Here is a 53811-nt window from a genome sequence, read left to right on the forward strand (position 1 = left end):
CCCACAGGTACTCCACAGGTCTTGAGAACTTTGGAGTACCTGCGGGAGCTGGCTTGCCGGCGATAGGGCCAGTACAGGCAACCTTAAATCACAAACAAATCCACGAACCTGTGCACTGCCATCCCTTCCAGCCGCTGCTGGTCCTTGCACACACTCACAATCTGTTCACACCGCTGCCGGGCAAAACGCGTCGCCAGGTTGGCCCTGAACTTGTCCTCCAGCAACGCAATACCCTCCCCGCGCCGCCGCCGGTGCCCGATCGGGTATTCCACCACCACTTTGTCAGTGCTGCTGCCATCCTTGAAAAACACTTGCAGCGCGTTGGCGATCGAACGCTTGTCCGGCTCCAGATACTCGCGACTGAAGCGCGGGTCTTCCACCACCTCCATCTTCTCGCGCAGGCGGTCGATGCTGGGGTGGTTGGCATGGAAGGCATCCTCATAATGCTCCGCCACCAGATGGCCGAAGATCAGCGGCACCGCCACCATGTACTGCAGGCAGTGGTCACGATCGGCAGCATTGGCCAGCGGCCCGCTCTTGGAAATGATGCGGATCGCCGACTCCTGGGTGGTGATGACGATACGGTCGATTTCATGCAGGCGGTTGCGCACCAGTGGATGCAGGGTTACCGCCGCCTCGCAGGCGGTCTGGGCATGGAATTCGGCAGGGAAACTGACCTTGAACAACACGTTTTCCATCACGTAGCTGCCCAAAGCTTGCGGCACGCGCAGCTCCTGCTGCCCGGCAGGTTTGAGTGCCAGGTCCTTGTTGGTATGGCTGAACAACACGTCGTAGAAGCCCCACTGTGGCGCAGTGAGCACGCCCGGTACGCCCATTTCCCCGCGCAAGGCGATATCGGCCAGGCGCACGCCCCGGCTGGAAGCATCACCAGCGGCCCAGGACTTGCGCGAGCCCGCATTGGGCGCGTGGCGGTAGGTGCGCAGGGCCTGGCCGTCGACGAAGGCATGGGACAAGGCCGAGAGCATCTGCTCGCGATTGGCCCCCATCAACTTGGCACAAACGGCGGTCGAGGCCACCTTCACCAGAATCACGTGATCGAGGCCGACGCGGTTGAAGGAATTTTCCAGTGCCAGCACACCTTGGATCTCATGAGCCATGACCATGGCTGCAAGCACATCACGCATCAGCAGCGGCGCCTCACCCGCGGCTACGTGCTTCTGTGACAGGTGATCAGCAACGGCCAGGATGCCGCCAAGGTTGTCCGAAGGATGAGCCCATTCAGCGGCCAGCCAGGTGTCGTTGTAGTCCAGCCAGCGCACCGTGCAGCCGATGTCCCAGGCCGCCTTGACCGGGTCGAGGCGGTAGGCGGTGCCGGGGACGCGGGCGCCATTGGGCACCAGCGTGCCTTCCACCTGAGGGCCAAGGAGCTTGGTGCATTCAGGGAAGCGCAGGGCCAGCAGGCCGCAGCCAAGGGTGTCCATCAGGCAGTTGCGTGCGGTGTCCAGGGCCTCGAGGGACTCGACCCGGTAGCCGAGGGCGTAGTCGGCCAGGGTTTGTAACACCCGGTCGTAGTCCGGGCGGTCATTGAGGTCTACGTTGGCGCTCATATCCAGCTCCCTTCAGAATTGCCGAGGCTGCTGTGCAGCCCTTCGCGGGCTCGCCCGCTCCCACAGGGGATCACAGCATCAGAACCTGTGGTCACCCTGTGGGAGCGGGCGAGCCCGCGAAGGGCCGCAAAGCGGCCCCAACGAACTAAAGCCGAGCGCCAGTGGTGCTTTAGAAGCTATCGCCAGGCACGCGAACCCAGCCCTCCATCAGCACGCGAGCACTGCGGCTCATGATTGCCTTGGTCACTGTCCATTCACCCTCTACGCGGCGCGCCTCGGCCCCGACCCGCAGGGTGCCCGAGGGGTGACCGAAACGCACAGCGCTGCGTTCGCCCCCGCCAGCGGCGAGGTTGACCAGCGTGCCCGGAATGGCCGCCGCGGTGCCGATTGCCACCGCCGCCGTACCCATCATGGCATGGTGCAGCTTGCCCATCGACAAGGCTCGCACCAACAGGTCGACATCCCCTGCCTGCACCGCCTTGCCACTGGACGCAGTGTAGGTGTTCGGTGGCGCAACGAACGCCACTTTTGGTGTGTGCTGACGCCCGGCAGCCTGGTCGACGTTGTCGATCAGCCCCATGCGCACGGCGCCATAAGCACGAATGGTCTCGAAACGCAGCAGCGCCTGCGGGTCGCCGTTGATGGCGTCCTGCAGTTCGGTACCGGTGTAGCCGATATCCGCCGCGTTCACGAAGATGGTCGGGATGCCCGCGTTGATCAAGGTGGCCTTGAAGGTACCGACACCCGGCACCTCCAGGTCATCGATCAGCTGGCCGGTCGGGAACATGGCACCACCGCCACCGTCTTCGTCGGCAGCCGGGTCAAGAAACTCCAGTTGCACCTCTGCCGCCGGGAAGGTCACCCCGTCCAGCTCGAAGTCGCCGGTTTCCTGTACTTCACCTTCGGTGATCGGTACATGGGCGATGATGGTCTTGCCGATATTCGCCTGCCAGATACGCACCGTGGCCATGCCGTTGCGTGGGATGCGCGCCGGGTCGACCAGGCCGCTGCTGATGGCGAACGAACCGACTGCGGCGGACAGATTGCCGCAGTTGCCGCTCCAGTCGACGAAAGCCTTGTCGATGCTGACCTGGCCGAACAGGTAGTCGACATCATGCTCAGGCTTGATGCTTTGCGACAGGATCACGGTCTTGCTGGTGCTCGACGTGGCGCCGCCCATGCCGTCGATCTGCTTGCCGTAAGGGTCGGGGCTGCCAATGACCCGCAGCAGCAGTGCGTCGCGGGCGGGGCCAGGGATCTGCGCCTGCTCGGGCAGGTCTTGCAGGCGGAAGAACACGCCTTTGCTGGTGCCGCCCCGGATGTAGGTGGCGGGGATTTTTACTTGCGGTACGTGTGCCATTGATGTGCTGTCCTGTCTGAAATGCATATGGCCTCTGGGGCTGCCTCGCAGCCCATCGCGACACAAGGCCGCTCCTAAAGGGATCGCGTGACGCTGTGGGAGCGGCCTTGTGTCGCGAAAGGGCCGCACAGCGGCCCCCGCTTCATGCTCAGGCGGTCGCTTCGAGGAAGTCCTGGGCAAAGCGCTGCAGCACCCCGCCCGCTTCGTAGATCGACACTTCCTCGGCGGTGTCCAGGCGGCAGGTCACCGGCACTTCCAGGCGCTCGCCATTGGCGCGGGTAACCACCAGCGTCAAGGTTGCCCGTGGCGTACGTGCGCCAAGCACGTCATAGGTCTCGCTACCGTCCAGGCCCAGGGTCTTGCGGTCGGTGCCCGGCTTGAACTCCAGCGGCAATACACCCATGCCCACCAGGTTGGTGCGGTGAATGCGCTCGAAGCCTTCGGCGACAATGGCCTCGACCCCCGCCAGGCGCACGCCCTTGGCCGCCCAGTCGCGGGACGAACCCTGGCCGTAGTCGGCGCCGGCAACGATGATCAGCGGCTGTTTGCGCTGCATGTAGGTCTCGATGGCCTCCCACATGCGGGTGACCTTGCCTTCCGGCTCGATACGCGCCAGCGAGCCCTGCTTCACGCTGCCGTCTTCCTTGCGCACCATTTCATTGAACAGCTTGGGGTTGGCGAACGTGGCACGCTGAGCGGTCAAGTGGTCGCCCCGGTGGGTGGCGTAGGAGTTGAAGTCCTCTTCCGGCAAGCCCATTTTCGCCAGGTACTCACCGGCAGCACTGTCGAGCATGATGGCGTTGGACGGCGACAGGTGGTCGGTGGTGATGTTGTCCGGCAGCACTGCCAGCGGGCGCATGCCGCGCAGGGTTCGCTCACCCGCCAACGCACCTTCCCAATACGGCGGGCGGCGGATATAGGTGCTCATCGGGCGCCAGTCGTACAGCGGCGCCACCTTCGGCCCACGGTCTTCCTCGATGGCGAACATCGGGATGTACACCTTGCGGAACTGTTCCGGCTTGACCGCAGCACGCACCACGGCGTCGATCTCTTCATCGCTCGGCCAGATATCCTTGAGGCGGATTTCCTTGCCATCGACCACGCCCAGCACATCCTTCTCGATGTCGAAGCGGATGGTACCGGCAATGGCATAGGCCACCACCAGCGGCGGCGAGGCCAGGAAGGCCTGCTTGGCATACGGGTGGATACGCCCGTCGAAGTTGCGGTTACCCGACAGCACGGCGGTGGCGTACAGGTCTCGGTCGATGATTTCTTGCTGGATCGCCGGGTCCAGGGCGCCAGACATCCCGTTGCAGGTGGTGCAGGCGAAGGCGACGATGCCGAAACCGAGTTGCTCCAGCTCCTTCTCCAGCCCGGCTTCTTCCAGGTAAAGCTGCACAGCCTTGGAACCTGGCGCCAGCGACGACTTGACCCACGGTTTGCGGGCCAGGCCCAGCCTGTTGGCATTGCGTGCAATCAAGCCTGCGGCGATCACGTTGCGCGGGTTGCTGGTATTGGTGCAACTGGTGATGGCGGCAATGATCACCGCGCCGTCCGGCATCTGCCCCGGCACCTCTTCCCAGCTGCCGGCAATGCCTTTGGCTGCCAGGTCGCTGGTAGCCACGCGCGCGTGCGGGTTGGACGGGCCGGCCATGTTGCGCACCACGCTCGACAGGTCGAAGCTCAAGGCGCGCTCGTAGACGGCGCCGCCCAGGCTGTCGGCCCACAGGCCGGTCGCCTTGGCATAGGTTTCTACCAGCTTGACCTGCTGCTCTTCACGGCCGGTCAGGCGCAGGTAGTCGATGGTCTGCTGGTCGATGGCGAACATCGCTGCGGTGGCGCCGTATTCAGGCGCCATGTTGGAAATGGTGGCGCGGTCGCCCAAGGTCAGGGCCCGGGCACCTTCACCGTGAAACTCCAGATAGGCGCCAACTACCTTCTGTTTGCGCAGGAATTCGGTCAGGGCCAGCACCAGGTCGGTGGCGGTGATGTTCGGCGCCAGCTTGCCGGTCAGCTCGACGCCGACGATTTCCGGCAGGCGCATCCAGGAGGCGCGGCCGAGCATCACGTTCTCGGCTTCCAGGCCACCCACGCCGATTGCGATCACACCCAGGGCATCGACATGCGGGGTGTGGCTGTCGGTGCCGACGCAGGTGTCCGGGTAGGCCACGCCACGGTCGTTGTGAATGACAGGCGACATCTTCTCCAGGTTGATCTGGTGCATGATGCCGTTGCCCGGCTGGATCACGTCGACGTTCTTGAACGCCTTCTTGGTCCAGTTGATGAAGTGGAAGCGGTCTTCGTTGCGGCGGTCTTCAATGGCCCGGTTCTTTTCGAAGGCCTGCGGGTCGAAGCCACCGCACTCCACTGCCAGCGAGTGGTCGACGATCAGTTGCACCGGCACCACCGGGTTGACGGCAGCCGGGTCGCCACCCTTGTCGGCGATGGCATCGCGCAGGCCGGCGAGGTCGACCAGCGCGGTCTGACCGAGGATGTCGTGGCACACCACGCGGGCCGGGAACCACGGGAAGTCGAGGTCGCGCTGGCGCTCGATCAGCTGGCCCAGCGAGGCGTCGAGGGTTGCCGGATCGCAGCGGCGCACCAGGTTCTCGGCGAGCACGCGGGACGTGTAAGGCAGGCCGTCGTAGGCGCCGGGCTTGATAGCCTCGACCGCCGCACGGGCATCGAAGTAGTCCAGGTCGGTGCCTGGCAGGTGCTTGCGGAATGCTGTGTTCATATCGTTATCAGGCTCGGTCACGGTACGGTCGTGGATAGCTTTCTAATTGCTGTCCTGTGTTGGCTGTTCCGGCCTCATCGCCGGCAAGCCAGCTCCCACAGGTACAGCACAAGCCTCAAAGGCGGTGCAACACCTGTGGGAGCTGGCTTGCCGGCGATGAGGCCGGAACAGGCCACCCCACAGGTTCGGTCTGTCAGCGCTGCTCGATCGGCACGAACTGGCGCTGCTCGACGCCGACATACTCGGCGCTCGGGCGGATGATGCGGTTGTTGGCGCGCTGCTCGAAGACGTGGGCTGCCCAGCCGGTCAGGCGCGAGCAGACGAAGATCGGGGTGAACAGCTTGGTCGGGATGCCCATGAAGTGGTACGCCGAGGCATGGTAGAAGTCAGCGTTGGGGAACAGCCGCTTTTGCTCCCACATGGTCTTGTCGATGGCTTCGGAAACCGGGTACAGCACCTTGTCGCCCACTTCGTCGGCCAGCTGCTTCGACCAGCCCTTGATCACCTCGTTGCGCGGGTCGGACTCTTTGTAGATGGCATGGCCAAAGCCCATGATCTTGTCCTTGCGCTCCAGCATGCGCAGCAGCTCGGCGGTGGCTTCCTGCGGGCTCTGGAAGCGCTCGATCAGCTCCATCGCCGCCTCGTTGGCACCGCCGTGCAGCGGGCCGCGCAGCGAGCCGATGGCAGCGGTGACGCAGGAGTACAGGTCGGACAGGGTCGAGGCGCAAACGCGGGCAGTGAAAGTCGAGGCATTGAACTCGTGCTCGGCGTACAGGATCAGCGACACGTTCATGACCTTGACGTGCAGCTCGCTAGGCTTCTTGCCGTGCAGCAGGTGCAGGAAGTGGCCGCCGAGCGTGTCTTCGTCACTGGTGCAATCGATGCGCACGCCATGGTGGGTGAAGCGGTACCAGTAGCACATCACTGCCGGGAACAGCGCCAGCAGGCGGTCGGTCTTGTCGCGCTGGGCTTCGAAGGTGAGCTCGGGCTCCAGGGTACCCAGTACCGAGCAACCGGTGCGCATCACGTCCATCGGGTGGGCGTCACGCGGAATACGCTCCAGCACTTCCTTCAATGCTTGCGGCAGGTCACGCAGGCCCTTGAGCTTGAGCTTGTAGTCGGCCAGCTCGGCCTGGGTTGGTAGCTCGCCGTACAGCAACAGGTAAGCGACTTCTTCGAATTCGGCACCTGCTGCCAGGTCACGCACGTCGTAACCCCGGTAGGTCAGCCCGGCACCGGCCTGGCCAACGGTCGACAGTGCGGTCTGGCCGGCCACCTGGCCACGCAGGCCTGCGCCACTGAGTACTTTCGCTTCGGCCATGGTGTTTCTCCTTTCTTGAATTTGTTATGGATTTATTCTGGCTAATTCGGGGTGTTGCTCAGCCCTTTTTCTGGGCAAACAGCGCGTCGAGGCTTTGCTCGAAGGCGTGGTAACCAATGGCATCGTAGAGCTCCATGCGAGTCTGCATGGTGTCGATGACGTTTTTCTGCGTGCCGTCGCGGCGCAGCGCGGTGTACACGTTCTCGGCGGCCTTGTTCATGGCACGGAAAGCCGACAGCGGGTACAGCACCAGCGACACGTCGACCGAGGCCAGCTCTTCGGTGGTGTACAACGGCGTGGCGCCGAATTCGGTGATGTTGGCCAGAATCGGTGCCTTCACCCGATCAGCAAACGTCTTGTACATCTGCAGTTCAGTGATGGCTTCCGGGAAGATCATGTCGGCGCCAGCCTCGATACACGCCTCGGCGCGATCAAGGGCAGCGTTCAGGCCTTCGACGGCCAGAGCATCGGTACGCGCCATGATCACGAAGCTGTCGTCGCTACGGGCATCGACAGCGGCCTTGATGCGGTCGACCATTTCCTGCTGGCTGACGATTTCCTTGTTCGGACGGTGGCCACAGCGTTTGGCGCCCACCTGGTCCTCGATATGGATGGCAGCAGCGCCAAACTTGCTCATCGAACGTACGGTGCGGGCGACGTTGAAGGCCGACGCACCAAAGCCGGTGTCGACATCCACCAGCAACGGCACGTCGCACACGTCGGTGATACGGCGCACATCGGTGAGCACGTCGTCCAGGCCGGTGATGCCCAGGTCCGGCAAGCCCAGCGAGCCTGCGGCCACGCCGCCACCGGACAGGTAGATGGCCTTGAAACCGGCGCGCTTGGCCAGCAGGGCATGGTTGGCGTTGATGGCACCAACCACCTGCAGTGGGTGTTCGGCTGCAACGGCGTCGCGGAAACGCTGACCGGGGGTGCTCTTCACAGTCATTTCTCACCTCGTGGGCTGTTGTTGTGGGCGTCCAGATAGTGACGCTCGATGTTGCGCTTGGACGCGCCGATGTGGCGACGCATCAGGAGTTCGGCCAGCTCGCCGTCACGGTCGGCGATGGCATCGAGAATGCGGTGGTGTTCGGCAAAGGCCTGGCGTGGCCGATTGGGCGTGGCAGAGAACTGGATGCGGTACATCCGCACCAGTTGGTACAGTTCGCCACACAGCATCTTGACCAGGGTCTGGTTGCCGCTGCCCTGGATAATCCGGTAATGGAAGTCGTAGTCGCCTTCCTGCTGGTAGTAACCCACACCAGCCTGGAATGCGGCATCGCGCTCATGGGTATCAAGCACACGGCGCAGTTCGTCGATGTCGCCTTGGCTCATGCGTTCGGCTGCCAGACGGCAGGCCATGCCTTCCAGCGACTCGCGGATTTCGTACAGTTCGATCAGCTCGGCGTGGTTCAGCGACACCACGCGCGCGCCCACATGCGGTACGCGCACCAGCAGGCGCTGGCCTTCCAGGCGGTGGATGGCCTCGCGCAGCGGCCCGCGGCTGATGCCGTAGGTGCGCGCCAGCTCCGGCTCGGAGATCTTGCTGCCGGGGGCGATTTCGCCCTTGACGATGGCCGCCTGAATACGCCGGAAGACGTTTTCAGACAAGGTTTCCGTTTCGTCTGTCAGCACCGGGCTGGGGGTGGAGAGGTCCTGCATATTGTCGACACCTTGAAAACTATTCGCCAGAAATTAGCGAATCAAGGCGCCACAGTCAAAGACAAAATGAATATTGTCGACAATCGTCTAAGAACGAACTAACCCCGGCACGGTGCTGTCAGATCGCGCACCGCTGGCGTCAAGACGTCGGCGTGATAGAATGCCGCGCCTCCGATGGGGTATGGATAGCCTGTCTGTCATACATTCATGCTTGTTGACAGATATAAGAGGAAGCTTGCGCAGTAGTTGCCAGTCGCCTTGACCAGAACCTTGCCTAGAACCTTGCACTGCACCGCGCCAGGATTATGAGACTTACACCCGTTTTAATGCTGCTATGCCTCACCCTGCTACCGGCCCTTGGCCAAGCTGCGGGTAAGACCGTCTATGGTCTCAACGAATATGCACGGTTGGGCGACCTGGACCTTGAAGTGGCCGCCAAGCTCGACACCGGCGCCAAGACTGCCTCGCTCAGCGCCCGCGATATCAAGCGGTTCAAGCGCAACGGCGAAAGCTGGGTGCGCTTCTACCTGGCCATCGATGCTGCCCATTCACACCCGATCGAGCGTCCGCTGGCACGCGTAAGCAAGATCAAGCGCCGGGCCGGCGATTATGATGCCGAATCGGGCAAGGCCTATACGGCACGCCCGGTCATCGAACTTGAAATCTGCATGGGCCAGGCCATGCGCACCATCGAAGTCAACCTCACCGACCGCAGCGCCTTCCAGTTCCCGCTGCTGATCGGCTCCGAGGCGCTCAAGCACTTCGACGCGCTGGTTGACCCAAGCCTTAAATATGCGGCCGGCAAACCTGCCTGTGCCACCGACGCTCCCAAAGCAGAGTAATCCCGATGCGCTCTCTTACCCTCCATCTGAAAGTCCTGATCACCGTACTGGTGCTACTGGGCGTGGCGGTCACGGCTTATCAGATCTTCTTCCTCGGTATTCCGGTGACCGAAGATGAAACCGACGACCTGTGGAACATCGACGCCAAGGTCGAGTTTGTGGCCAGCACCAAGGACCCGGTCAAGGTGCAGATGTTCGTGCCACCGCTGAACCGCGACTACGTCAGCCTCAACGAGAGCTTCATCTCCAACAACTACGGGGTGAGCGTCAACCGTGCCGACGGTAACCGCAAGGTCACCTGGTCGGCCCGTCGCGCCAACGGCAACCAGACCCTGTATTACCGCCTGGTGCTGACCAAGCGCTACAGCAACGAGAAGACCACGGTCAAAGGCCCGACCTTCCGTGACAGCCTGGCTATCGAAGGCCCCGAGAAAATCGCCGCCGAAGCCCTGATGGCGCCGATTCGCCAGCACTCTGCCGACGTCGAGACCTTCGTCAGCGAGACCATCAAGCGGGTCAACAACCTCAACGACGACAACGTCAAGCTGCTGTTGGCCGGCGACACTTCGCCGATGAAGAAGGCGCAGGTCATCGACCTGCTGCTGTCGATCGCCCACGTGCCGATGGAAAAGGTACACACCATCCGCCTGGTGGCCGACACCCCGCAAACCCCGGAACTGTGGCTGCGCAGCTTCAACGGTAACGACTGGCTGTACTTCAACCCGGACACCGGCGAGCAAGGCCTGCCCAGTGACCGCCTGCTGTGGTGGACCGGTGACGACAACCTGATCACCGTCGATGGCGGCAAGAAGGCCAACGTCACCTTCAGCATGAACAACAGCGAGATGAACGCCATCCGCCTGGCCAAGCTGACCGACGAGAACACCGACGCCGACTTCCTCGAGTACTCGCTGTACAGCCTGCCGCTGCAGACCCAGCAAACCTTCATGATCATGGTAATGATCCCGATCGGCGTGCTGGTGATCCTGGTGCTGCGTAACCTGATCGGCCTGCAGACCCTGGGCACCTTCACCCCGGTGCTGATCGCCCTGGCCTTCCGCGAGACCCAGCTGGGCTTCGGCATCGTGCTGTTCACGGTGATTACCGCGCTTGGCCTGTCGTTACGCTCGTACCTGGAACACCTCAAGCTGCAAATGCTGCCACGCCTGTCGGTGGTGCTGACCTTCGTCGTGGTGCTGATCGCCGCCATCAGCCTGTTCAGCCACAAGCTGGGCCTTGAGCGCGGGCTGTCGGTGGCATTGTTCCCGATGGTGATCCTGACCATGACCATCGAGCGCCTGTCGATCACCTGGGAAGAGCGTGGCGGTGGCCATGCCATGAAAGTGGCCATCGGCACCCTGTTTGCAGCCTCTTTGGCGCACCTGCTGATGATGGTGCCGGAGCTGGTGTACTTCGTGTTCACGTTCCCGGCCGTACTGCTGATCCTGGTGGGCTTCATGCTGGCGATGGGCCGCTATCGTGGCTACCGCCTGACCGAACTCGTGCGCTTCAAGGCATTCCTGAAGAAGGCTGACGCCTGATGTTTGGCCTGATCAAGACGTGGAAAGCCCTGGAGGCCCGGGGCATCATGGGTATCAACCGGCGCAACGCGGACTACGTGTTGAAGTACAACAAGCGCAGCTTGTACCCGATCGTCGACGACAAGATCATCACCAAGGAACGCGCCCTGGCGGCCGGTATCCATGTGCCGGAAATGTACGGCATCATCGAAACCGAGAAAGAAATCGACAAGCTCGACCAGATCATTGGCGGGCGCAGCGATTTCGTCATCAAGCCGGCGCAAGGCGCCGGCGGTGACGGCATCCTGGTGATCGCCGACCGCTTCGAGGACCGCTACCGCACGGTGTCGGGCAAAATCATCAGCCATGAGGAAATCGAGCACCAGATTTCGAGCATCCTCACCGGCCTGTACTCGCTGGGCGGCCACCGCGACCGCGCACTGATCGAGTACCGGGTTACCCCCGACCAGATCTTCAAGAGCATCAGCTACGAAGGTGTGCCGGACATCCGCATCATCGTGCTGATGGGTTACCCGGTAATGGCCATGCTGCGCTTGCCGACCCGCCAGTCCGGCGGCAAGGCCAACCTGCACCAGGGCGCCATCGGCGTAGGCGTTGACCTGGCCACCGGCGTAACCCTGCGCGGTACCTGGCTGAACAACATCATCAGCAAGCACCCGGACACCACCAACGCGGTGGACGGCGTGCAGTTGCCGAACTGGGACGGCTTCATGAAGCTGGCCGCCGGCTGCTATGAACTGTGCGGGCTGGGTTACATCGGTGTGGACATGGTACTGGACCAGGAAAAGGGCCCGCTGATTCTCGAGCTCAACGCCCGCCCAGGCCTGAACATCCAGATTGCCAACGACTGCGGTCTGACCCAGCGCACCCACGCCATCGAGGCGCACATCGAAGCGCTGGCGAAGGATGGCGTGACCGAAGATGTCGAGCAGCGCGTTCGGGTAGCTCAGGGTTTGTTCGGGCACGTGCCTAACCGCTGAATTGCCGGGGCTGCCTTGCAGCCCATTCGCTGCACAAGGCTGCCCCTACAGGTACTGCGCAGGTTTCCAGGGCTGCGTTCCACCTGTAGGAGCAGCCTTGTGCTACGAATGGGCCAAACACACTGTTGAATGTCGCGCCCAGTGCTAGGCGCTTTTCCTGCACAGGTCTACAATCGCCCTCCTCGCTTTTACATCGCCGTCCACACTGATGCCGACCTGTACGCTTTACCCCCTGCCCTACCAGCCCGACCCAGCCGCCTATTTTGCCCGCCTGCGCCAGGCCCCCGGCGCGATCCTGCTCGACAGCGCCCGCCCCGGCGCCGAACGCGGCCGCTTTGACCTGCTCAGTGCCTGGCCATTGCAGCAGCTGCAAGCGCACCCCGGCGAACAAGGCCGCACCTTCCTCCAGCGCCTGCGTGCCGGCCTGGCCCACCTGGGCCATGCGCAACTGCCAGAAGGCAGCGAGCTACCCTTTGCCGGCGGCCTGATCGGCTACCTGAGCTACGACTTCGGCCGCCGCCTGGAACAGCTGCCAAGCCTGGCCGTGGATGACCTCGGCCTGCCCGACGCGCAACTGGGCCTGTATGCCTGGGCACTGGTCAGCGACCATGTGCATGGCACCAGCCAGCTGGTGTTCCACCCGAGCCTTGCAGACAGCGAACGTGAACGCCTGATCACGCTTTTCGAAGGCGCCTGCAGCACTGCAAGTGGCGGCTTCAAGCTGCTCGCGCCGATGGTCGGCGACCTGCAGCCCGACCAGTACCGGGCCGCCTTCGACCAGGTACAACGCTACATCCAGGCCGGCGACTGCTACCAGATCAACCTTACCCAACGCTTCCGCGCACCCTGCCAGGGCGACCCGTGGCAGGCCTATCAGGCCCTGCGCCACGCCTGCCCGACACCGTTTTCCGGCTACCAGCAACTGGCCGACGGCAGCGCCTTGCTGAGCTTTTCGCCTGAGCGCTTCATCCGCGTCAGCCAGGGCCAGGTGGAAACCCGACCAATCAAGGGCACTCGCCCACGCGCCAACGACCCGGTTGAAGACAAGCGCAATGCCGAGGAACTGCTGCACAGTCCCAAGGACCGCTCGGAAAACCTGATGATCGTCGACCTGCTGCGCAACGACCTGGGGCGCACCTGCAAGATCGGTTCGGTGAAAGTACCGGAACTGTTCAGCCTGGAGAGTTACCCCAACGTCCACCACCTAGTCAGCAGCATCACCGGCCAGTTGGCCAGCGACAAGGATGCCCTGCACCTGATCGGCGACAGCTTCCCCGGTGGCTCGATCACCGGGGCGCCGAAGATTCGCGCCATGCAGATCATCGACGAGCTGGAGCCGGCGCGCCGGGCGCTGTACTGCGGCTCGCTGCTGTATGTGGATGTGCGCGGCGAGATGGACAGCTCGATTGCCATTCGCAGCCTGCTGGTCAAAGACGGCCAGGTCAGTTGCTGGGGCGGCGGTGCCGTGGTGGCCGACTCCGAGTGGCAGGCCGAATATGAAGAGTCGATCGCCAAGGTGCGAGTGTTGATGCAGACCTTGCAGGGCCTGTGAGTCCGTCTAGCCCGCGTTTTTTTGTTACCATCACCTTACTACGAGCGCACAGCGCCACAGCCAAGATGGAAACCGCCTGATGAGCCAACCCTTCGACGTCGCCGCCCTGGCCGCGACCTACGCCAACAAGTCCCCGCAGGACATTCTCAAGCTCGCCTTCGAGCATTTTGGTGATGACCTGTGGATCTCCTTCAGCGGTGCCGAGGACGTGGTGCTGGTCGACATGGCCTGGAAGCTGAACAAGCAGGTCAAGGTGTTCAGCCTCGACACCGGCCGCCTGCACCCAGAGACTTACCGGTTCATCGACCAGGTGCGCGAACAGTACAACCTGCCGATTGAACTGCTCAGCCCCGACCGTGCCAAGCTTGACCCGTTCGTCAAGGAAAAGGGCTTGTTCAGCTTCTACAAGGACGGCCACGGCGAGTGCTGCGGCATTCGCAAGATCGAGCCACTGCGCCGCAAGCTGGCCACCGTGAGCGCCTGGGCCACCGGCCAGCGCCGTGACCAGAGCCCGGGCACCCGCAGCCAGGTGGCGGCCCTGGAAATCGACAGCGCCTTCTCTACCCCCGAGCGCACCCTGTACAAGTTCAACCCGCTGGCGCAGATGAGCAGTGAGGAAGTGTGGGGTTATATCCGCATGCTTGAGCTGCCCTACAACAGCTTGCATGAGCGCGGCTTCATCAGCATCGGCTGCGAGCCGTGCACCCGCCCGGTACTACCAAACCAGCATGAGCGTGAAGGGCGTTGGTGGTGGGAAGAGTCGACGCAGAAGGAATGCGGGTTGCACGCAGGCAACCTGATCAGCAAGGCTTGAGATAGCCGGGGCTGCGTTGCAGCCCTATCGCGACACAAGGCCGCTCCTACAGGAAATCGCATGTCCCTGCAGGAGCGGCCTTGTGCCGCGAAAGGGCCGCAAAGCGGCCCCGCACAATTGCGGATCAGTGCACCGGCAGTTCAACGCCTGCGAACAGCTCTTCAAGCTCTTGCTTGTTATGGCACTGAATGGCCTTGGCCATTACTTCGCGGGTCAGGTGCGGGGCAAACTTCTCGATGAAGTCGCACATGAAGCCACGCAGGAAGGTGCCACGGCGGAAGCCGATCTTGGTGATGCTGGCCTCGAACAGCTCGCTGGCATCCAGGGCCACCAGGTCATTGTCGAGTTTGGCGTCCACGGCCATACCCGCGACGATACCCACGCCCAGTCCAAGGCGCACATAGGTCTTGATCACGTCGGCATCTGCCGCGGTAAACACCACTTTTGGCGTGAGGCCACGGTGGTTGAAGGCTTCGTCCAGCTTCGAGCGCCCGGTGAAACCAAACACGTAGGTGACGATCGGGTATTCGGCAACGGCTTCCAGGGTCAGTTTCGGCAGCTTGGCCAGCGGATGACCCTGCGGCACCACAACGCAGCGATTCCACTTGTAGCACGGCATCATGATCAGGTCGCCGAACAGCTCCAGCGCCTCAGTGGCGATGGCGAAGTCAACGGTACCGTCCGCAGCCATCTCGGCAATCTGCATGGGCGAACCCTGGTGCATGTGCAAGGACACTTCCGGGTATTGCTTGATGAAGCTGCTGATCACCGGCGGCAAGGCATAGCGTGCCTGGGTATGGGTGGTGGCAATGGACAGCGTGCCCTTTTTCTCGTTGGAGAACTCCTGGGCGATCTGCTTGATGCTCTCGACCTTGCGCAGGATTTCGCCGGCGGTATTGATGATGCGCTCCCCGGCTGGCGTGACACGGGTCAGATGCTTGCCGCTGCGCGCAAAGACTTCAACACCCAGTTCGTCTTCGAGCAGGCGGATCTGCTTGCTGATACCTGGCTGGGAGGTATACAGGCTTTGCGCCGTCGCGGAGACGTTGAGGTCATGGTGCGCCACTTCCCAGATGTAGCGCAGTTGTTGAAGCTTCATAGGTTTCCCTCGGTTCAGCGATGAGTCCGCGGCAGCAGGCAGCGACGATATATAACTATATTAGTGGTTCTGGAAATAAATCTAGAACTATTTTGTTACGTGCCCCGGAAATGGTCCACGGCCATCTTCACACTTTCCTACGCCCCAAATGCTGCGCCAACGGCACCATATACACCGGCACCGGCGACAGCTGCAGCAGCCGCACCGCTGTGCGCCCCAGGGGCACATCCACCCCTGCACCAGCACTGTGGCTGCCGAAAATCAACAGGTCGACGCTAAGCCGCTGCGCCTGGTCAAGGATCACCTGGGCCGGGTCGCCCTGGCGTACCCGCACCGCCTTTATCACCGCCAGGTCGGCCTCCTCGCCCAACTCATCGCGAAAGCTCTCCAGCACGCGCTGCTCGATGTTGGCCATCACCGTGCTCACCCCCTGGCTGTGCAACTGGTCGAGCGTCTGCTCATCGAGGTAGCTCTGCAGGAGGGATTCGGCGAACTGCCCCATTGGCTCCACCGCATGAATCACATACAGCTCGGCGTTGAATGTGCGCGCCAAGGCCAGCGCGTGCTGCATCACAAAAGGGGCGTAGACACCGAGGTCGGTGGCGTACAGCATGGAGCGGATCATTCGACCTCCTCGACTGCCGCAGCGGCAGAGCAAGCTTCAGCTTAGCAGCGCGCCGGACGCACGCTTTGCCGTCCGGCGCACTGCCCGGCGGGGGCTGAAGGGCCCCACAAGAGCGCGCTGCCGAGGTCAAAGCTACCCTCAGCGGCGTCCATCGCTGCTGTCGAGGAAACTCAGTGCCTGGTACAGCATTTCCATGCGCGGCAAGGTGCAGCCTGCCGCGCGTGCACGCGCCAGTGGCTCGCCATAGATAGCCTGCAGCTCCAACGGGCGCATAAGGGCATAATCGTGATACATGCTTGGCCAGTAGTCGGGCATGCGCCCGGTCATCTGGAACAGGTGCTCGGCATAGCCCTCGGGCAACAGGTGCCCGCAGGCGGCAGCGCCTTGCACCACCTCAGCCATCAAGGCCTGGATCAATTCACGGCTATGGCTGCTTGCCATCAGCCCAGTAGTCCCTTCACCCAGCAGCACCGACAGGCCGTTATAAGGCACGTTCCACACCAGCTTCTGCCAGCGCGCCAAGTCCAGGTTCGGCATGGCCTGCGAATCGATGCCCGCCGCCTGGAACAACCCTGCACCTTCACTGACCACCGCAGCACCACCCTCATTGGCCGGCCCACTGTGGTAGCCCAGGTTGACCGCCCCCAGGGCCTGGTGACGAATCACACCCGGCGCGTGGCGGTTGACGCAGATGAAGCACAGGCCGCCGAGCAGGTGCATGTCGCTGCGCAAGGCCGGACGCAGCTGCTCCTCCACACCCAAGCCGTTTTGCAGCAGCAGAACTTTGGCGCCAGGCGCAGCGGCCTGCACGATCGACGGCGCGAGCTGGTCGTTGCTGGTGGCCTTGGCACCGACCAGCAACCAGTCGCAAGGCGGCATGTCGGCGGCACTGGCATAGGCCTGCACCTTCATCAGCAGCTTACCGTGCACCGCACTGTCCAGCGCCAACCCCTGTTCGCGTACAACCTGGTACTCGCTGCGCAGCAGAAAATGCACGTCGAAACCGGCGCGGGCCAGCATCAACCCATAAAAGCCACCGATAGCCCCACTGCCAATGATGCCGATGCGTGGTGTGTGCGGATGCATGCCGACCTCCAGGTAAATGTCAGCCTTCTTTTTACACAGCTTGCGCACTGGCAGGTAGCCCATGGACGCCAACGCGCCACTGGAGCAGGTAAAACAGCACGCTGACGGGACTTGCGCCCATTGTCGCGCCACCCGTAACGCGCTAAGGTTCGGCTCCCCGCTGCGATTATTCTTGCTGCTGGGCCGCACGGGGATAGTTGGCGGCCGGCACCCGTGACCTGACGAGTAACACGATGGCTGATTTACCGATCGATGACTTGAACGTTGCCTCCAACGAGACCCTGATCACCCCCGATCAGCTCAAGAAGGAAATCCCCCTCAGCGCCAAGGCCCTGCAGACCGTGACTGCCGGCCGTGAAGTGGTGCGCAATATTCTCGACGGCACGGACCATCGCCTGTTCGTCGTGGTCGGCCCTTGCTCCATCCACGACATCAAGGCCGCCCACGAATACGCCCAGCGCCTGAAGGTGCTGGCCGAAGAAGTGTCCGATACGCTGTACCTGGTCATGCGTGTGTATTTCGAAAAGCCGCGCACCACTGTCGGCTGGAAGGGCCTGATCAACGACCCGTACCTGGATGACTCGTTCAAGATCCAGGATGGCCTGCACATCGGCCGTCAGTTGCTGCTGGACCTGGCCGAAATGGGCTTGCCTACCGCTACCGAAGCGCTGGACCCGATTTCCCCGCAATACCTGCAGGACCTGATCAGCTGGTCGGCCATCGGCGCCCGTACCACCGAATCCCAGACGCACCGTGAAATGGCCTCGGGCCTGTCCTCGGCGGTCGGCTTCAAGAACGGCACTGACGGCGGCCTGACCGTTGCCATCAATGCCTTGCAGTCGGTGTCCAAGCCACACCGCTTCCTCGGCATCAACCAGGAAGGCGGCGTGTCGATCGTCACCACCAAGGGCAACCCGTATGGCCACGTGGTACTGCGCGGCGGCAACGGCAAGCCCAACTACGACTCGGTCAGCGTCGCCCTGTGCGAGCAGGACCTGGCCAAAGCCAAGATCAAGGCCAACATCATGGTCGATTGCAGCCACGCCAACTCCAACAAGGACCCGGCCCTGCAACCGCTGGTGATGGAGAACGTTGCCAACCAGATCCTGGAAGGCAACCAGTCTATTATCGGCCTGATGGTGGAAAGCCACCTGAACTGGGGCTGCCAATCGATACCGAAAGACCTGAACGAATTGCAGTACGGCGTCTCGATTACCGACTCGTGCATCGACTGGTCGGCGACCGAGAAGACCCTGCGCAGCATGCATGCCAAGTTGAAGGATGTGCTGCCGCAGCGTAAGCGCGGCTGATTGATGTAAAAAAAGCGGGCCGCCTCGCGCCCCATCGCAACGCAAGGCCGCTCCTACAGGAATCGCATATCCCTGTAGGAGCGGCCTTGCGTTGCGATGGGGCGCGAAGCGGCCCCCGTTTTTTACGGATGGCGTCAGGCCTTGCTCGAGTGCCGCTGCTGGCGCTCCATGTAGCGTTCCACATAGGAGCACGACGGGATCACGGTGTAGCCCATTTGTTCAGCGTACTCCAGAGCCCGCTCGGTCAATGCGGCAGCAATCCCGCGGCCCCGCAAGGCGTTGGGCACGAAGGTGCGATAGATGTCCAGCGTCTGCTTGCCCAGATCCATGTACGTCAGATAGGCACGATGACCGTCCACGTTGGTCTCGAACTGATGACCGGCCTGGTCATGGTGGATGGTCAGCGCTTCGCTCATCACTACTCCTCGCAGGTCTTCTCGGCAGACCCATACCTTAACCGATGGTGGTTTATCCGGCGCAAAATCCTCTACGCCACCTGTTGCCCCTTCGACCTCTGGACGATTGTTATCGTTCGGATCCTCTGGCCTCACAAGATAGTAGGCGCCGCAAATGGGATTGCTCAAGGTGGCGGTGGCTAAAAATGGCGAAAATGCCGAGAAAGCGACTCTCCCCTGCACCGCCAACAGCCGGAGGATGTTGTAGGGCTTAAGACGTCGAAAGACAGTTAAAGTCACCGTTAGTTCAACAAAAAAGTTCCTGCACTACAATCGCTTGCGTACCCTGCTCGCTTTTTTCACGCGCGCGTGGCAAATCGTGTCGCCCCGGCGCCAAGCAACATTTTTTTTGCGGTTCTTGCGCTCAGTCAGTTTACTTACTACAAGTAATGGGTACTATGTACGCCGGCCAGTTTCTCTTTCCTGAGAGATGGCTATTTAATAGAAAGTCCTTGAAGGGGAACACGATGAACAACGTTCTGAAATTCTCTGCTCTGGCTCTGGCCGCAGTTCTGGCCACCGGTTGCAGCAGCGTATCCAAAGAAACCGAAGCTCGTCTGACTGCGACTGAAGACGCAGCAGCTCGCGCTCAAGCTCGTGCTGACGAAGCCTACCGTAAGGCTGACGACGCACTGGCAGCTGCTCAGAAGGCTCAGCAGACCGCTGACGAAGCCAACGAGCGCGCTCTGCGTATGCTGGACAAAGCCAGCCGCAAGTAATAATCCTCACGGATTGTTAAAAAGCCGACCCTCTTATGGGTCGGCTTTTTTATTGCCTGCCAGCCAGGTAAATACGCCCGACAGTAACGAAAAGGCCCGCACTAAGGCGGGCCGTGATGTGTCGCAATTACCTTACTGCAGTTCGGGCGGAATGCTCGACACCATTGGCGCGCTACCCGGGTTCTCGACCGGCACGGCAATTTCTACCGGCATGCCATCTTCTGCAGCCACCACGTCACGCACCATGTCCCAGTTCATGCGCAGGTTATTGGCCAGGTCTTCACGCTTGAGCAAAGCGTTGATAACTGCGGTGTGTTTGTCCACCACCGAAGGGTTACCTTGATCGTCCAGCGGTGTGTGCGCCTCCAGATAGACCTTGCCGCCGCTGATACCGAACTTGTAAGGCTCATTGATAATGCGCACCGGAGTGCCCACCGGCACCATCTTCGACAGTTCCAGCACGTTGTTGTTGAGCATACGGAAGCAGCCGTGGCTGGTACGCATGCCAATGCCGAACTTCTTGTTCGAACCGTGGATCAGGTAGCCCGGCACGCCCAAGGTGAACTTGAACGGCCCCAGCGGGTTGTCCGGGCCAGCCGGCACCACTGCCGGCAGGATGTCACCGTCTGCCGCGTGCTCTTTGCGGATCGAAGCGGGTGGCGTCCAGGTCGGGTTCGGCGTCTTGGCGGTGATCTTGGTGTTGGCGATCGGCGACCCCCAACCCTCACGACCAATGCCCAGCGGGAAGGTATGCACCACGTTCTCCCCTTTCGGGAAGTAGTACAGGCGGTACTCGGCCAGGTTGATGACGATGCCTTCGCGCGGGCCCGGCGGCAGCACGTACCGGGTCGGCAGGATAATCTCGGTACCGGCGCCCGGCAGCCAGGGGTCGACACCCGGGTTGGCGGCAATCATTTCCAGGTAGCCAAGATCATTGGCGGTGCCGATGTCGGCGAACGTGTCCTCGTACTTGGCCTTGATCACGTGCACCTGGCCGACGATGTCTTCACCGGGCGGTGGCAGTGGCAGCTCCAGCGCAGTAGCGGGGCCCGCTACCAGCAGGGCGGCCAGGGACAGGCTACGGGTGACGGCAGGAAAGCGCGGCAACATCCGGTAAATCCTTCGAAAGATGGGTCAAGAGGATCGATTGTACACCCGCACCGATACAAGCGGGAGGCATTGGCGCGATGCAAGCGTTTCAGATGATGAAAGGTGCGTGCCGTTCAGCTGGCTTGCAGCTCTGGCCAGACCGGGCGCATGCCACGCCGCTGGGCATCGAGGATGGCACGGCACAGGTCACACAGGCGGTTGTCGCGGTAAATACTGCGCGGCACCCCCGACCAACGCGGCTGCGCCGGCAGCAGGCCGCCGCACAAGGTACGGTCGACCGGCACGCCCAGCTCAAGCTGGCGGGCCACCAGGTGGACGCGGATTTCCTGGCAGGCGAACAGGTCGAGCTGCTCGTCGGGCTCGATCAGTTGATAGGCATACAGGGACCAGGCAGGGCGCGGCATCGGGGGCACTCGAAACGGGGGGCGCAACATTAGCCGAAAGCCCGGCCCGTTTAAAGCGTCATAGCAAGGGTTTTATCGCCGGCCAGGCATTTTCCAGCAGTCGCTGCTGGGCACCCTGGGCCGGGTGGATGCCGTCGGCCTGCATCAATTCAGGCACGCCACCTACCCCTTCGAGAAAAAACGGCACCAATGGCACCTGCTTGTCCACAGCCAGCTGCTCATACACCTTGGCAAAAGCGGTGGTATAGCGCACGCCGTAATTGGGCGGCAGGCGCATGCCCAGCAACACCACCTTGGCACCCGCCTGGCGCGCACTCTCGATCATCGAGGCAAGATTTTGTTGCAATTGCGCGGGTGGCTGGCCACGCAGGCCATCGTTGCCGCCCAACTCCAGCACCACCAGGTTCGGTTTATGCGCTGCAAGCAGCGCCGGCAGCCGCGCCTGGCCACCCGCGCTGGTATCGCCGCTGATGGACGCATTGACCACTTTGTCGTCGAAACCTTCGTCCTTGAGCCGGGTCTGCAACAGAGTGACCCATCCCTGGCGGGTATCCAGGCCAAAACCGGCGCTGATACTATCGCCAACAACCAGCAGTGTTCCCGCCGCCGCGCTCTGGGCCAGGCAATACAGGGCCAGACCGGCACTCAACCACCACATTCGCATCGGATTCTCCATGGGCCCCAACATACTCGTTGCGCAGAACCTTAGCAAAGTGGTCCCCAGCGCGGAAGGTGACCTGACCATCCTCCATGCTCTCTCCCTCGAACTGGCCAAAGGCGACAGCCTGGCCATCGTCGGCGCCTCGGGCTCGGGCAAGTCGACCCTGCTCGGCCTGCTCGCCGGCCTCGACCGGCCCAGCGCCGGCAAGGTCATCCTCGCCGGCAACGACCTGGGGCCACTGGATGAAGACCAGCGCGCCCGGGTACGCGCCGAACATGTGGGTTTCGTGTTCCAGTCATTCCAGCTGCTCGACAGCCTCAATGCGCTGGAAAACGTCATGCTGCCACTGGAGCTGGACGGCCGCCGCGATGCCCGCGAACAGGCGCGTACCCTGCTGGAGCGGGTCGGCCTCGGCAAGCGTCTGAGCCACACCCCGCGCCAACTGTCGGGCGGCGAACAGCAGCGGGTAGCCATCGCCCGCGCTTTCGCCGCACAGCCGGCGGTGTTGTTTGCCGACGAACCCACCGGCAACCTCGACAGCCACACGGGTGAGCGCATCAGCGACTTGCTGTTTGAATTGAACAAGGAGCGCGGTACCACCCTGGTGTTGGTCACCCATGACGAACGCCTGGCCCGGCGCTGCCGCCGCCAGATCCGCCTGGACGCGGGGCGCCTGGTGGCGCCGGTGGAGGCCTGATGAAGCACATGCCGTTGTCCCGTCTGTGCGGCCTGGCCCTGCGCCAGTTGCTGCGCGACATTCGCGCCAGCGAAGTGCGCGTGCTGTTCTTTGCCCTGCTGGTGGCGGTGGCAGCCAGCACCGCCATCGGCTACTTCGGTGCACGCCTTAACGGCGCCATGCAACTACGCGCCAGCGAATTCCTGGGCGCCGACCTGGTGCTGCAGGGCAGTGCCCCCGCCCGCCAGCAGCAGATCGATAGCGGCACGGCACTTGGCCTGCGCCATGCGCAGGTGGTCGAGTTCACCAGTGTGGTGGGCGGCGACAACGGCATCCAGTTGTCCAGCGTCAAGGCCGCCGACGGCGCCTACCCATTGCGCGGGCAAGTACGCAGCGCTGCGGCGCCCTATGCCGAGGAAACACCTGGCGGCGGCCCGGTACCTGGCGAGGCCTGGGTCGAGCCGCGCCTGCTGGCGGCGCTGGGGCTGGCGATTGGCGACAGCATCGACGTCGGCATGAAAACCCTGCGCATGAGCCGTGTGCTTACTTACGAACCGGATCGCGCCAACAACTTCTACAGCCTTACCCCGCGGGTGATGATGAACCTGGCCGACCTGGAGGCCACCGGTGTGATCCAGCCGGGCAGCCGGGTCACCTACCGCGACCTGTGGCGCGGCGATGCAGCGGCACTGGCCCAATACCGCCAGGGCCTGGAAAAAGACCTGGCCGCCAACCAGCGCTTGCGCGACACACGCGACGGCAACCAACAGATCGGTGGTGCCCTGGGCAAGGCCGAACGCTACCTGAACATGGCCAGCTTGGTGGCAGTGCTACTAGCCGGGGTCGCCGTGGCCTTGTCGGCCAGCCGTTATGCCGCACGTCGCCTGGATGCCAGCGCGCTGCTGCGCTGCCTGGGCCTCTCACGCCGCCAGGCACTGGGCCTGTATTGCCTGCAGCTGGCCATGCTCGGCCTGGTCGCCGCCTTTGCCGGCGCCCTGCTCGGCTGGCTGGCACAGTTGGGCCTGTTCCGCCTGCTGCATGGCCTGCTGCCAAGCGTGGTGCCGGCCGGCGGCATCGTCCCGGCCCTCGCCGGCATCGGCACCGGGTTGGTTGCACTGGCTGGCTTCGCCCTGCCGCCGATTGCCGCCTTGGGCCAAGTCCCGCCACTGCGGGTACTGCGCCGTGATCTGTTGCCGATACCACCCAGCAGCTGGTTGGTGTACGGCGCCGCACTGTTTGCCCTGGGCCTGATCATGTGGCGCCTGAGCCTCGACCTGCTGCTCACGTTCGCCCTGCTCGGTGGCGGCCTGGTTGCTGCATTGCTGCTCGGCGGCCTGCTGTTGCTCGGCTTGCGCAGCCTGCGCCGGCTGCTGGCCGGGGCACCACTGGCCTGGCGCCTGGGGCTTGGCCAGTTGCTGCGCCACCCCACGGCCGCTGCGGGCCAGGCCTTGGCCTTTGGCCTGATCCTGCTAGCCATGGCGTTGGTCGCCCTGCTACGCGCAGAACTGCTCGACACCTGGCAAGCTCAGTTACCCAAGGATGCGCCCAACCATTTCGCCCTGAACATCCTGCCGGATGATCGCGAGCCGTTCGCTCAACGCCTGCATCAGGTCAACGCCACTTCAGCGCCTTTGTACCCGGTAACGCCCGGGCGCCTGGTGCAAATCAACGAGCAACCGGTACAGCAAATCGTCAGCAAGGACTCGGCAGGTGAGCGCGCCGTGCAGCGCGACCTCAGCCTGACCTGGGCTGCCGAGCTGCCCGAAGGCAATGCCCTGACCGCAGGCAACTGGTGGCAAGCCTTGCCCGCCAGCGACGAAACCCCCGGTGTATCGGTGGAGGCGGAGCTGGCCAGCAGCCTGAAACTGAAAATGGGCGACCTGCTGACCTTCGACATCGGCGGCCAGCAGCGCCAGGCACGGGTCAGCAGCCTGCGCAGCGTGCACTGGGACAGCTTCCAGCCAAACTTCTACATGATCTTCCAGCCCGGCACACTGCAGGGGCTGCCGACCACCTACCTGACCAGCTTCTATCTGGCGCCGGGCCACGACCTGGATGTGGTGGCGCTGTCGCGAGCATTCCCGGCGGTGACCATCCTGCAGGTAGATGCCTTGCTCGACCAGCTGCGTAGCATCCTCGCCCAGGTGACCCTGGCGGTGGAATATGTGCTGCTCTTCGTGCTGGCCGCCGGGCTGGCGGTGCTGTTCGCCGGCTTGCAGGCAACGCTGGACGAACGCATTCGCCAGGGTGCCTTGTTGCGTGCGCTAGGGGCGGCGCGACCATTGCTGGTCAAGGCACGGCGTATCGAGTTCGGCTTGCTGGGGGCAGCCAGCGGATTGTTGGCCGCAGTGGGCTGTGAGCTGATTACCCTGGTGCTGTACCGCTATGCCTTCGACTTGCAGTGGAGCCCGCACCCGTGGCTGCTGGCGCTGCCGCTGGCGGGGGCGCTGCTGGTGGGCGGTGCGGGGGTGCTGGGGACCCGGCGAGCGTTGAATGCCAGCCCGTTGGCGGTGTTGCGCGACAGTTGAGGGTTACCCGCCCCGGCCCCTTCGCGGGCACGCCCGCTCCCACAGGTCCGGCACAATGCTCAAATGCTGTGATATTTCTGTGGGAGCGGGCGTGCCCGCGAAGGGGCCGGTGCAGACAACATCAATTCATTGGCCGTAACTGATGCTGTTCACATACCAGGTCGCTTCACCGGTAGGCGTGTGCACCACCACCTCATCGCCCTCCTCCTTCTTGAGCAAGGCGCGCGCCATGGGCGAGTCGATCGAGATGTAATCGTTGCGCCCGTAGATCTCGTCATAGCCGACAATGCGAAACTTCATGGTCTCGCCATCGTCATTCTCGACCTCGACCCAGGCACCGAAAAACACCTTGCCTTCCTGTTGCGGCGAGTAGGCCACCACCTTCACATCTTCAAGACGCTTGCGCAGGTAACGCACCCGGCGGTCGATTTCGCGCAACAGCTTTTTGTTGTACTGGTAGTCGGCATTCTCGCTGCGGTCGCCCAGTGACGCCGCCCAGGCAACCTTCTGGGTGATCTCCGGGCGATAGACGCGCCACAGGTGGTCCAGCTCTTTCTTCAGCGCCTCATGGCCTTGCGTGGTGATGATGTTGGTACTCAACAGCGCACTCCTCAACGGCGGGTGATCAGGCCTTGGCGCGCGATGCGGGTGAGGTGGCCAATGACCTGTGCGGCCTCGTCCGGCGCCGGGGCCTGGATAACGGCCAGGTCAAAACGGTCGTTGCCGTAATCCGCCAGGTGGCAGCCGATATCGGCAAACTGGATCAGAAAGGCTCGCGCCAGGCCCTTGCGCCGGGACAGGCCTTCGAGGTGACGCAAAAGGGTGGGCTGATGCTGGCCGCCGAGCAGAATGCGCGGTGTGCGGGCCGCCTGGCTGACAGGCAAAGGGCTTAAACAGACACTGGTACGTGGGCAACTCATGGAGCTTCTCTCCGCCTCGCGAATCCCGCTGGGCAGCGGTGGGAGGCGTCACCGAACCAGCGCTTTAGCGGTATTTCGGATGGCCCGGAGGTGGGGCCTTCCTGCGCCCCGCAAGTAGCTGTTTAAATCGGCGCAGGCGGTATGCTAGAGCGAGGAGCTACAAGTTGCAAGCTACAAGCCGCAAGCAAAAGCAGGCCGAGTAATGGCCCGCTCTTGCTTGCGGCTTGCAGCTTGCAACTTGTAGCTGATTACCGGGCGATCAGGCGGTCCAGCGAAAAGCGGCCAGCGCCTTCGATCATGACGGCAACCGTGCCGGCCAGCAGCGCCAGGGCGAACTCGTAGCCATTGTTTGACATGAACAGGCCGTTGCCGATGTGCACGGAGAGGATCGCCACCACCAGCGTTACGCTCAGCGCCAGGGCCGCCGGGCGAGCCAGCAAGCCGACCACCAGTGCCAGGCCGCCGAAGAATTCGGCGCTACCGGACAACAGGGCCATCAGGTAGCCCGGGGCCAGGCCGATGCTTTCCATCCACTGGCCGGTACCTTCCAGGCCATAACCGCCGAACAGGCCGAACAGTTTTTGCGCGCCATGCGCCATGAAGATGAGCCCGACCAGGATGCGGATAACGCTGAGACCGGCGCCGGCGCGGGTGGAGAACAGGGCGTTGAGGGTAGTGTTGTTCATGTCGAAGCGTCCTTGAAGCGAAGAAGTTGTGTTGGGATGGGCGCCATCATAATCAATTCGATAGATATGAAAATCGCAAATATCCCAACATAACAATCGATAAAATCGATTTGTCAGCGCTTTGTCATACGCTCCAGCGCAGCCCGCTCGCGGTTGAACGCCAAAAAGTACTTGTTGACACTGTTGACGAAGTTGACCGGCCCCATGCCCACCTGCTCCATGGCGATGCGTTCGGTCTGGAAGAACCACTGGTTGCCGTTGAGGCCGCGCCGCCGGGCTTCGGCACGCATGGCCTGGACCCGCTCGGGGCCGAGGTTGTAGGCCGCCAGCGTGAAGGCCATGCGCTCACGCTCGTTGATCTTGGCGCTGGCAAAGAACTTGCGCCGGATCAGCGCCAGGTAGCGTGCGCTGGCCCGTACATTGCCATCCACCGTGGCGGTGTTGCTTACCCCCACGCGCTGGGCGGCCGAAGGGGTAATCTGCATCAGGCCATGGGCACCGCCCGTACCGCGTGCAGCCGGGTTGAGCGTCGACTCCTTGAACGCCAGCGCGGCCAGGTTGAGCCAGTCGATCTGCTGCGCCTGGCCATGCTTCTGCAGTACTGCCCGCACCGAGGCGAGGCGCTGGCGGTCCTTGCTGGCCAACGGGTTGTGCACCCGGTACTGGCGCCGGTAGATGCGCTCGAACGCGGCATCCTGATTGCCTGGCGCGCGGTAGCCTTGCAGGAAGTGATCGACCGTGGCCAACAATTGCGGCGCGTCACGCCCCACATACCAGCGCATGGCTTGCGGCGCGCCCAGGTGCACCCGGGTGTCCAGGCGAAGGCGCGGCATAACCCGCGCCCAGCGCCGGGCAATTGGCTGCTCGACCACAGTCAGGTGATAGATCCCCGCCTGCACCATCTCCAGCACATCCTCCACCGCCAGCGTCGAGTCGACCCATTCCACCTTGATCGGCGGCCGCTTGCGCAGTGCCAGTTGCTGGTTGGCCTGCTGGATCAGCGGCCCGGCGGCACTCGCACTGGTCAAGGCCACGGTACGCCCGGACAGCTGTTCGACTTTGCTGAAGCTTCGTTCGCCTTTGCGCCCCACCAGGGTCAACGGCACCTGGTCGAGTATCGGCGCAGTGCTGCTGACGCCGCGTACCGTGCCAGGGTCGAGCAGCTCGCCGGGCGCAGCCAGGTCACCCTCGCCGCGGGCCAGAGCGCCCAGCAACTGCTCCTTGGCCCGCGGGATGAGCTTTAGCTGGATCTGCTGGTCGTCTGCAGTGCGGGCATTGAGGTAGTGCTCCAGGGCACGCAGGCGATAATACTCGATGCCGACCGGCTCGCCCTTGACCTCGCCGGAGCTGTTGCGGCTCTGGTTGACCAGCACCCGCAGCACTTTGCTGGTACGAATTTGCTGCAGGTCACGCACCTTGGCGGGCAGTATGTTCTGCTGCGGCCCCGGCACGCGCGCCTGGGCCGGGCCAGTAAGGGTCAGCCCGAGCGTCAGCAGAAAAACAAGCCAGCATCGCAGCATGCGCAAACGTGTCCGTGGTGGTTGGACGGCATCCATGGAATGAACCGCCAAGTGAGAAATGACGGCAAAAGACCACGGCAACAGCATGAAGTTCTTGGTTTTTTTAAAAAACGCGGATTTTGCTATGCTGGCCGCCCCGCGGCACGAGATAGCACCATGCAACTGATCGATATCGGCGTCAACCTGACCAACAGCAGTTTCCACGACCAACAGGCGGCAATCGTCGAGCGCGCCGTTGAGGCCGGGGTGACACAAATGGTGCTGACAGGCACCAGCCTGGCAGTCAGTGAACAGGCGCTGGAGCTGTGCCAGCAGCTGGACGCAAGCGGTCAGCACCTGTTTGCCACTGCGGGCGTGCACCCCCACGACGCCAAGTCCTGGGATGCCGGCAGCGAGCGCCAGCTGCGCCAGCTGTTGAATGAACCACGCGTGCGCGCCGTGGGCGAATGCGGCCTGGATTTCAACCGTGACTTCTCCCCTCGCCCACTCCAGGAACAAGCCCTGGAGGCCCAGTTGGCGCTGGCCGCAGAGCTGCGCCTGCCAGTGTTCCTGCACGAGCGAGACGCCAGCGAGCGCTTGTTGGCGATCCTCAAGCATTACCGCGACCACCTGACCGGCGCGGTGGTGCACTGCTTTACTGGTGAGCGCGAGGCGTTGTTCGCCTACCTGGACATGGACCTGCACATCGGCATAACTGGCTGGATCTGCGACGAACGCCGTGGCACCCACCTGCACCCGCTGGTGGGCAACATTGCCGAAGGGCGGCTGATGCTCGAGAGCGATGCCCCGTACCTGCTGCCACGCAGCCTGCGGCCCAAGCCGAAGAACGGGCGCAACGAGCCGGCGTTTCTGCCGGAAGTGTTGCGCGAAGTGGCGCTGCATCGGGGCGAATCGGCCGAGCACACGGCGGCGCATACCACCGCGACGGCGCGGGCGTTCTTCCAGCTCCCTTGACCCCTGCGGGCTGCCTGTTGATATGGGTCAACATCCTGCTGAGCGGGTGCAGGCACAATGATGGCATCTTGCCAAAATTGTTTCCGCTCAACTCAGAGAAGACCTGCCCATGGGTGCCTGGCTTAGCAATGTTTCCCTGAAGTACAAATTCTGGGCCGTCAACGCAGTGGCCTTTGTCACGACCCTGCTGCTGGTGCTCTACGCCGTGCACCTGGAGCAACGTGCCCGCGCCGAAGCCGCGCAGGCGCAGGCAGCAGCACAAGCTCAGCTGCTGGCTGCCTGGCCTGCAGGGCAAGCGTTGCCGCGCCCGGCCAACGTCATCACTTGGTCGGTCGGGCAAACGCCGGCTTTCGCCGGTGAAACGCTCGATAGCCTGCGCAACGCCCAGGGTTGGGTCGAGCTGCCGAGCGCCTGGGTCCTCGGCGAAAACCCGTTGCGCGGCGCGCAAGTATTGCGCAACGGCGACCAGCAGGTGGCCGTGCTGGCCCAGTCGCCAAGCCTGCGTCAGGTATTTTTCGACCGCTTCAGCAACTACGCGGCATGCGTGCTGATCCTGATGCTGGCCATGCTCGGCGCCTCGCAATTGCTGATCCGCTTTCTGCTCAGCCAGCTCAATACGTTGAAGGATGTGATGCTGCACGTGGAAAAGACCGGCGACCTGGCGGCCCGTGTGCCGCTGGCTTGCGGCGACGAGGTCGGCCAGATGGCCGGTGCCTTCAATGCCATGCAGGCCACCTACCACCGCGTGGTCAGCACCGTCGCCCACACTGCTGCACAACTGGACTCGGGCGCCGCACGCCTGGCCGCCAGCATGAGCAACGTACGCCACGGCATGCTCGGCCAGCAGAGCGAGACTGACCAGGCCGCCACCGCCATCAACGAAATGTCGGCGACGGTGCACCACATTGCCCAGCATGCCGGTGCCACCCGTGACCTGTCACAAACCGCCGACACCTTGGCCGGCAGCGGCAAAGAGGTGGTCAGCCGGGTGCAGGATTCGATTTCCGGGCTTTCCAGCGGTGTGCAGCATACCGCCGAAATGATTCGCCAACTGGCCGAAGACAGCCAGAAGATCAACGGCGTGGTCGGTGTGATCCACAGCATCGCCGAGCAGACCAACCTGCTGGCGCTCAACGCCGCCATCGAAGCGGCGCGCGCCGGTGACCTGGGCCGCGGCTTTGCCGTGGTGGCCGATGAGGTGCGCAACCTGGCCAAGCGCGTGCAAACCTCTACCGACGAAATCACCAGCATGGTCTCTGCGCTGCAATCGGGCACCCGCGATGCTGTGGAATTCATGCAGGAAAGCTCGTACAAAGCCGACGACTGTGTCCGCCAGGCCCAGGAGGCCGGCGAAGCGCTGGCCGAAATTACCAGCGCAGTGGCGCAGATGCGCGAGAGCAATACCCAGATTGCCGTGGCGGCCGAGCAGCAAAGCCAGGTGGCCGAGGAAATGAACCGCGCCGTGGTGAGCATCCGCGATGTTACCGAACAGACCGTGCAGCAGACGGTGGGTTCGGCAACAACCAGTAGCGAACTGGCGACCCTGGCCGGCGAATTGAACAGAGTCATTGGTCAGCTCAAGCTATAGTCGTCATAGCCAGCCTCGATTGGCCCCCACCCAGGGGCCGCACTAAGCTTTGAGCATGATCGAGAGGAAATGCTCATGAGCAAACGCCTGCCCAACCTGCCCGCCTGGCAATGGCGCGGCTACCACAATAACCACCGCCATCCGGCCAATCTGGTGCTGCACCTGATTGCCGTGCCGCTGTTCATCCTCGGCGCGCTGCTGATTCTGTCCGGGTTGTTCGGCCTGGACCTGGGCCAGATTGCCGTTGGCGTGATCGCCCTGATTGCCGGCCTTGGCTTGCAGCGCCATGGTCATCGCCTGGAGGCCGAACAACCTGAGCCGTTCGCCAATCGACAGGATGCCGTGCAGCGTTTGCTGACTGAGCAGTTCATCACCTTTCCGCGCTTTGTGCTGAGCGGGGCCTGGTGGAAGGCCTGGCGGGAGCGGCACAAACACCGCCATTGATCTAATAATGATCCGCGATCTCTTGTAGGAGCGGCCTCGTGTCGCGAAAGGGCTGCACAGCAGCCCCTGTGTCGCAGCTTCGCAGCAGAGATTGCCGGGGCCGCTTTGCGGCCCTATCGCGACACAAGGCCGCTCCTACAGGGAATTGAGGTGGCTGAGGGTTAGGCAAACACGGTGACGGTCTGTCGGCTCAGGGCCAGCAGTTCGCCTTCAGCCGTCCACAACGCCGCAGCAGCATGCCCATAACCATCCCGCGCATGCTCGGTCTCCACGCAGTAGCGGCACCAGTCCAGGGTCGACAGCTTCGCCGCGGGCTGGATGAACTCGATGGTCCAGGTCAGGGTGCTGCCCGCTGCGGGCTGCTTGAGAAACGGCATCAGGCTAGGTGGCCAGGCATCGACCAGCGCCAGCAAGTGCGACTCATTGACCTGCTCTTCAGCCACATCCCGCAAGCGCACCCAGCCGCCCATCCTGCGCGACTGATTGCCACTGAACGGCAACCCCCCCACCGCCCAGCGCAAGGCCACGTGCCGCATGAACTCCGGGGTAACGCCTTTGATATACGGTAACTCGGGAGCAGCCTCGTCGACTGCTGGCATTTCCATCGCCGGTGACGCGGGCACGTCGACCACCGAAGGCCGGCCTGCCCCGAAATTGCCCTGCACCAGGGTCACCACCTGGCCACCCTGGACGGCGCGGCCCAGCAAGGTGCTGACCGCCTTGCCTTCACGCAGTACCTCCACCTCGAAACGGATTGGTACATCTGCAGCCGCAGGCGCGACGAAGCTGATGGCCAGCGAGCGCACAGGGCGGCTGTCGGAGAGTTTCAGGCGCATGGCCTCATAAACCATGGCTGCCATCAGCCCGCCAAAGGCAGCGCGGCCCTGGGCCCAGCTAGGCGGAATGCTGACGGCATCCGGGTTGGCCCGCACGGCGTCAAGCAGTTGGTTGAAGTTCATTGGCTGGCTCCTGCCCGCAGCGAAAAGGTCTGCCCATCGTAGCCAGCAAACCCTGGGCGATCAGCCCGCATATCGGTCAATTTTCGGGCTAGCGGTGCGCCAGCGCCTTCAGCAGGGCATCCAGCGTCACATCCGACCTGCGTTCGGCTTCGTGCAGCTCCTGCTCCCAGGCGACCTTGCACGGGGCCAGGTCAGCATGGTCGCGTGCCTGCAGCAACCACTGCAGGCGGTCATGCCAGCCGCCCAGGTCGGCCTGTGCCTTTTTCAGCAGGCGCTGCAGTTTCTTCCCGGCATGGTTGAGTTGCGGGTAGGCTTCGTCGCCATAGCGCGCACGCTTGATCAGCAAGCGCAAGCGGTGGCGGTCGTGAGCAGGGTCCTGCAAGGCTTCGTGCAACTTGCGCCACTGTTTGACCAGGCGTTTGTCGATGCGCCTGCCCAACGACCTGACCAAACCCTCGCGGCCTGCCGCCCGAAGGAACAACGGAAACGCGTCAACAATTGCCAGCACCCGGGTCAACTGCGGGCTGGCAGCGACGCTGGCAAAGGTCCGGCCACGCCCTTCCAGGCGCCGCTGCCCGGCCGCGGTATGGCCGCGACCGATCAGCTCGGCTGCCAGCACCTCGCGGTCACGCAGCGGCGTGGTCAGGGTACCCAACGCGCGGGCGGCATCCTCCAACTGCTCCACACCCGGCAGCCCGCGCAGGGGCCTCAGCAGGCTGCGCAGGCGCCGCAGGCTGATGCGCAGGTCGTGCAAGGCCTCGCTGTCGGTATTGGCGGCCAGGCGTTCGCGGCAAGCCAGCAGGCGCACCTGCACGGCCAGTATCTGGGCAACGACATGGTCTAGCATGGCAGACATACAACGCTCCTTGGTCAGCGCCCAGCGCGCGACTCACGAATGTAGAAGCGCGCCTTTTCGGCTTTACGCGTACAGCTTTCGTAGCCTTCGAACTGCTGCTGGGTCTTGGCCCCGGTCAACAGCGACAAAGCCTTGGAGTAACTCACAGCACCGGCAAAGCCTTCGGCCTTGGCCAGGTCCAATTCCTTCCAGGCGGCATCCAGCTGGGTCGCGCAGCTGTCACGGTAGGCCGTCTTGCCCGCGCAGCCAGCAAGGGCCAAGGCAATCAGTGGAAGGCAGATCCAGGCTTTCATCAGTAATACCTCAATGGAAAAAATAGTGGCTGTTCGACGCCCCGGCAGCTGAAAAGTGCCCTGTCCGGCCGGCTGTGCCTGGCCAGTTTTATTACAGTAGCTCAGCGCGATCTACATTGAAGCACAGCCTGTGATGGGTGCATTGTAGGACCATGGTTGCACTGGACGGGGAATATTCATGAGCAAACGCGTGGCACTGGTACTGGGCTCGGGCGGAGCCCGGGGTTATGCACACATCGGTGTGATCGAGGAAATCGAGCGGCGCGGCTACGACATTGCCTGCATTGCCGGCTGCTCAATGGGCGCAGTGGTTGGCGGCATCTATGCTGCCGGCAAGCTGAGCGACTATCGCAACTGGATCGAGAGCCTCGACTATCTGGATGTACTGCGCCTGGTCGACGTCAGCTTTCGCCTCGGCGCCATTCGTGGCGACAAGGTGTTCGGGCAAATCCGCAAGATCGTCGGCGAGATCAACATCGAGCAATTGCGCATCCCCTATACAGCGGTTGCGACCGACCTCACCAACCAACAGGAAATCTGGTTCCAGGAAGGCTGCCTGCACCAGGCCATGCGCGCTTCGGCGGCCATCCCCAGTTTGTTCACCCCCGTGATGCAGGGCAACCGTATGCTGGTCGACGGGGGTATCCTGAACCCGCTGCCGATTGTGCCTGTGGTGTCCAGCCACTGCGACCTGATCATCGCGGTCAACCTCAACGCCACCAACCAGAAACAGTACCAGTTGCCGGTGATCGAGCGCCCTGCGGCGTTCAAGATGCGTTTTGACTCCTTGCTGAGTTCGTTAGGCTCTCGCTTGCCGTTCCGGCGCAAGCCGGCGGAAGAGCTGATGCGCATCGAACAGGAAATAGTCGCCGAAGGCCTGGCACCGCCAAACCCGTGGCTGGCAGATACCGCCGACCCGGAAGGCCAGCAACCGGCAGCCGCCCCGGAGCGCGAGGGCGCGCCAAAGTCGGCGACCGGCTCGTTCATCATCGACAACGTGGGGCCTGCTTCGCTGCTGGATTTGATCAACCAGAGCTTCGAGGTCATGCAGACTTCGCTGGCGCAATACAAGATCGCCGGCTATCCACCGGATGTGCTGATCAACGTGCCCAAGCGGGTGTGCCGGTTCTTCGAGTTCTACAAGGCGCCCGAGCTGATTGCGCTGGGACGGGAAATTGCGCGGGATACGCTGGATAACTATGAAGGGGTGAAACGCTAGCACAACGACCGCGTTTGCCTTGCAGTAAACAGAAACGAAACAGGCCGCACGAGGCGGCCTGTTTGTTCATACAGCGAACAGCTTAGTAACGGGTGATATCCGCATTGGCTTCCAGCTGCTTGCGGTAGGCCGCGAAGTCCTGCTGGCCAGCACGCGATGCGAGGTAGCGGCGGATCTGCTGCTTCTCTTCTTCGGTGGCGGTAGCGCCTTCGTTGACGCCCTTGAGCTGCAGCACCACCAGGCTACCGTCACGCAGCACTACGCTGCCATACACCGGCTTGTCCTTGGCTTGCGGCTTGCCCAAGCGGAACAGCGCCTGCAGTTCGGCCGGATCAATACCGTCCTCGCCACGGGTAACCGCTTCATAGGCCTTCCAACCTTGCCCTTCGTGCACGCTAGCTGGTGCGATGGAGCCATCACGCAGGCCGGCGATAAGCTTGTCCGCCTTGGCCTTGAGCTCGGCAGTCGCCTTCTCTTTGGCCAGGTGTTCGCGGATGTTCTTGGCCACCGCTTCCAGCGGCAGTTGCTCCGGCTTGCGGTGCTCCTTGACGCGCAATACCACGGTGGTCTCCGGGTCGAGCTCGATGGCGGTGCTGTTGGCAGCCTCCTCCAGTACTTCTTCGGAGAACGCAGCCTGCACCACCGAACGGTTGGCAGTAATGCCTTCACCACCCTCGCGCCCGAAGGCTGCGGAGGTCTGCACCTTGAGGTTCAGGTCCTGGGCCGGCTGGGCCAGGTCGGAAGCCTCGTAGGCAGCATCCTGCAGCTGCTTGCTGGCATCGACGTAACGCTGCTCGACCAGCGGGGTTTTCAGGTCGCGGGTCAGCTTGTCCTTCAAGCTGGCGAAGCTCGGCACTTCAGGCGCCTGCACACCCAGCAACTTGATCAGGTGGTAGCCAAACTCGGTGCGCACTGGCGTCGAGACCTGGCCGTCCTGCAGCTTGTACAGCGCATCCTCAAACGCCGGGTCGTACACGCCCGGACCGGCAAAGCCGAGGTCACCACCGCTGTTGGCCGAACCCGGGTCCTGGGAGAACTCCTTGGCCAGCGCGGCAAAGTCTTCACCCTTGGCCAGGCGCTGCTCGATCTCTTCGGCACGGGCCTTGGCCTGGGCGTCGGTGACCTTGTCGTTGACCTCGATGAGGATGTGCGCGGCATGGCGCTGCTCGGCGAGGTTGGCGATTTCCTTCTCGTACTGGGCCTTGAGCTCTTCGTCGGTCACTTTGACCTGGTCGAAGAACACCGACTTCTTCAGCTCGATGTAGTCGATCACCACCTGGTCAGGCGACATGAACTCCTTGGCGTGCTGCTCGTAATGCGCCTTGACCTCTTCGTCGCTGACCTTGACCGCGGCCGGGTCGGCCTTGAAGGTCAGGGAGGCGAAGTCGCGGGTCTGCTTCTCCAGGCGAGCGAAGGCATCGACCTGCTGGTCGGTGACAAAGCTGCTGCCGGCCAGGCCGGTGCGCAACTGGCCGATGAGCATTTCCTCGGCGAGCATCTCGCGGAACTGCATGCGGCCGTAGCCCATCTGGCGGATGACCTGGTCGAAACGGTCAGCACTGAACTTGCCGTCCACCTGGAACTCCGGCGTTTGCAGGATCACCTGATCCAGCGCGGCTTCGGAGAAGGCAAACTTGGCATCTTCGGCGCCTTGCAGCAGCAACTTGCGGCTGATCAGGCCCTTGAGCGCCTCTTCACGCAGCAATTTGTCTTCCAGTAGCGCCGGATCGAAATCCTTGCCCAACTGTTGCATCAACTGACGGCGCTGCATGTCGGCCGCCTGGCCTAGCTCGTTCTGGCTGATGGTCTGGCCGTTCACCTTGGCGGCGTCCTGGCTATGGGTGGCGGCCTGGAAAATGGCTTCGAAACCGGTCAACGCCATCAAGACGACGATAAGCCCGATGATGGTCTTGGCAATCCAACCTTGTGAATTGTCCCTGATATTTTGCAGCATGCGTCCCCCAGAAACGGCTGTACCACTGCGTCGACAACCGCGGAGCGTGGGTAGAATCCTGATAAAAGAAAGGCGCATCCGAGGATGCGCCTTTTCTTAGCAAACGTGTCAGGCGGGAACGTTTGCGCCCCGCCTTCAGCGTGCTCGGACCCGGCGAGGCCGGGGCCGGCTGAAAGACGACTTAGTTGACGGCGTCTTTCAGGCCTTTGCCAGCCTTGAAACCTGGAACCTTGGCGGCTTCAATCTTGATCGCCTTACCGGTTTGAGGGTTACGGCCAGTACGCTCGGCGCGGTCCTTGACCGAGAAGGTACCGAAGCCGACCAGAACGACGTCGTCGCCTGCTTTCAGGGCACCGGTTACGGAGTCGATCACAGCGTCCAGAGCCTTACCTGCGGTAGCTTTGGAAATGTCAGCCGATGTAGCGATAGCGTCAATCAGTTCCGACTTGTTCACTCTAAGTCCCCTTATTTCTCTATTGAGTTTGTTTCTAAGTATGTAATGAAAAGCTTATGAAACGTGCGCTGGGTGGCCTGATGACAATAGCGTGCCGCTTTATAGCAAGGGCCCGAAAAAACTGTCAAGGAAAGCCCCCCAGCCAAAAACTACTAATGCGTGCTGATTCTTTCCTTAGCATCGCCGTCGCGCTTTTCATCTTTCGCGACAATCTCAGGAGCCACATCTGGCAAGGGCTCCGGGGCGTATTGCAGCGCAATTTGCAGGACTTCGTCAATCCATTTGACCGGTTTGATCTGAAGATCCTGTTTGATATTTTCCGGAATCTCCTTCAGATCGCGAACATTCTCCTCTGGAATGATCACGGTCTTGATGCCGCCACGGTGTGCCGCCAGCAGTTTTTCCTTCAACCCGCCAATGGCCAGTACCTGGCCACGCAGGGTGATTTCGCCGGTCATGGCCACGTCGGCACGTACCGGAATCTGCGTCAGCGCCGACACCAGTGCAGTACACATGCCGACACCCGCGCTTGGGCCGTCCTTCGGCGTGGCGCCTTCCGGCATGTGGATGTGCACGTCGCGCTTCTCGTGGAAGTCGGCGGCAATCCCCAGGCTACGGGCGCGGCTGCGCACCACGGTCTGTGCAGCGGTGATCGATTCGACCATTACATCGCCCAGCGAACCGGTCTTGATCAGCTGGCCCTTGCCGGGGATGACCACCGCTTCGATGGTGAGCAGTTCGCCACCCACCTGGGTCCAGGCGAGGCCTGTGACCTGACCGATCTGGTCCTGCTGCTCGGCCAGGCCGTACCGGAACTTGCGTACACCCAGCAGGTGCTCCAGCTGCTCGCTGGCCACCTTGACCTTGACCAGCTTCTGCCCGGTATGTTCCTTGACCACCTTGCGGCAGACCTTGGCAATTTGCCGCTCCAGGCCACGCACACCGGCTTCGCGGGTGTAGTAGCGGATGATGTCGCGGATCGCCGAAACGTCGACCTCCAGCTCGTCCTTCTTCAGGCCGTTGGCCTTGACCTGCTTGGGCACCAGGTACTTGACCGCGATGTTGATCTTCTCGTCCTCGGTGTAGCCCGGCAGGCGGATGACTTCCATCCGGTCGAGCAGCGCCGGCGGGATATTCATCGAGTTCGAGGTGCACAGGAACATCACGTCCGAGAGGTCGTAGTCGACTTCCAGGTAGTGGTCGTTGAAGTTGTGGTTCTGCTCCGGGTCGAGCACTTCCAGCAGTGCCGATGCCGGGTCGCCACGCATGTCGCTGCCCATCTTGTCGATTTCGTCGAGCAGGAACAGCGGGTTGCGCACCCCCACCTTGGTCATCTTCTGGATCAGACGGCCAGGCATGGAGCCGATATAGGTACGGCGGTGACCACGGATCTCGGCCTCGTCACGCACGCCCCCCAGGGCCATGCGCACGAATTTGCGGTTGGTGGCAGCAGCGATCGACTCGGCCAGCGAGGTCTTGCCCACGCCGGGCGGCCCGACCAGGCAGAGTACCGGGCCGCGGATTTTCTTGACGCGCTTCTGCACGGCAAGGTACTCGAGGATGCGTTCCTTGACCTCTTCCAGGCCATAGTGGTCGGCATCGAGAATTTCCTCGGCCTTTGTCAGGTCCAGGCGCACCTTGCTCTGGGCTTTCCAAGGCACCTGCACGAGCCAGTCGAGGTACGAACGCACCACGGTGGCCTCGGCCGACATCGGCGACATCTGCTTGAGCTTGTTCAGCTCTGCCTGGGCCTTGGTCAGGGCATCCTTGGGCAAGCCAGCGGCTTCGATGCGCTTTTTCAGCTCTTCGACTTCGTTGTGGCCTTCGTCGCCATCGCCGAGCTCTTTCTGAATGGCCTTCATTTGCTCATTCAGGTAGTACTCGCGCTGGCTGCGCTCCATCTGCTTCTTGACCCGGCCGCGAATGCGCTTTTCAACCTGCAGCAGGTCGATTTCAGCATCCAGCAGCGCCAGTACGTGCTCGACACGCGTGGTCAAGTCGACAATTTCGAGAATTTCCTGCTTCTGCTCGATCTTCAGGGCCATGTGGGCGGCCATGGTGTCGACCAGACGACCTGGCTCTTCGATGCTGTTCAGCGAAGACAGCACTTCGGCAGGGACCTTCTTGCCCAGCTGCACATACTGCTCGAATTGCGACAGCAACGTGCGTACGAACACTTCCGACTCGCGCTCTGCGGCGTCGGTTTCGTCGATCAGGGAGACTTCGGCACGGATGTGCCCTTCTACGTCGGTGAAACGTTCTACGGCGCCGCGCTGCTCGCCCTCGACCAGCACCTTGACGGTGCCATCAGGCAGTTTCAGCAGTTGCAGTACGGTGGCAACGGTGCCAACACGGTACAGGGCGTCCTCGCCCGGGTCGTCGTCGGCCGGGTTTTTCTGGGCAAGCAGCAGGATCTGCTTTTCGCCCGTCATCGCTGCCTCGAGGGCTTCGATGGACTTTTCGCGCCCCACGAACAGCGGGATAACCATGTGCGGGTAAACAACGACATCGCGCAATGGCAAAAGAGGCAAGTCGAGGGTGGTCTTCATGATTTCGCCTCTACAGCGGCCTTATGGCCGGAAACCGGTGGAAATGATGCTTGGACCTAATGTGGGGGCACGCCTGGGAAATTACAAGCGTTAGCGCAGGAAAAGCAGAAAGGGGCCCGTAGGCCCCCTTCTTGCTTGCAACCACTACCGGCCATTGCCTGAATCAGGCGTCTGGCGCGGCCTTGGCTTGTGGCTCGCTGTTCTCGTAGATCATCAGCGGTTGCGAGGTGCCTTCGATGACGCTCTCGTCGATCACCACCTTGCTGACATCCTTCTTCGAAGGGATCTCGTACATGGTGTCGAGCAGCACGCCTTCGAGGATCGAACGCAGGCCACGGGCGCCAGTCTTGCGCTCCAAGGCCTTGCGTGCAACGGCCTTGAGCGCATCGCTGCGGAACTCGAGGTCGACGCTTTCCATCTCGAACAGCTTGGCATACTGCTTGGTCAGGGCGTTCTTCGGCTCGGTGAGAATCTGCATCAACGCAGCCTCGTCCAGCTCGTCGAGGGTAGCCAGCACCGGCAGACGGCCGACGAACTCCGGAATCAGGCCAAACTTGACCAGATCGTCCGGTTCGACCTCACGCAGGGACTCGCCAACCTTCTTGCCCTCTTCCTTGCTGCGCACTTCTGCGCCAAAACCGATGCCACCCTTGGTGGAACGGCCCTGGATGACTTTTTCCAGGCCCGAGAACGCGCCACCGCAAATGAACAGGATGTTGCGGGTATCGACCTGCAGGAATTCCTGTTGCGGGTGTTTACGCCCACCTTGCGGCGGCACCGAGGCCACAGTGCCCTCGATCAGTTTCAGCAATGCCTGCTGCACGCCCTCGCCCGAGACGTCACGGGTGATGGACGGGTTGTCCGACTTGCGCGAAATCTTGTCGATCTCGTCGATGTAGACAATGCCCATCTGGGCCTTTTCCACGTCGTAGTCGCACTTCTGCAACAGCTTCTGAATGATGTTCTCGACGTCCTCACCTACATAACCGGCCTCGGTCAGGGTGGTGGCGTCAGCAATGGTGAACGGTACGTTCAACAGGCGTGCCAGGGTTTCGGCGAGCAGGGTCTTGCCCGAGCCGGTCGGCCCGATGAGCAGGATGTTGCTCTTGCCCAGTTCGACTTCGTCGCCCTTCTTGTCACGCTGGTTCAGGCGCTTGTAGTGGTTGTACACCGCTACGGCGAGCACCTTCTTCGCGCGTTCCTGACCAATTACATACTGGTCAAGAATGCCGCTGATTTCTTTCGGCGAAGGCAATTTGTGCGCGCTGCTCTCGGCCTGGGCTTCCTGCACCTCCTCACGGATGATGTCATTGCACAGGTCGACGCACTCGTCGCAGATAAATACCGAGGGCCCGGCAATCAATTTGCGCACTTCGTGCTGGCTTTTGCCGCAGAAGGAGCAATAGAGCAATTTGCCGCTGTCCTCGCCGTTACGGGTGTCAGTCATTCGATCGATCCAATCCGGTAGGCTTGCAACACAAGATGAAGGCAATTGCGGGCTTTTTCAAGTCCGCAGGTAGGCGGTTTGCGCGCCTACCTGCTCTGGCACCCCGGTTCAGGAGGCCAGTTGCCGCTTGTCGTAGACCGAGTCGATCAGGCCGTACTCGGCCGCGCGCGAGGCGCTCATGAAGTTGTCACGCTCAGTATCACGCTGAATGGTCTCGAGGTCCTGGCCGGTGTGGTAGGCCAGCAGCTCGTTGAGACGCGCCTTGATGCTGAGGATTTCCTGGGCGTGGATCTGGATGTCGGTCGCCTGGCCCTGGAAACCGCCCAGCGGCTGGTGAATCATCACCCGCGAGTTAGGCAGGCAGTGACGCTTGCCCTTGGCACCGGCGGTCAACAGGAAGGCACCCATGCTGCAGGCCTGGCCGATGCAGATGGTCGAGACATCCGGCTTGATGAACTGCATGGTGTCGTAGATCGACATGCCAGCAGTCACCGAGCCGCCTGGGGAGTTGATGTAAAGATGGATATCCTTGTCCGGGTTTTCCGCCTCCAGGAACAGCATCTGCGCCACTACCAGGTTGGCCATGTAGTCTTCTACAGGACCTACCAGGAAGATCACTCGCTCCTTCAACAGGCGCGAGTAGATGTCGTAGGCGCGTTCGCCACGGGCGGACTGCTCGATAACCATCGGGACCAGGCCGCCTGCGGCCTGGATGTCAGAGCTCTGCTGAATATAAGAATTGCGGGACATGTCCTGCGCTCACTCCCAAATAGTCATGGCTTGAATACGCACAAGCCAGCTCGAAGGCTGGCTTGTGGGGGTTTCCTACGAGAGAAGCCCGTTACTCAGCAGCGGCAGGCGCCTCAACTGGTTTAACGGCTTCTTCGTACGAGACCGACTTGTCGGTCACAGTCGCTTTCTGCAGGACAGTATCTACAACTTGCTCTTCCAGCACAACCGAACGGACTTCGTTCATTTGCTGGTCGTTCTTGTAGTACCAGGCGATGACCTGCTCAGGCTCCTGGTAAGCCGAAGCCATTTCTTCGATCATCTCGCGAACCTTGGCGTCATCCGGCTTCAGTTCGAACTGCTTGACCACTTCGGCCACGATCAGGCCCAGCACTACGCGGCGCTTGGCTTGCTCTTCGAACAGCTCGACCGGCAGCTGCTCAGGCTTGATGTTGCCACCGAACTGCTGAACGGCCTGCACGCGCAGACGGTTGACTTCGTTTTCCAGCAAAGCCTTTGGCACTTCGATCGGGTTGGCAGCCAGCAGACCGTCCATGACCTGGTTTTTCACCTTGGTCTTGATCGCCTGGCGCAGTTCACGCTCCATGTTCTTGCGAACTTCGGTGCGGAAGCCTTCAAGGGTCGACTCCTTGATACCGAACTGGGCGAAGAACTCTTCGTTCAGTTCTGGCAGCACAGGGGCGGCAACGCTGTTGACGGTGATGGTGAACTCGGCAGCCTTGCCAGCCAGGTCCAGGTTCTGATAGTCCTCTGGGAAGGTCACGTTGACAACGCGCTCTTCGCCAGCCTTGGCGCCAACCAGGCCTTCTTCGAAGCCCGGGATCATGCGGCCGGAGCCCAGCACCAGCGGGGTGCCCTTGGCCGAACCACCGGCGAACACTTCACCGTCAACCTTGCCGACGAAGTCGATGTTGACCTGGTCATCGTTCTGCGCGGCGCGCTCGACAGCCTCGAAACGGGTGTTCTGCTTGCGCAGCACTTCCAGCATTTTGTCCAGGTCGGCGTCAGCCACTTCGGCGCTCAGGCGCTCGACGTTGATCGACTCGAGGCCGGCAACGGTGAACTCCGGGAACACTTCGAAGATGGCAACGAACTCCAGGTCCTTGCCCTTTTCGAAGGACTTCGGCTCTACAGCAGGGGCGCCAGCCGGGTTCAGCTTCTGCTCGACGATGGCTTCGTAGAAGGAAGCTTGGACCAGGTCACCGAAAGCCTCTTGACGGGCGTCAGCTTCGAAACGCTGACGGATCACGTTCATCGGCACTTTACCAGGACGGAAGCCCGCAATCTTGGCGCGCTTGGCAGTCTGCTGCAGACGCTTGTTGACTTCGTTCTCGACGCGCTCGGCCGGAACGGCGATGGTCATGCGGCGCTCGAGAGCGGAAGTGTTTTCAACAGAAACTTGCATGGATATTCCTCGTTGCACAGACGTTAGCCGGCGTTAGCCCGACTCCAGAATCAAGGGCAAGCATTCTAGTGAGTCGCGCAGCAGAAGTCACCCCACTCGGGACGACGGGAAACCACGCCGGTCGATTAACTTTCAAGGCCCGTACGGCATACCGCCAGGCCTGCTTCCAATAGGGGCTGCACGACGCCGGTAGCGCCCTGCAGCCGAAATACCTTGTCAAACAACTGCCAGTGGCGAATTCGCTTCCTTTATTCAGGTTCGATTTCGTTGAACTGGCAATATTCTTCCCACTCCATCCCCAGCGCCTCGGCCACCTCGCGGTGCGTCTCCAGGCGCATGGCCTGCAGCTGCTCCGGGCTCTCGGCAATCAATTGCAGCGCCAGCTCCCAGGGCTGTATGCCCTGCTCCTCGGCCGCATCCTCGAACGCCCACTCGATCTGTTGCGCCTGCTCGCGCGCATCCAGCTCGCGGATCTCTTCGAGCAACTGCGGGTTGGCCTCGGCAAAGCGCTGTAGCGCCAGGGCCTGACGGGATTCTTTTGCAATCATTGGGCTGTTCCTCTGCCGGCCAAACAGGCCGGTGTTTCAACCGGCTGAAATCTAACAGCTTTTATTGGGATGCCACTAGAGGATTGCAAGGGGTCGGATGTGAATTGGCCGTGAGGGCGTGCACCACGACATTTTCAGCGCCTGTGAGGCCGGGCGCCGCCCGCGCGGCGCTTCGCAGCACAAGGCTGCTCCTACATTTGTTTCGGGCCAATTATTTCTGTGAGATTTGCGCGCGAACACCTTGGCGTCTGACGCGATATCGCACCGTACAAACGAGGCGGTCGCGTGCGTCTGCCACAGGATTGACTGGCCCGAAACAAATGTAGGAGCAGCCTTGTGCTGCGAAGCGCCGCGCGGGCGGCGCTCGGTCTCACTGGCGCCGAAACACCCAAGCCATACACACCACAACCACTCAAAACCCAAAACAAAAAGGCGCCCGATCTCACGATCAAGGCGCCCTTTCTGGAATATGGGGTGGACGATGGGAATCGAACCCACGACAACTGGAATCACAATCCAGCGCTCTACCAACTGAGCTACGCCCACCATATTGCGGTCTTGCGATGTTGCGGTACAGCTTTACAGAAGCATGGTGCGGACGAAGAGACTCGAACTCTTACAGCTTGCGCCGCTGGAACCTAAATCCAGTGTGTCTACCAATTTCACCACGTCCGCGTAACGCTTAAAACAAAGGCGCCAGAAGCTATCGAGGCGCCTTTGAAGAATATGGGGTGGACGATGGGAATCGAACCCACGACAACTGGAATCACAATCCAGCGCTCTACCAACTGAGCTACGCCCACCATATTGCATTACTGCTTTACTTGCTTGCCCAAGCTGCCTAATGGCGCACCCGGCAGGACTCGAACCTGCGACCATCCGCTTAGAAGGCGGATGCTCTATCCAGCTGAGCTACGGGCGCTTAAGCTTGAAGCCTAACCGAACAAATGATTAACAGGTAACTGTTAAACCACTCATTCTGCCCGACTTAGCCAACCAGTGCTAGGCTGTGCCCGACAAGTGCGGCGAATCTTATAGGCGACCCCGAAAGTCGTCAACACCTTTTTCAAAAAAATTTAAATTATTTAAGGGGTTAGGGGATTTGCCCGACCACCCGCCTTTGCCCTTGGCGCGTGTCGTGCGAGAATACGCGCTCTTTATTGTTTCCTTCTCGATGGTTAATCACGCGTCTATGACTGCACACCTAATCGATGGCAAGGCGATCGCCGCCAGCCTGCGCAAGCAGATCGCTCAACGTGTCGTGGAGCGTCGCCAGCAAGGCCTGCGTACGCCGGGCCTGGCAGTGATCCTGGTCGGCACCGACCCCGCCTCGCAAGTCTATGTCTCGCACAAGCGCAAGGACTGCGAAGAGGTCGGTTTCATTTCGCAGGCATTCGACCTGCCCAGCGACACCTCGCAGCAGGCCCTGACCGAGCTGATCGATCGCCTCAATGATGACCCGGCCGTAGACGGCATCCTGCTGCAACTGCCGCTGCCGGAGCACCTGGACGCCTCGCTGCTGCTCGAGCGCATTCGCCCGGACAAGGACGTGGACGGCTTCCACCCTTACAACGTAGGCCGCCTGGCCCAACGCATCCCGCTGCTGCGCCCCTGCACACCGAAAGGCATCATGACCCTGCTGCAAAGCACGGGTCAGGACCTGTACGGCATGGATGCGGTGATCGTCGGCGCCTCCAACATCGTGGGCCGCCCGATGGCCATGGAGCTGCTGCTGGCCGGCTGCACCGTGACCGTCTGCCACCGCTTCACCAAGGACCTGGCCGGCCATGTCGGGCGTGCCGACCTGGTGGTTGTAGCTGCCGGCAAGCCGGGCCTGGTCAAGGGTGAATGGGTCAAGGAAGGCGCCATCGTCATCGACGTGGGCATTAACCGCCAGGAAGACGGCAAGCTGGTGGGCGACGTGGTCTACGAGACCGCCCTGCCGCGCGCGGGCTGGATCACCCCTGTGCCGGGTGGCGTCGGGCCGATGACCCGGGCGTGCCTGCTGGAAAACACGCTGTATGCCGCTGAAGAGCTGCATAAGTAATAGCGCGTGATGCGAAAACGGCACCTCTGGGAGGTGCCTTTTTTTTTGCCTGCGATTAATCCATTGGCCTTGCCGGCCTCTTCGCGGGCTTGCCCGCTCCCACAGGAACTGCGCAACCCTTGAGAGCGGTGCGGTGCCTGTGGGAGCGGGCAAGCCCGCGAAGAAGCCAACGCGGTGCTCAGCTGATCACTTGCGCGCCGCCTCCCACGACTTCAGCAGCTCGTTGTAGCTGACTGTCTCGCCCTTGGGCTTTTCGTTGGCCAGCTTGGGTTTCGGTGCGCCTGGCTGGTCGAACCAGTACTGGGCGTCTTTCTCAGGGTTCATCTTGGGTGCACAGGTCGCCTGGGCATTGGAGCGCTGCAACCGTTCCATCATGCGGTCCTGGTCGCGGGCCAGGCCATCCAGGGCTTGCTGCGGGGTCTTCTCGCCACTGGCCACTTCCGCGATATGGCTCCACCACAGCTGCGCCAGCCGCGGGTAATCCGGCACGTTGGTGCCGGTCGGCGTCCACTGCACCCGCGCCGGGCTGCGGTAGAACTCCACCAGCCCGCCCAGCTTGGGTGCCAGCTCGGTCATGGCCTGGGAGTTGATGTCCGACTCACGAATCGGCGTCAGGCCGACGATGGTCTTTTTCAGCGACACGGTCTTGGAGGTGACGAACTGGGCATACAGCCACGCCGCCAGGCGTTGCTTCTCGGGGGTGGACTTGAAGAACGTCCACGAGCCGGTGTCCTGGTAGCCCAGTTTCATCCCCTCCTCCCAATACGGCCCCTTCGGCGAAGGCGCCATGCGCCACTTCGGCGTGCCGTCGGCATTTACCACCGGCAAGCCTGGCTTGGTCATGTCGGCGGTAAACGCGGTGTACCAGAATATCTGCTGGGCAATGTTGCCCTGCGCCGGTACCGGGCCGGCTTCGGAGAAGGTCATGCCCTGGGCCTCTTTGGGCGCGTAGGCACGCATCCAGTCCACGTACTTCTGCGTGGCATACACGGCGGCCGGCCCGTTGGTGTCGCCGCCGCGGGTCACGCTGGACCCCACCGGATGACAGTCCTCCACGCGAATGCCCCATTCATCCACCGGCAGGCCGTTAGGCAAACCTTTGTCGCCACCGCCAGCCATCGAAAACCAGGCGTCCGTGAAGCGCCAGCCCAGAGAGGGGTCTTTCTTGCCGTAGTCCATGTGCCCATAGACACGCTTGCCGTCGATTTCCTTGACGTCTTCGGTGAAGAACTTGGCAATGTCCTCATACGCCGACCAGTTTACAGGCACACCCAATTCATAGCCGTACTTCTCCTTGAACCTGGCCTTCAGCTCAGGCCGCTCGAACCAGTCGGCGCGGAACCAGTACAGGTTGGCGAACTGCTGGTCGGGCAGCTGGTAGACCTTGCCATCCGGCGCGGTGGTGAAGGAAATACCGATGAAATCCTTCAGGTCGAGGGTCGGTGAGGTGTAGGCCTTGCCCTCGTTGGCCATCAGGTCGGTAATCGATTCCACCTTGCCATAGCGAAAGTGCGTACCGATCAAATCGGAGTCGTTGACCCAACCGTCGTAGATGTTCTTGTCCGACTGCATCTGCGTCTGCAGTTTCTCCACCACATCGCCTTCCTGCAGCAGGTCGTGGGTCAGCTGGATGCCGGTGATCTCGCTGAAGGCTTTGGCCAGCACCTTGGATTCATACTCGTGGGTGGTGATGGTTTCCGACACCACATTGATCTTCATGCCCCGGAATGGCTCGGCGGCCTTGATGAACCACTGCAATTCAGCCATTTGCTGTTCCGGGGTAAGGGTCGACGGCTTGAACTCGCTGCCGATCCATTTTTTTGCTGCATCTTCGTACTGGTCGGCCCAGGCAGTGCCGTGCAGGCTGGCCAGTACCAGCAGCGCGGCAAAGGTCAAATGTCGCCTGTTGTGCTTGTTATCGAACATTGTGATCTCCCGTTTCAGTTATCCCAAAGGGCCACTTGCTCAGCCCCAGCGCAGCACCACCACCAGCCACGCCAGCGACAGCAGCGAGGCCACCCACACTGGCCAGTCGCTGACGCCGACCACCAGCAGGTGCAGGTAGGCGCTGGCCAGCAGGCCGATGAACAAGCGGTCACCACGGCTGGTGACCAGCGGCAAGAAGCCCCGACGTTCCACGCAGGGGCGGCGCAGTTCAAACAGGGTCATGCCCAGCAGCAACAAACCCACGGCGACGAAGAACAGCGCCGTCGGCAAGGTCCAGGCCATCCACTCCATGCGTTGCCCTCCTCACACCCGGCCCAGGGCAAAACCCTTGGCCACATGGTTGCGCACGAACCAGATCACCAGCATGCCCGGCAAGATGGTCAGTACCCCCGCCGCCGCCAGCACGCCCCAGTCGATGCCTGATGCCGACACGGTGCGCGTCATCACCGCGGCAATCGGCTTGGCGTTCACCGAGGTCAGGGTGCGCGCCAGCAGCAGTTCGACCCAGGAAAACATGAAGCAGAAAAATGCCGTGACGCCGATGCCTGAGCCAATCAGCGGAATGAAGATTTTCACGAAGAAGCGCGGGAAGCTGTAGCCGTCGATGTAAGCCGTTTCGTCGATTTCCTTGGGCACGCCCGACATGAACCCCTCCAGTATCCACACCGCCAGCGGCACGTTGAACAGGCAATGGGCCAGGGCCACGGCGATATGGGTATCGAACAGGCCAATCGACGAATACAGCTGGAAGAACGGCAGCAGGAACACCGCCGGTGGTGCCATGCGGTTGGTCAGCAGCCAGAAGAACAGGTGGCGGTCGCCGAGGAAGCGGTAGCGCGAAAAGGCATACGCCGCCGGCAACGCCACCAGCAGCGAAATCAGCGTATTCAGGCACACGTAGTACAGCGAGTTGAGGTAGCCGCTGTACCAGCTGGCATCGGTGAAGATCACCCGGTAGTTGTCGAGGGTGAACGCCTGCGGCCACAGGGTCAGGCCACCCAGGATCTCGGTGTTGCTCTTGAACGACATGTTCAGCAGCCAGTAGATCGGCACCAGCAGGAAGAAGAAGTACAGCAGCAGGGCCAGCGATTTGCGCATGCTCATGGCCTAGTCCTTGTCGGCATGGGTCATGGCTGTGTAGAACAGCCACGACACCAGCAGGATGATCAGGAAGTACACCAGCGAGAACGCCGCCGCGGGGCCCAGGTCGAACTGCCCCACGGCCATGCGCGTGAGAGTCTGGCTGAGGAACGTGGTAGCGTTGCCCGGCCCGCCACCGGTCAGCACGAACGGCTCGGTGTAGATCATGAAACTGTCCATGAAACGCAGCATCACCGCGATCAGCAGCACGTTCTTCAGCTTGGGCAGCTGTATATGGCGGAACACCGCCCAGCCCGAGGCACGGTCGATGCGGGCGGCCTGGTAGTACACGTCGGGGATGGCGCGCAGCCCCGAATAGCACAGCAATGCCACCAACGAGGTCCAGTGCCACACATCCATCACCAACACGGTGAGCCAGGCGTCGAACGGGTCGCCGGCGTAGTTGTAGCTGACACCCAACTTGGCCAGGGTGGCACCGAGCAGGCCGATGTCGGCACGGCCGAAAATTTGCCAGATGGTGCCGACCACGTTCCACGGGATCAGCAACGGGATCGCCATGACGATCAGGCACACCGAGGCCAGACGGCCTTTGGTTGGCATGGTCAGGGCAATACCGATCCCCAGTGGGATCTCGATCAGCAACACGCAGGCGGAGTAGATGAACTGGCGCAGCAGTGCATCGTGCAGCGCCGGGTCACGCAGCACCTGGCGGTACCAGTCGGCACCGACGAAATAGCGGTTTGACTGGTCGAAGATGTCCTGGAGCGAGTAGTTGACCACCGTCATCATCGGCACCACCGCGCTGAAGGCCACCAGCAGGAACACCGGTAGCACCAGCCACCAAGCCTTGTTGTTCGGCACCTTGTTCATGGTCCGGCCTCCAACAGTACATCGTCGACGTAAAGCATCAGCCACTGCGCCGGCAGGCTGACCCAGGCCTGGTCCACGGGCAACGGACGGTCCTCGCCCAGCCTCGCCTTCAGCGCGACACCGCCCAGTTCGAGGGTGACGATACGGTAGGTACCCAGGTCTTCGACGTCCAGCACCCGCGCTGGATGGGCATCATCGAACGGGCTGTCCCACAGCTGCACGAACTCCGGTCGAATGCCCACATGCAGTCGCCCACCCGCTGTCGCCGCCAGGCGCTCGCGCAGGCCGTCGGGCAGCGCCAGGCGGACATCGCCGAACACCACTGCGTCCGCCTCGGCGCGCACGTCGATCAGGTTCATCCCCGGGCTGCCGATGAAATAGCCGACGAACGTATGCCGCGGCCGCTCGAACAGCTCGCGCGGGGTGCCGAACTGGACGATGCGGCCGCCGTGCATCACCGCGATCTTGTCAGCGAAGGTGGAGGCCTCCAGCTGGTCGTGGGTGACGTAGATCATGGTGATATTGAACTGCTCATGGATCTGCTTGAGCTTGCGCCGCAGCTTCCACTTCAGGTGCGGGTCGATCACCGTCAGCGGCTCATCGAACAGGATCGCCGACACGTCATCGCGCACCAGGCCCCGCCCCATGGAAACTTTCTGTTTTTCGTCAGCACTGAGGTTGCGCGCCTTCTTGCGCAGCACGCCAGCCAGGTCGAGCACCTCGGCAATTTCTTCCACCCGGGCACGCACCCGGGCTTCATCGAGCCCCTGGTTGCGCAAGGGGAAGGCCAGGTTGTCGAACACCGTCATGGTGTCGTACACCACTGGGAACTGGAACACCTGGGCGATATTGCGCGCCTGTGGTGACAGCTGGTTGACCGGTTTGCCGTCGAACAGCACTTCGCCATGGGACGGCGTCAGCAGCCCGGAAATGATATTGAGCAAGGTCGACTTGCCGCAGCCCGATGGCCCGAGCAAGGCATAGGCACCGCCCTGCTCCCACACATGATCCAGTGCGTGCAGGGCATAGTCGGCCTCGCCGGCGGGCTGGCGGTTGTAACTGTGCGCCAGTTGGCGCAGGCGGATTTCGGCCATCAGCCTCTCCTTGCCTGGCGCAGCCCCGGGGCCTGCACCAGCACCCCGGTGCTGTCGAAGACGAACAGCTTGTGCGTGGGGATGAACACCCGTATCGGCGTATCCACCGGGTATTCGTGCACCCCGGGCAGGTGCAGGACCATGCGCCAGTATTCGTTGCGCACATGCAGAAAGGTTTCCGAGCCACTGATCTCAGCCAGTTCCACCAGCACCGCCAGCTCCAGGTCATCGTCGTGGGCCGGCACCAGGGTGATATGGCTGGGTCGCACGCCAAAGCGGTAGTCGCCTTCGGCCAGCGGCTGCAAGTCGGCATTGCGCGCAAAGTGCACGGCCTGGGCCAGGCTCACCTCGTTGCCACTGATACGCCCGGCCACCAGGTTTATCGGCGGCTCGGAAAACAGCTCGGCAGCCAGCACACTGCCCGGGCGCTGATACACCTGGGCGGTGGGCCCGCTCTGCACAATCCGGCCTTCGTGAACGAGGGTGGTGGTGCCGCCCAGCGCCAACGCCTCGTTGGGCTCGGTAGTGGCGTACACAGCAATGCAATGACGCGCCGCGAACAGCTCGCGCAGCTCTTGGCGCAGGCCTTCGCGCAGCTTGTAGTCGAGGTTGACCAATGGCTCGTCGAAGAGGATCAACGAAGCATCCTTGACCAACGCCCTGGCCATCGCCGTGCGTTGCTGCTGGCCGCCGGACAGTTCAAGCGGCAGACGCTGCAGGTAGGTTTCGATGCGCAGCATCTCGGCGGTTTCCTGCACCCGCCGGCGGATCTGGTCCTCGGCCATGCGCGCCTGGCGCAGCGGCGAGGCGATGTTTTCATACACGTTCAAAGTCGGGTAATTGATGAATTGCTGATACACCATCGACACATTGCGCTGGCGTACCGGTACCCCGGTGACGTCCTGGCCATCCATCAGCACGCGGCCCCGATCCGGGCGGTCGAGCCCGGCCATCAGGCGCATCAGGCTGGTCTTGCCGGCAAGGGTGCGGCCCAGCAGCACATTGAATGACCCGGGCTCGAAACGCAGTGAGGCTTCGACGATCCAGGGCTGGTTATCGACGCTGCGGCTGACCTGCTCCAGCACCAGGGACATGGCGTGGCCTTCTTGTGATTGTTGTCTGCCAGGCACAGCCAGTTCCGTGCCAGTCGTTCACCGACGCTCTGGCTCGGGGCCCGGGTGGCAGCGCTGGCACATCGCGGCTTCACACGTGAACACAATCACTGAACAACTGAACAGCTGCCGGTTTGACAATGAACACCGGTGGACAACACTGAACAGCGGTCGGCCCATAACAACCACAAAGGACAGGCCCATGGCCGCATCCGCTTCGACTCACGCTCAACTGATCCAGGCCTCCTGGGCTCGATGCCGCGATCACGGCCTGCAACCGCAACACGCGCCAGACTTCGACTGCCTGACCCGCACCGAGCTCAGCGCCCTGCTGGAGCGTCGCCAGGCCCTGCTGCGTCTGACCCGCGAAGAAGTGCTGCCGCAATACGCGCACCTGCTGGGCAACGCCAGCTACCTGGTGATGCTGGCCGATGCCAGCGGCTGCCTGCTCGATAGCTGGGGGGCGCGGCGGTTCATCGAACCGAGCCAGCAGCATGGTTTCAGCCCCGGCGCCCATTGGCTCGAGCGTGGTGTCGGCACCAATGCCCTGGGCACCACCCTGGTGTGCGCCCAGGCGATTCACGTCGGTCAGGACGAACACTTCCTGCGCCAGAACCGCTACATGTCCAGCGCAGCCGCCCCCCTGTTCGACGCCGCGCGGCAGCTGGTCGGGGTGCTCGACGTAGCCAGCGACGGCTACCTGCCGGCCAGCCAGGTACTTGGCCTGGTGCGCATGATGGGCCAGAGCCTGGAAAACCGGCTGATCCTCGCCGCACATGCCGACCGTCATGCGCAACTGATCTTCAATAGCGCCTCCGACAACCTCGACAGCCCTTGGGCCGGCCTTCTGGTATTCGACGAGCGCGGGCAGGTGCTGGCCGCCAATCACCGGGCCGACAGCCTGCTCGGCGGCAACCCGCTGCGGCAGAACATCGAGCAGCTGTTCCAATTGCCCCTGCAACAGCTGCTCAACCATCCCCGAGAACAGGCCTTCGCCCTTCAGGCTACCGGGCGCAACCGCTTCCATTGCCAATGGCACCCACCACGCGAACACGCTCATCGCCCCGAAGCCGGCAGTGGCGAACCGCGCCTGGACAAGGCCTTGCAACAGGCCGGCCTGTTGCTGGAAAAGGACATCCCGGTGTTGGTGCAAGGTGAGACCGGCGTAGGCAAGGAAGTGTTCGTCGCCGCCCTGCACCGCGCCAGCAGCCGCGCCAATCAGCCACTGGTGGCCGTCAACTGTGCAGCGATCCCGGCCGAACTGGTGGAGTCGGAGCTGTTCGGCTACGACAAAGGCGCCTTCACCGGCGCGCACCACAAGGGCAACCCGGGGCTGATCCGCAAGGCCGACCACGGCATCCTGTTTCTCGATGAAATCGGCGACATGCCACTGCCTACCCAGGCACGCCTGCTGCGTGTGCTGCAGTCGCGCAGCATCCAACCGCTGGGCAGTGGTGAGCCAGTGCCGGTGGATATCCGGGTGGTGTCGGCGAGCAACCGCGACCTGGCCGAAGAAGTGCGCGCCGGGCGCTTTCGCCAGGACCTGTATTACCGCATCGCCGGCCTGGCCGTGGTACTGCCACCGTTGCGTGAGCGCGGTGACCGGCGCCAGTTGATCGAGCAGGTGCATGCCCGCTTTCGCGACCCCGGGCAACCTGCGCGGCTGCCCCCGGGCATTATCGACCTGCTGGATCAACACCCTTGGCCAGGCAACCTGCGTGAACTGGCGAGCGTGCTGCAAGTAGCGCTGGCCTTGGCGGGCAACGGGGCGATCGGCGTCGAGCACCTGCCTGCGGGCTTTCTGGCCGAGTCGCCGATGGCGGTGCTGGTGGCGGCCGAAGAGACGGACCTGCAGATGCTGGTCGAACAAGCCAACGGCAACCTGTCGGCGGTCGCACGGCGCCTCGGCATCAGCCGCACCACGTTATACAAGCGTTTGCGTGCGCGCTGATGGCCATGAACCCATCGCCAAGCTGGGCTCCCCCCTGGCAGCGTGGCAGCACGAAACCTTCAGACAGGTAGTGTCTATCTACCCGCCCACCTG

The 53811-nt window shown here is 62.4% G+C and carries 48 protein-coding genes and 4 tRNA genes; 15 read left to right on the forward strand and 37 right to left on the reverse strand.

From position 1 onward, the window contains the following. Nucleotides 1-83 precede the first annotated feature (83 nt). The 6 genes from prpD to JOY50_RS25755 all read right to left on the reverse strand — a co-directional run bounded on the left by prpD (nt 84) and on the right by JOY50_RS25755 (nt 8648). Entirely contained in the window at nt 84-1568 is a 1485-nt protein-coding gene (gene prpD / locus JOY50_RS25730; protein ID WP_132846051.1) for a 2-methylcitrate dehydratase, read from the reverse strand. A 169-nt stretch (nt 1569-1737) separates the two neighbouring features. Next, nucleotides 1738-2928, reverse strand: a complete 1191-nt coding sequence (gene prpF / locus JOY50_RS25735; protein WP_132846049.1) for a 2-methylaconitate cis-trans isomerase PrpF — start codon at nt 2926-2928, stop codon at nt 1738-1740. Nucleotides 2929-3076: 148 nt separating this feature from the next. Further along, on the reverse strand, nt 3077-5665 hold the full coding sequence (gene acnD, locus JOY50_RS25740) for a Fe/S-dependent 2-methylisocitrate dehydratase AcnD (protein ID WP_132846046.1): 2589 nt from the start codon (nt 5663-5665) through the stop codon (nt 3077-3079). Between the two features lie 193 nt (nt 5666-5858). Then, on the reverse strand, nt 5859-6986 hold the full coding sequence (prpC, locus tag JOY50_RS25745) for a 2-methylcitrate synthase (RefSeq protein WP_016500532.1): 1128 nt from the start codon (nt 6984-6986) through the stop codon (nt 5859-5861). 58 nt (nt 6987-7044) lie between these two features. Further along, nucleotides 7045-7935: a methylisocitrate lyase gene (gene prpB, locus JOY50_RS25750; protein ID WP_016485912.1), complete on the reverse strand. Its 891-nt coding sequence runs from the start codon at nt 7933-7935 to the stop codon at nt 7045-7047. Continuing rightward, entirely contained in the window at nt 7932-8648 is a 717-nt protein-coding gene (locus tag JOY50_RS25755; protein WP_086978296.1) for a GntR family transcriptional regulator, read from the reverse strand. The genes prpB and JOY50_RS25755 overlap by 4 nt, the downstream gene beginning before the upstream one ends. Nucleotides 8649-8953: 305 nt before the next feature. Between JOY50_RS25755 and JOY50_RS25760 the strand changes: the two genes are divergently transcribed. From JOY50_RS25760 to JOY50_RS25780, 5 genes are all read left to right on the forward strand, one after another. Then, nucleotides 8954-9490 (forward strand): ATP-dependent zinc protease, encoded by a 537-nt coding sequence (locus tag JOY50_RS25760; protein ID WP_019470703.1) that lies wholly within the window; start codon nt 8954-8956, stop codon nt 9488-9490. Nucleotides 9491-9495: 5 nt separating this feature from the next. Continuing rightward, a complete protein-coding gene (locus JOY50_RS25765; protein WP_132846041.1) occupies nt 9496-11031 on the forward strand; it encodes an inactive transglutaminase family protein in 1536 nt (511 codons plus the stop codon). Next, nucleotides 11031-12011 carry an alpha-L-glutamate ligase-like protein gene (locus JOY50_RS25770; RefSeq protein ID WP_132846039.1) on the forward strand — a complete coding sequence of 327 codons (981 nt, stop codon included), beginning with the start codon at nt 11031-11033 and terminating at the stop codon, nt 12009-12011. Before JOY50_RS25765 ends, JOY50_RS25770 begins: the two co-directional genes overlap by 1 nt. Nucleotides 12012-12219: 208 nt before the next feature. Further along, complete coding sequence (gene pabB, locus JOY50_RS25775; RefSeq protein ID WP_138736881.1) at nt 12220-13563, forward strand: aminodeoxychorismate synthase component I; 1344 nt, start codon at nt 12220-12222, stop codon at nt 13561-13563. Between the two features lie 79 nt (nt 13564-13642). Beyond that, nucleotides 13643-14377: a phosphoadenylyl-sulfate reductase gene (locus JOY50_RS25780; protein WP_016500538.1), complete on the forward strand. Its 735-nt coding sequence runs from the start codon at nt 13643-13645 to the stop codon at nt 14375-14377. 124 nt (nt 14378-14501) lie between these two features. On the opposite strand, the gene cysB is transcribed toward JOY50_RS25780, so the two are convergent. The 3 genes from cysB to JOY50_RS25795 form a co-directional block, all read right to left on the reverse strand. Continuing rightward, the gene (cysB, locus tag JOY50_RS25785) at nt 14502-15476 is read right to left on the reverse strand and encodes an HTH-type transcriptional regulator CysB (RefSeq protein WP_016485905.1); all 975 of its coding nucleotides are present in this window, start codon (nt 15474-15476) and stop codon (nt 14502-14504) included. A gap of 127 nt (nt 15477-15603) precedes the next feature. Beyond that, nucleotides 15604-16101, reverse strand: coding sequence for a universal stress protein (locus JOY50_RS25790; RefSeq protein ID WP_016485904.1), 498 nt, complete (start codon nt 16099-16101; stop codon nt 15604-15606). A gap of 138 nt (nt 16102-16239) precedes the next feature. After that, nucleotides 16240-17187: a putative 2-dehydropantoate 2-reductase gene (locus JOY50_RS25795; protein ID WP_132846031.1), complete on the reverse strand. Its 948-nt coding sequence runs from the start codon at nt 17185-17187 to the stop codon at nt 16240-16242. Between the two features lie 233 nt (nt 17188-17420). Here JOY50_RS25795 and JOY50_RS25800 point away from each other — a divergent pair, with 233 nt between their 5' ends. Next, nucleotides 17421-18497 carry a 3-deoxy-7-phosphoheptulonate synthase gene (locus tag JOY50_RS25800; RefSeq protein ID WP_132846028.1) on the forward strand — a complete coding sequence of 359 codons (1077 nt, stop codon included), beginning with the start codon at nt 17421-17423 and terminating at the stop codon, nt 18495-18497. Nucleotides 18498-18631: 134 nt separating this feature from the next. Here JOY50_RS25800 and JOY50_RS25805 read toward each other — a convergent pair whose 3' ends face one another. Continuing rightward, the gene (locus tag JOY50_RS25805) at nt 18632-18913 is read right to left on the reverse strand and encodes a GNAT family N-acetyltransferase (protein ID WP_003250290.1); all 282 of its coding nucleotides are present in this window, start codon (nt 18911-18913) and stop codon (nt 18632-18634) included. Nucleotides 18914-19419: 506 nt separating this feature from the next. Between JOY50_RS25805 and oprI the strand changes: the two genes are divergently transcribed. Beyond that, the gene (gene oprI, locus JOY50_RS25810) at nt 19420-19671 is read left to right on the forward strand and encodes an outer membrane lipoprotei OprI (RefSeq protein ID WP_003259780.1); all 252 of its coding nucleotides are present in this window, start codon (nt 19420-19422) and stop codon (nt 19669-19671) included. Between the two features lie 132 nt (nt 19672-19803). Here the strand turns inward: oprI and JOY50_RS25815 are convergent, their stop codons facing one another. The 3 genes from JOY50_RS25815 to JOY50_RS25825 form a co-directional block, all read right to left on the reverse strand. Continuing rightward, on the reverse strand, nt 19804-20781 hold the full coding sequence (locus JOY50_RS25815; protein WP_132846025.1) for a L,D-transpeptidase family protein: 978 nt from the start codon (nt 20779-20781) through the stop codon (nt 19804-19806). A gap of 113 nt (nt 20782-20894) precedes the next feature. Then, nucleotides 20895-21185 carry a hypothetical protein gene (locus tag JOY50_RS25820; RefSeq protein WP_019470710.1) on the reverse strand — a complete coding sequence of 97 codons (291 nt, stop codon included), beginning with the start codon at nt 21183-21185 and terminating at the stop codon, nt 20895-20897. A gap of 58 nt (nt 21186-21243) precedes the next feature. Further along, nucleotides 21244-21849: an arylesterase gene (locus tag JOY50_RS25825; RefSeq protein ID WP_026034378.1), complete on the reverse strand. Its 606-nt coding sequence runs from the start codon at nt 21847-21849 to the stop codon at nt 21244-21246. A gap of 10 nt (nt 21850-21859) precedes the next feature. On the opposite strand from JOY50_RS25825, the gene JOY50_RS25830 reads away from it, so the two are divergent. Together JOY50_RS25830 and JOY50_RS25835 are read left to right on the forward strand one after the other, a co-directional pair. Continuing rightward, entirely contained in the window at nt 21860-22543 is a 684-nt protein-coding gene (locus JOY50_RS25830) for an ABC transporter ATP-binding protein (RefSeq protein ID WP_019470712.1), read from the forward strand. Continuing rightward, nucleotides 22543-25050: an ABC transporter permease gene (locus tag JOY50_RS25835; protein ID WP_138736882.1), complete on the forward strand. Its 2508-nt coding sequence runs from the start codon at nt 22543-22545 to the stop codon at nt 25048-25050. The genes JOY50_RS25830 and JOY50_RS25835 overlap by 1 nt, the downstream gene beginning before the upstream one ends. A 126-nt stretch (nt 25051-25176) precedes the next feature. Here the strand turns inward: JOY50_RS25835 and greB are convergent, their stop codons facing one another. The 4 genes from greB to JOY50_RS25855 all read right to left on the reverse strand — a co-directional run bounded on the left by greB (nt 25177) and on the right by JOY50_RS25855 (nt 28176). After that, nucleotides 25177-25650 carry a transcription elongation factor GreB gene (greB, locus tag JOY50_RS25840; protein WP_016485896.1) on the reverse strand — a complete coding sequence of 158 codons (474 nt, stop codon included), beginning with the start codon at nt 25648-25650 and terminating at the stop codon, nt 25177-25179. 11 nt (nt 25651-25661) lie between these two features. Beyond that, a complete protein-coding gene (locus JOY50_RS25845; RefSeq protein WP_132846017.1) occupies nt 25662-25970 on the reverse strand; it encodes a hypothetical protein in 309 nt (102 codons plus the stop codon). Nucleotides 25971-26218: 248 nt separating this feature from the next. Continuing rightward, a complete protein-coding gene (locus JOY50_RS25850; RefSeq protein WP_132846015.1) occupies nt 26219-26656 on the reverse strand; it encodes a DoxX family protein in 438 nt (145 codons plus the stop codon). Between the two features lie 113 nt (nt 26657-26769). After that, nucleotides 26770-28176 (reverse strand): transglycosylase SLT domain-containing protein, encoded by a 1407-nt coding sequence (locus JOY50_RS25855; RefSeq protein ID WP_132846012.1) that lies wholly within the window; start codon nt 28174-28176, stop codon nt 26770-26772. A 156-nt stretch (nt 28177-28332) separates the two neighbouring features. On the opposite strand from JOY50_RS25855, the gene JOY50_RS25860 reads away from it, so the two are divergent. The 3 genes from JOY50_RS25860 (at nt 28333) to JOY50_RS25870 (ending at nt 31162) form a co-directional block, all read left to right on the forward strand. Next, complete coding sequence (locus JOY50_RS25860) at nt 28333-29130, forward strand: TatD family hydrolase (protein WP_132846009.1); 798 nt, start codon at nt 28333-28335, stop codon at nt 29128-29130. A gap of 109 nt (nt 29131-29239) precedes the next feature. Then, nucleotides 29240-30718 carry a methyl-accepting chemotaxis protein gene (locus JOY50_RS25865; protein WP_132846007.1) on the forward strand — a complete coding sequence of 493 codons (1479 nt, stop codon included), beginning with the start codon at nt 29240-29242 and terminating at the stop codon, nt 30716-30718. Nucleotides 30719-30793: 75 nt separating this feature from the next. Further along, nucleotides 30794-31162, forward strand: a complete 369-nt coding sequence (locus tag JOY50_RS25870) for an Mpo1-like protein (RefSeq protein WP_016500553.1) — start codon at nt 30794-30796, stop codon at nt 31160-31162. Between the two features lie 161 nt (nt 31163-31323). Here JOY50_RS25870 and JOY50_RS25875 read toward each other — a convergent pair whose 3' ends face one another. The 3 genes from JOY50_RS25875 to JOY50_RS25885 form a co-directional block, all read right to left on the reverse strand. Next, complete coding sequence (locus JOY50_RS25875) at nt 31324-32121, reverse strand: acyl-CoA thioesterase II (protein ID WP_243056058.1); 798 nt, start codon at nt 32119-32121, stop codon at nt 31324-31326. An 88-nt stretch (nt 32122-32209) separates the two neighbouring features. After that, a complete protein-coding gene (locus JOY50_RS25880) occupies nt 32210-32977 on the reverse strand; it encodes a CHAD domain-containing protein (protein ID WP_132846002.1) in 768 nt (255 codons plus the stop codon). Between the two features lie 14 nt (nt 32978-32991). Then, nucleotides 32992-33270 (reverse strand): lipoprotein, encoded by a 279-nt coding sequence (locus JOY50_RS25885; protein ID WP_003250254.1) that lies wholly within the window; start codon nt 33268-33270, stop codon nt 32992-32994. 178 nt (nt 33271-33448) lie between these two features. On the opposite strand from JOY50_RS25885, the gene JOY50_RS25890 reads away from it, so the two are divergent. Next, on the forward strand, nt 33449-34489 hold the full coding sequence (locus tag JOY50_RS25890) for a patatin-like phospholipase family protein (RefSeq protein WP_019470720.1): 1041 nt from the start codon (nt 33449-33451) through the stop codon (nt 34487-34489). Between the two features lie 82 nt (nt 34490-34571). Here the strand turns inward: JOY50_RS25890 and JOY50_RS25895 are convergent, their stop codons facing one another. The 11 genes from JOY50_RS25895 to JOY50_RS25945 all read right to left on the reverse strand — a co-directional run bounded on the left by JOY50_RS25895 (nt 34572) and on the right by JOY50_RS25945 (nt 44518). Next, nucleotides 34572-36443 (reverse strand): SurA N-terminal domain-containing protein, encoded by a 1872-nt coding sequence (locus JOY50_RS25895; protein ID WP_132846000.1) that lies wholly within the window; start codon nt 36441-36443, stop codon nt 34572-34574. Nucleotides 36444-36624: 181 nt separating this feature from the next. Further along, nucleotides 36625-36897 (reverse strand): HU family DNA-binding protein, encoded by a 273-nt coding sequence (locus tag JOY50_RS25900; RefSeq protein ID WP_019470722.1) that lies wholly within the window; start codon nt 36895-36897, stop codon nt 36625-36627. Nucleotides 36898-37049: 152 nt separating this feature from the next. Continuing rightward, entirely contained in the window at nt 37050-39446 is a 2397-nt protein-coding gene (gene lon / locus JOY50_RS25905; protein ID WP_019470723.1) for an endopeptidase La, read from the reverse strand. A gap of 163 nt (nt 39447-39609) precedes the next feature. Continuing rightward, entirely contained in the window at nt 39610-40893 is a 1284-nt protein-coding gene (gene clpX, locus JOY50_RS25910) for an ATP-dependent Clp protease ATP-binding subunit ClpX (protein WP_016485885.1), read from the reverse strand. A 108-nt stretch (nt 40894-41001) separates the two neighbouring features. Continuing rightward, nucleotides 41002-41643 carry an ATP-dependent Clp endopeptidase proteolytic subunit ClpP gene (clpP, locus tag JOY50_RS25915; protein ID WP_012271562.1) on the reverse strand — a complete coding sequence of 214 codons (642 nt, stop codon included), beginning with the start codon at nt 41641-41643 and terminating at the stop codon, nt 41002-41004. A 91-nt stretch (nt 41644-41734) separates the two neighbouring features. Further along, the gene (gene tig / locus JOY50_RS25920; protein WP_019470724.1) at nt 41735-43048 is read right to left on the reverse strand and encodes a trigger factor; all 1314 of its coding nucleotides are present in this window, start codon (nt 43046-43048) and stop codon (nt 41735-41737) included. A 248-nt stretch (nt 43049-43296) separates the two neighbouring features. Beyond that, entirely contained in the window at nt 43297-43596 is a 300-nt protein-coding gene (locus JOY50_RS25925) for a DUF6388 family protein (RefSeq protein ID WP_019470725.1), read from the reverse strand. Nucleotides 43597-44066: 470 nt separating this feature from the next. Then, nucleotides 44067-44142: transfer RNA gene (locus JOY50_RS25930), tRNA-His, on the reverse strand. Between the two features lie 44 nt (nt 44143-44186). After that, a tRNA-Leu gene (locus JOY50_RS25935) sits at nt 44187-44271 on the reverse strand. A gap of 52 nt (nt 44272-44323) precedes the next feature. Next, nucleotides 44324-44399: transfer RNA gene (locus tag JOY50_RS25940), tRNA-His, on the reverse strand. 42 nt (nt 44400-44441) lie between these two features. Next, nucleotides 44442-44518, reverse strand: a tRNA-Arg gene (locus JOY50_RS25945). 270 nt (nt 44519-44788) lie between these two features. Between JOY50_RS25945 and folD the strand changes: the two genes are divergently transcribed. After that, the gene (gene folD / locus JOY50_RS25950) at nt 44789-45643 is read left to right on the forward strand and encodes a bifunctional methylenetetrahydrofolate dehydrogenase/methenyltetrahydrofolate cyclohydrolase FolD (RefSeq protein WP_138736887.1); all 855 of its coding nucleotides are present in this window, start codon (nt 44789-44791) and stop codon (nt 45641-45643) included. Between the two features lie 186 nt (nt 45644-45829). Here the strand turns inward: folD and JOY50_RS25955 are convergent, their stop codons facing one another. Genes JOY50_RS25955 through JOY50_RS25980 form a run of 6 tightly spaced genes read right to left on the reverse strand, consistent with a single transcriptional unit; the run spans nt 45830 to nt 51749 of the window. Continuing rightward, complete coding sequence (locus tag JOY50_RS25955) at nt 45830-47569, reverse strand: ABC transporter substrate-binding protein (protein ID WP_019470728.1); 1740 nt, start codon at nt 47567-47569, stop codon at nt 45830-45832. A 39-nt stretch (nt 47570-47608) separates the two neighbouring features. Next, nucleotides 47609-47881, reverse strand: coding sequence for a DUF2160 domain-containing protein (locus tag JOY50_RS25960; RefSeq protein WP_019470729.1), 273 nt, complete (start codon nt 47879-47881; stop codon nt 47609-47611). Between the two features lie 12 nt (nt 47882-47893). Further along, nucleotides 47894-48694, reverse strand: coding sequence for a carbohydrate ABC transporter permease (locus JOY50_RS25965; protein WP_019470730.1), 801 nt, complete (start codon nt 48692-48694; stop codon nt 47894-47896). 3 nt (nt 48695-48697) lie between these two features. Beyond that, entirely contained in the window at nt 48698-49561 is an 864-nt protein-coding gene (locus JOY50_RS25970; RefSeq protein WP_019470731.1) for a carbohydrate ABC transporter permease, read from the reverse strand. After that, nucleotides 49558-50655, reverse strand: coding sequence for an ABC transporter ATP-binding protein (locus tag JOY50_RS25975; RefSeq protein ID WP_243056059.1), 1098 nt, complete (start codon nt 50653-50655; stop codon nt 49558-49560). The genes JOY50_RS25970 and JOY50_RS25975 overlap by 4 nt, the downstream gene beginning before the upstream one ends. Next, entirely contained in the window at nt 50655-51749 is a 1095-nt protein-coding gene (locus JOY50_RS25980; RefSeq protein WP_132845934.1) for an ABC transporter ATP-binding protein, read from the reverse strand. The genes JOY50_RS25975 and JOY50_RS25980 overlap by 1 nt, the downstream gene beginning before the upstream one ends. A gap of 220 nt (nt 51750-51969) precedes the next feature. Here JOY50_RS25980 and JOY50_RS25985 point away from each other — a divergent pair, with 220 nt between their 5' ends. Further along, on the forward strand, nt 51970-53718 hold the full coding sequence (locus tag JOY50_RS25985) for a sigma-54-dependent Fis family transcriptional regulator (protein WP_243056060.1): 1749 nt from the start codon (nt 51970-51972) through the stop codon (nt 53716-53718). Nucleotides 53719-53811 lie beyond the last annotated feature (93 nt).

Source organism: Pseudomonas sp. BP01 (assembly GCF_022760795.1).
GTDB classification, from domain to species: domain Bacteria; phylum Pseudomonadota; class Gammaproteobacteria; order Pseudomonadales; family Pseudomonadaceae; genus Aquipseudomonas; species Aquipseudomonas putida_Q.

Excerpts from the sequence above, each read along its gene's own strand:
- JOY50_RS25790 (WP_016485904.1), bottom strand. The coding sequence starts at position 16,101 with ATGATCCGCTCCATGCTGTACGCCACCGACCTCGGTGTCTACGCCCCT.
- JOY50_RS25800 (WP_132846028.1), top strand. The coding sequence starts at position 17,421 with ATGGCTGATTTACCGATCGATGACTTGAACGTTGCCTCCAACGAGACC.
- JOY50_RS25965 (WP_019470730.1), bottom strand. The coding sequence starts at position 48,694 with ATGAGCATGCGCAAATCGCTGGCCCTGCTGCTGTACTTCTTCTTCCTG.
- pabB (WP_138736881.1), top strand. The coding sequence starts at position 12,220 with ATGCCGACCTGTACGCTTTACCCCCTGCCCTACCAGCCCGACCCAGCC.
- prpD (WP_132846051.1), bottom strand. The coding sequence starts at position 1,568 with ATGAGCGCCAACGTAGACCTCAATGACCGCCCGGACTACGACCGGGTG.
- prpC (WP_016500532.1), bottom strand. The coding sequence starts at position 6,986 with ATGGCCGAAGCGAAAGTACTCAGTGGCGCAGGCCTGCGTGGCCAGGTG.
- JOY50_RS25870 (WP_016500553.1), top strand. The coding sequence starts at position 30,794 with ATGAGCAAACGCCTGCCCAACCTGCCCGCCTGGCAATGGCGCGGCTAC.
- JOY50_RS25955 (WP_019470728.1), bottom strand. The coding sequence starts at position 47,569 with ATGTTCGATAACAAGCACAACAGGCGACATTTGACCTTTGCCGCGCTG.
- prpB (WP_016485912.1), bottom strand. The coding sequence starts at position 7,935 with ATGACTGTGAAGAGCACCCCCGGTCAGCGTTTCCGCGACGCCGTTGCA.
- folD (WP_138736887.1), top strand. The coding sequence starts at position 44,789 with ATGACTGCACACCTAATCGATGGCAAGGCGATCGCCGCCAGCCTGCGC.
- JOY50_RS25850 (WP_132846015.1), bottom strand. The coding sequence starts at position 26,656 with ATGAACAACACTACCCTCAACGCCCTGTTCTCCACCCGCGCCGGCGCC.
- JOY50_RS25970 (WP_019470731.1), bottom strand. The coding sequence starts at position 49,561 with ATGAACAAGGTGCCGAACAACAAGGCTTGGTGGCTGGTGCTACCGGTG.
- JOY50_RS25885 (WP_003250254.1), bottom strand. The coding sequence starts at position 33,270 with ATGAAAGCCTGGATCTGCCTTCCACTGATTGCCTTGGCCCTTGCTGGC.
- JOY50_RS25815 (WP_132846025.1), bottom strand. The coding sequence starts at position 20,781 with ATGTTGCCGCGCTTTCCTGCCGTCACCCGTAGCCTGTCCCTGGCCGCC.
- JOY50_RS25985 (WP_243056060.1), top strand. The coding sequence starts at position 51,970 with ATGGCCGCATCCGCTTCGACTCACGCTCAACTGATCCAGGCCTCCTGG.
- JOY50_RS25890 (WP_019470720.1), top strand. The coding sequence starts at position 33,449 with ATGAGCAAACGCGTGGCACTGGTACTGGGCTCGGGCGGAGCCCGGGGT.
- JOY50_RS25795 (WP_132846031.1), bottom strand. The coding sequence starts at position 17,187 with ATGCATCCGCACACACCACGCATCGGCATCATTGGCAGTGGGGCTATC.
- JOY50_RS25780 (WP_016500538.1), top strand. The coding sequence starts at position 13,643 with ATGAGCCAACCCTTCGACGTCGCCGCCCTGGCCGCGACCTACGCCAAC.
- JOY50_RS25875 (WP_243056058.1), bottom strand. The coding sequence starts at position 32,121 with ATGAACTTCAACCAACTGCTTGACGCCGTGCGGGCCAACCCGGATGCC.
- JOY50_RS25860 (WP_132846009.1), top strand. The coding sequence starts at position 28,333 with ATGCAACTGATCGATATCGGCGTCAACCTGACCAACAGCAGTTTCCAC.
- JOY50_RS25845 (WP_132846017.1), bottom strand. The coding sequence starts at position 25,970 with ATGAGTTGCCCACGTACCAGTGTCTGTTTAAGCCCTTTGCCTGTCAGC.
- cysB (WP_016485905.1), bottom strand. The coding sequence starts at position 15,476 with ATGAAGCTTCAACAACTGCGCTACATCTGGGAAGTGGCGCACCATGAC.
- oprI (WP_003259780.1), top strand. The coding sequence starts at position 19,420 with ATGAACAACGTTCTGAAATTCTCTGCTCTGGCTCTGGCCGCAGTTCTG.
- JOY50_RS25805 (WP_003250290.1), bottom strand. The coding sequence starts at position 18,913 with ATGAGCGAAGCGCTGACCATCCACCATGACCAGGCCGGTCATCAGTTC.
- acnD (WP_132846046.1), bottom strand. The coding sequence starts at position 5,665 with ATGAACACAGCATTCCGCAAGCACCTGCCAGGCACCGACCTGGACTAC.
- JOY50_RS25880 (WP_132846002.1), bottom strand. The coding sequence starts at position 32,977 with ATGTCTGCCATGCTAGACCATGTCGTTGCCCAGATACTGGCCGTGCAG.
- JOY50_RS25855 (WP_132846012.1), bottom strand. The coding sequence starts at position 28,176 with ATGCTGCGATGCTGGCTTGTTTTTCTGCTGACGCTCGGGCTGACCCTT.
- tig (WP_019470724.1), bottom strand. The coding sequence starts at position 43,048 with ATGCAAGTTTCTGTTGAAAACACTTCCGCTCTCGAGCGCCGCATGACC.
- JOY50_RS25980 (WP_132845934.1), bottom strand. The coding sequence starts at position 51,749 with ATGTCCCTGGTGCTGGAGCAGGTCAGCCGCAGCGTCGATAACCAGCCC.
- JOY50_RS25825 (WP_026034378.1), bottom strand. The coding sequence starts at position 21,849 with ATGCGAATGTGGTGGTTGAGTGCCGGTCTGGCCCTGTATTGCCTGGCC.
- prpF (WP_132846049.1), bottom strand. The coding sequence starts at position 2,928 with ATGGCACACGTACCGCAAGTAAAAATCCCCGCCACCTACATCCGGGGC.
- JOY50_RS25830 (WP_019470712.1), top strand. The coding sequence starts at position 21,860 with ATGGGCCCCAACATACTCGTTGCGCAGAACCTTAGCAAAGTGGTCCCC.
- clpP (WP_012271562.1), bottom strand. The coding sequence starts at position 41,643 with ATGTCCCGCAATTCTTATATTCAGCAGAGCTCTGACATCCAGGCCGCA.
- clpX (WP_016485885.1), bottom strand. The coding sequence starts at position 40,893 with ATGACTGACACCCGTAACGGCGAGGACAGCGGCAAATTGCTCTATTGC.
- JOY50_RS25865 (WP_132846007.1), top strand. The coding sequence starts at position 29,240 with ATGGGTGCCTGGCTTAGCAATGTTTCCCTGAAGTACAAATTCTGGGCC.
- JOY50_RS25835 (WP_138736882.1), top strand. The coding sequence starts at position 22,543 with ATGAAGCACATGCCGTTGTCCCGTCTGTGCGGCCTGGCCCTGCGCCAG.
- JOY50_RS25820 (WP_019470710.1), bottom strand. The coding sequence starts at position 21,185 with ATGCCGCGCCCTGCCTGGTCCCTGTATGCCTATCAACTGATCGAGCCC.
- JOY50_RS25925 (WP_019470725.1), bottom strand. The coding sequence starts at position 43,596 with ATGATTGCAAAAGAATCCCGTCAGGCCCTGGCGCTACAGCGCTTTGCC.
- JOY50_RS25755 (WP_086978296.1), bottom strand. The coding sequence starts at position 8,648 with ATGCAGGACCTCTCCACCCCCAGCCCGGTGCTGACAGACGAAACGGAA.
- JOY50_RS25960 (WP_019470729.1), bottom strand. The coding sequence starts at position 47,881 with ATGGAGTGGATGGCCTGGACCTTGCCGACGGCGCTGTTCTTCGTCGCC.
- JOY50_RS25770 (WP_132846039.1), top strand. The coding sequence starts at position 11,031 with ATGTTTGGCCTGATCAAGACGTGGAAAGCCCTGGAGGCCCGGGGCATC.
- JOY50_RS25895 (WP_132846000.1), bottom strand. The coding sequence starts at position 36,443 with ATGCTGCAAAATATCAGGGACAATTCACAAGGTTGGATTGCCAAGACC.
- JOY50_RS25765 (WP_132846041.1), top strand. The coding sequence starts at position 9,496 with ATGCGCTCTCTTACCCTCCATCTGAAAGTCCTGATCACCGTACTGGTG.
- JOY50_RS25975 (WP_243056059.1), bottom strand. The coding sequence starts at position 50,655 with ATGGCCGAAATCCGCCTGCGCCAACTGGCGCACAGTTACAACCGCCAG.
- JOY50_RS25760 (WP_019470703.1), top strand. The coding sequence starts at position 8,954 with ATGAGACTTACACCCGTTTTAATGCTGCTATGCCTCACCCTGCTACCG.
- lon (WP_019470723.1), bottom strand. The coding sequence starts at position 39,446 with ATGAAGACCACCCTCGACTTGCCTCTTTTGCCATTGCGCGATGTCGTT.